At 39.8% G+C, this 57,671-nt stretch carries 47 protein-coding genes (1 of these 47 running past the window's edge); 22 read left to right on the forward strand and 25 right to left on the reverse strand.

From position 1 onward, the window contains the following. Nucleotides 1–490 precede the first annotated feature (490 nt). Together BM073_RS18215 and BM073_RS05845 are read right to left on the reverse strand one after the other, a co-directional pair. A complete protein-coding gene (locus BM073_RS18215) occupies nt 491–1,150 on the reverse strand; it encodes an NYN domain-containing protein (RefSeq protein ID WP_091651769.1) in 660 nt (219 codons plus the stop codon). 232 nt (nt 1,151–1,382) lie between these two features. Next, entirely contained in the window at nt 1,383–2,582 is a 1,200-nt protein-coding gene (locus BM073_RS05845) for a chloride channel protein (protein ID WP_245756374.1), read from the reverse strand. Between the two features lie 139 nt (nt 2,583–2,721). Between BM073_RS05845 and BM073_RS05850 the strand changes: the two genes are divergently transcribed. Next, a complete protein-coding gene (locus BM073_RS05850; protein WP_091651774.1) occupies nt 2,722–3,612 on the forward strand; it encodes a TIGR01777 family oxidoreductase in 891 nt (296 codons plus the stop codon). A 2-nt stretch (nt 3,613–3,614) separates the two neighbouring features. Here BM073_RS05850 and BM073_RS05855 read toward each other — a convergent pair whose 3' ends face one another. Genes BM073_RS05855 through BM073_RS18315 form a run of 3 tightly spaced genes read right to left on the reverse strand, consistent with a single transcriptional unit; the run spans nt 3,615 to nt 4,284 of the window. Next, nucleotides 3,615–3,788 (reverse strand): PLDc N-terminal domain-containing protein, encoded by a 174-nt coding sequence (locus BM073_RS05855; RefSeq protein WP_091651778.1) that lies wholly within the window; start codon nt 3,786–3,788, stop codon nt 3,615–3,617. Nucleotides 3,789–3,790: 2 nt separating this feature from the next. Then, complete coding sequence (locus BM073_RS05860) at nt 3,791–4,024, reverse strand: PLDc N-terminal domain-containing protein (RefSeq protein WP_245756375.1); 234 nt, start codon at nt 4,022–4,024, stop codon at nt 3,791–3,793. A gap of 11 nt (nt 4,025–4,035) precedes the next feature. Next, nucleotides 4,036–4,284: a PLDc N-terminal domain-containing protein gene (locus tag BM073_RS18315; protein WP_091651781.1), complete on the reverse strand. Its 249-nt coding sequence runs from the start codon at nt 4,282–4,284 to the stop codon at nt 4,036–4,038. Between the two features lie 95 nt (nt 4,285–4,379). Between BM073_RS18315 and BM073_RS05870 the strand changes: the two genes are divergently transcribed. The 8 genes from BM073_RS05870 (at nt 4,380) to BM073_RS05905 (ending at nt 15,451) form a co-directional block, all read left to right on the forward strand. After that, entirely contained in the window at nt 4,380–6,935 is a 2,556-nt protein-coding gene (locus BM073_RS05870; protein ID WP_091651783.1) for a M14 family metallopeptidase, read from the forward strand. A 78-nt stretch (nt 6,936–7,013) separates the two neighbouring features. After that, nucleotides 7,014–8,132 carry an amidohydrolase family protein gene (locus tag BM073_RS05875; RefSeq protein ID WP_091651785.1) on the forward strand — a complete coding sequence of 373 codons (1,119 nt, stop codon included), beginning with the start codon at nt 7,014–7,016 and terminating at the stop codon, nt 8,130–8,132. A gap of 185 nt (nt 8,133–8,317) precedes the next feature. Next, complete coding sequence (locus tag BM073_RS05880; protein ID WP_091651788.1) at nt 8,318–10,477, forward strand: TonB-dependent receptor; 2,160 nt, start codon at nt 8,318–8,320, stop codon at nt 10,475–10,477. An 11-nt stretch (nt 10,478–10,488) separates the two neighbouring features. Next, nucleotides 10,489–11,133, forward strand: a complete 645-nt coding sequence (locus tag BM073_RS05885; RefSeq protein ID WP_091651790.1) for a tetratricopeptide repeat protein — start codon at nt 10,489–10,491, stop codon at nt 11,131–11,133. Between the two features lie 95 nt (nt 11,134–11,228). Further along, entirely contained in the window at nt 11,229–12,296 is a 1,068-nt protein-coding gene (locus BM073_RS05890; protein WP_175557855.1) for a sensor histidine kinase, read from the forward strand. Beyond that, a complete protein-coding gene (locus tag BM073_RS05895; protein WP_091651795.1) occupies nt 12,293–13,045 on the forward strand; it encodes a LytR/AlgR family response regulator transcription factor in 753 nt (250 codons plus the stop codon). The genes BM073_RS05890 and BM073_RS05895 overlap by 4 nt, the downstream gene beginning before the upstream one ends. A 31-nt stretch (nt 13,046–13,076) precedes the next feature. Beyond that, the gene (locus BM073_RS05900; RefSeq protein ID WP_091651796.1) at nt 13,077–14,291 is read left to right on the forward strand and encodes a hypothetical protein; all 1,215 of its coding nucleotides are present in this window, start codon (nt 13,077–13,079) and stop codon (nt 14,289–14,291) included. Nucleotides 14,292–14,317: 26 nt separating this feature from the next. Continuing rightward, nucleotides 14,318–15,451, forward strand: a complete 1,134-nt coding sequence (locus BM073_RS05905) for a DUF4221 family protein (RefSeq protein ID WP_091651799.1) — start codon at nt 14,318–14,320, stop codon at nt 15,449–15,451. A gap of 13 nt (nt 15,452–15,464) precedes the next feature. Here BM073_RS05905 and BM073_RS05910 read toward each other — a convergent pair whose 3' ends face one another. The 3 genes from BM073_RS05910 to BM073_RS05920 all read right to left on the reverse strand — a co-directional run bounded on the left by BM073_RS05910 (nt 15,465) and on the right by BM073_RS05920 (nt 18,365). After that, entirely contained in the window at nt 15,465–17,036 is a 1,572-nt protein-coding gene (locus BM073_RS05910) for an Rne/Rng family ribonuclease (protein ID WP_091651802.1), read from the reverse strand. A 186-nt stretch (nt 17,037–17,222) separates the two neighbouring features. After that, nucleotides 17,223–18,038: a tetratricopeptide repeat protein gene (locus BM073_RS05915; RefSeq protein WP_091651805.1), complete on the reverse strand. Its 816-nt coding sequence runs from the start codon at nt 18,036–18,038 to the stop codon at nt 17,223–17,225. Between the two features lie 18 nt (nt 18,039–18,056). Next, nucleotides 18,057–18,365 carry an HU family DNA-binding protein gene (locus BM073_RS05920; RefSeq protein ID WP_091651807.1) on the reverse strand — a complete coding sequence of 103 codons (309 nt, stop codon included), beginning with the start codon at nt 18,363–18,365 and terminating at the stop codon, nt 18,057–18,059. A 145-nt stretch (nt 18,366–18,510) separates the two neighbouring features. Here BM073_RS05920 and mutY point away from each other — a divergent pair, with 145 nt between their 5' ends. The 6 genes from mutY to BM073_RS05950 all read left to right on the forward strand — a co-directional run bounded on the left by mutY (nt 18,511) and on the right by BM073_RS05950 (nt 29,937). Further along, nucleotides 18,511–19,581, forward strand: coding sequence for an A/G-specific adenine glycosylase (mutY, locus tag BM073_RS05925; protein ID WP_091651810.1), 1,071 nt, complete (start codon nt 18,511–18,513; stop codon nt 19,579–19,581). Between the two features lie 41 nt (nt 19,582–19,622). Next, nucleotides 19,623–20,096 (forward strand): single-stranded DNA-binding protein, encoded by a 474-nt coding sequence (locus BM073_RS05930; protein ID WP_091651812.1) that lies wholly within the window; start codon nt 19,623–19,625, stop codon nt 20,094–20,096. A 67-nt stretch (nt 20,097–20,163) separates the two neighbouring features. Beyond that, nucleotides 20,164–21,513, forward strand: coding sequence for a gliding motility-associated protein GldE (gene gldE, locus BM073_RS05935; RefSeq protein WP_091651815.1), 1,350 nt, complete (start codon nt 20,164–20,166; stop codon nt 21,511–21,513). Between the two features lie 386 nt (nt 21,514–21,899). After that, nucleotides 21,900–26,390, forward strand: coding sequence for a glutamate synthase large subunit (gltB, locus tag BM073_RS05940; RefSeq protein WP_091651818.1), 4,491 nt, complete (start codon nt 21,900–21,902; stop codon nt 26,388–26,390). Between the two features lies 1 nt (nt 26,391). Then, complete coding sequence (locus BM073_RS05945; RefSeq protein WP_091651821.1) at nt 26,392–27,870, forward strand: glutamate synthase subunit beta; 1,479 nt, start codon at nt 26,392–26,394, stop codon at nt 27,868–27,870. Between the two features lie 522 nt (nt 27,871–28,392). Next, nucleotides 28,393–29,937 carry a S8 family peptidase gene (locus BM073_RS05950; protein WP_175557856.1) on the forward strand — a complete coding sequence of 515 codons (1,545 nt, stop codon included), beginning with the start codon at nt 28,393–28,395 and terminating at the stop codon, nt 29,935–29,937. Nucleotides 29,938–30,353: 416 nt separating this feature from the next. On the opposite strand, the gene BM073_RS05955 is transcribed toward BM073_RS05950, so the two are convergent. Continuing rightward, nucleotides 30,354–30,764, reverse strand: a complete 411-nt coding sequence (locus tag BM073_RS05955; protein ID WP_091651826.1) for a Spy/CpxP family protein refolding chaperone — start codon at nt 30,762–30,764, stop codon at nt 30,354–30,356. 80 nt (nt 30,765–30,844) lie between these two features. Then, complete coding sequence (locus BM073_RS05960) at nt 30,845–32,176, reverse strand: NAD(P)/FAD-dependent oxidoreductase (protein WP_091651829.1); 1,332 nt, start codon at nt 32,174–32,176, stop codon at nt 30,845–30,847. A gap of 142 nt (nt 32,177–32,318) precedes the next feature. Between BM073_RS05960 and BM073_RS05965 the strand changes: the two genes are divergently transcribed. Then, nucleotides 32,319–33,026 carry a YebC/PmpR family DNA-binding transcriptional regulator gene (locus BM073_RS05965; RefSeq protein WP_091651833.1) on the forward strand — a complete coding sequence of 236 codons (708 nt, stop codon included), beginning with the start codon at nt 32,319–32,321 and terminating at the stop codon, nt 33,024–33,026. Nucleotides 33,027–33,049: 23 nt separating this feature from the next. Next, nucleotides 33,050–33,616: an inosine/xanthosine triphosphatase gene (gene yjjX, locus BM073_RS05970; protein WP_091651836.1), complete on the forward strand. Its 567-nt coding sequence runs from the start codon at nt 33,050–33,052 to the stop codon at nt 33,614–33,616. 205 nt (nt 33,617–33,821) lie between these two features. On the opposite strand, the gene BM073_RS05975 is transcribed toward yjjX, so the two are convergent. Continuing rightward, complete coding sequence (locus tag BM073_RS05975) at nt 33,822–34,808, reverse strand: NTPase (RefSeq protein WP_091651839.1); 987 nt, start codon at nt 34,806–34,808, stop codon at nt 33,822–33,824. A 66-nt stretch (nt 34,809–34,874) separates the two neighbouring features. Between BM073_RS05975 and BM073_RS05980 the strand changes: the two genes are divergently transcribed. After that, the gene (locus BM073_RS05980) at nt 34,875–35,801 is read left to right on the forward strand and encodes a M28 family peptidase (protein ID WP_091651841.1); all 927 of its coding nucleotides are present in this window, start codon (nt 34,875–34,877) and stop codon (nt 35,799–35,801) included. Nucleotides 35,802–35,914: 113 nt separating this feature from the next. Further along, nucleotides 35,915–37,642 (forward strand): chloride channel protein, encoded by a 1,728-nt coding sequence (locus BM073_RS05985; protein WP_245756376.1) that lies wholly within the window; start codon nt 35,915–35,917, stop codon nt 37,640–37,642. 542 nt (nt 37,643–38,184) lie between these two features. Here the strand turns inward: BM073_RS05985 and mtgA are convergent. From mtgA to BM073_RS06010, 5 genes are all read right to left on the reverse strand, one after another. Then, a complete protein-coding gene (mtgA, locus tag BM073_RS05990) occupies nt 38,185–38,880 on the reverse strand; it encodes a monofunctional biosynthetic peptidoglycan transglycosylase (protein ID WP_091651847.1) in 696 nt (231 codons plus the stop codon). Beyond that, nucleotides 38,877–39,680 carry a class I SAM-dependent methyltransferase gene (locus BM073_RS05995; protein ID WP_091651850.1) on the reverse strand — a complete coding sequence of 268 codons (804 nt, stop codon included), beginning with the start codon at nt 39,678–39,680 and terminating at the stop codon, nt 38,877–38,879. Before BM073_RS05995 ends, mtgA begins: the two co-directional genes overlap by 4 nt. Before the next feature lie 47 nt (nt 39,681–39,727). Continuing rightward, a complete protein-coding gene (locus BM073_RS06000) occupies nt 39,728–41,632 on the reverse strand; it encodes a DUF3858 domain-containing protein (RefSeq protein WP_091651852.1) in 1,905 nt (634 codons plus the stop codon). Then, nucleotides 41,629–43,551, reverse strand: coding sequence for a DUF3857 domain-containing protein (locus BM073_RS06005; protein WP_091651853.1), 1,923 nt, complete (start codon nt 43,549–43,551; stop codon nt 41,629–41,631). The genes BM073_RS06000 and BM073_RS06005 overlap by 4 nt, the downstream gene beginning before the upstream one ends. Before the next feature lie 195 nt (nt 43,552–43,746). Next, the gene (locus tag BM073_RS06010; protein ID WP_091651856.1) at nt 43,747–45,594 is read right to left on the reverse strand and encodes a DUF3857 domain-containing protein; all 1,848 of its coding nucleotides are present in this window, start codon (nt 45,592–45,594) and stop codon (nt 43,747–43,749) included. A 200-nt stretch (nt 45,595–45,794) separates the two neighbouring features. On the opposite strand from BM073_RS06010, the gene BM073_RS06015 reads away from it, so the two are divergent. Beyond that, nucleotides 45,795–46,259 carry a MaoC family dehydratase gene (locus BM073_RS06015; protein ID WP_091652030.1) on the forward strand — a complete coding sequence of 155 codons (465 nt, stop codon included), beginning with the start codon at nt 45,795–45,797 and terminating at the stop codon, nt 46,257–46,259. On the opposite strand, the gene BM073_RS06020 is transcribed toward BM073_RS06015, so the two are convergent. The 7 genes from BM073_RS06020 to BM073_RS06050 all read right to left on the reverse strand — a co-directional run bounded on the left by BM073_RS06020 (nt 46,256) and on the right by BM073_RS06050 (nt 53,966). Beyond that, nucleotides 46,256–46,981, reverse strand: a complete 726-nt coding sequence (locus BM073_RS06020; protein WP_091651859.1) for a tRNA threonylcarbamoyladenosine dehydratase — start codon at nt 46,979–46,981, stop codon at nt 46,256–46,258. The two genes, BM073_RS06015 and BM073_RS06020, sit on opposite strands and share 4 nt — an antisense overlap. Next, on the reverse strand, nt 46,978–47,625 hold the full coding sequence (locus BM073_RS06025) for a TatD family hydrolase (RefSeq protein WP_245756377.1): 648 nt from the start codon (nt 47,623–47,625) through the stop codon (nt 46,978–46,980). The genes BM073_RS06020 and BM073_RS06025 overlap by 4 nt, the downstream gene beginning before the upstream one ends. Nucleotides 47,626–47,667: 42 nt before the next feature. Further along, nucleotides 47,668–48,990, reverse strand: a complete 1,323-nt coding sequence (locus BM073_RS06030; protein WP_091651864.1) for a serine hydrolase domain-containing protein — start codon at nt 48,988–48,990, stop codon at nt 47,668–47,670. A 47-nt stretch (nt 48,991–49,037) separates the two neighbouring features. Next, complete coding sequence (locus BM073_RS06035; RefSeq protein ID WP_091652033.1) at nt 49,038–51,470, reverse strand: outer membrane beta-barrel protein; 2,433 nt, start codon at nt 51,468–51,470, stop codon at nt 49,038–49,040. A gap of 206 nt (nt 51,471–51,676) precedes the next feature. Continuing rightward, on the reverse strand, nt 51,677–52,285 hold the full coding sequence (locus BM073_RS06040) for a superoxide dismutase (RefSeq protein ID WP_091651867.1): 609 nt from the start codon (nt 52,283–52,285) through the stop codon (nt 51,677–51,679). 104 nt (nt 52,286–52,389) lie between these two features. Then, complete coding sequence (locus BM073_RS06045) at nt 52,390–52,833, reverse strand: nucleoside deaminase (RefSeq protein WP_091651870.1); 444 nt, start codon at nt 52,831–52,833, stop codon at nt 52,390–52,392. Next, nucleotides 52,833–53,966, reverse strand: a complete 1,134-nt coding sequence (locus tag BM073_RS06050) for a hypothetical protein (protein WP_091651873.1) — start codon at nt 53,964–53,966, stop codon at nt 52,833–52,835. Before BM073_RS06050 ends, BM073_RS06045 begins: the two co-directional genes overlap by 1 nt. Nucleotides 53,967–54,205: 239 nt before the next feature. On the opposite strand from BM073_RS06050, the gene BM073_RS06055 reads away from it, so the two are divergent. Beyond that, a complete protein-coding gene (locus BM073_RS06055) occupies nt 54,206–55,315 on the forward strand; it encodes a Na/Pi symporter (protein ID WP_091651876.1) in 1,110 nt (369 codons plus the stop codon). Here BM073_RS06055 and deoC read toward each other — a convergent pair whose 3' ends face one another. Then, nucleotides 55,316–55,981 (reverse strand): deoxyribose-phosphate aldolase, encoded by a 666-nt coding sequence (gene deoC, locus BM073_RS06060; RefSeq protein WP_091651880.1) that lies wholly within the window; start codon nt 55,979–55,981, stop codon nt 55,316–55,318. Beyond that, nucleotides 55,974–57,182, reverse strand: a complete 1,209-nt coding sequence (locus tag BM073_RS06065) for an NAD(P)-dependent oxidoreductase (protein WP_091651883.1) — start codon at nt 57,180–57,182, stop codon at nt 55,974–55,976. Before BM073_RS06065 ends, deoC begins: the two co-directional genes overlap by 8 nt. 32 nt (nt 57,183–57,214) lie before the next feature. On the opposite strand from BM073_RS06065, the gene BM073_RS06070 reads away from it, so the two are divergent. Continuing rightward, a protein-coding gene (locus tag BM073_RS06070; protein ID WP_091651886.1) for a methyltransferase family protein crosses the window boundary here: on the forward strand, nt 57,215–57,671 show its 5' portion. 122 nt of this gene lie beyond the right edge of the window; only the first 457 of its 579 coding nucleotides appear in the window; the start codon lies at nt 57,215–57,217; the stop codon falls past the right edge of the window.

Consider the following 57,671-nt stretch of genomic DNA (forward strand, 5'->3'; position numbering starts at 1 on the left):
AAGACCTTCAATCGCACCTTACTGGAATTGAAATGCTCGGAAGCGATCTTGGCAAACTCCTGCGCCCATACCTTCAATCGCACCTTACTGGAATTGAAATGGAAAGAGCAGCCATGACTACAGCAGCAAGAGCAGCCCTTCAATCGCACCTTACTGGAATTGAAATACAGATTGAACGGTTCTGGCCTAAGTCGATAGCGATCCTTCAATCGCACCTTACTGGAATAAGGACAGAGCCTGCCTGAAGAAGACAGGCGTCAAGAAATGACCCCTTTGGGTCATTTTAGCAAGGGGCCAGCTTGCAGGGTTGGCCTTCTATAAAAAATCGCACCTTACTGGAATTAGTACGGAAGAAAATATGACTATTTAAACTACTCTTTTTGAAATATTCAATTTCAGTGTCTGGAATATCTTATTCAAAATAAATTCCTCTCTTTATATGATTCGGGGAAATTGATTTTGGTTTACCCACTTAGCTAATACGGATTTTTTATGGCTTCTTTATTTTAGAAACTAAGCCATCGATGTGTTCGAAAAGATGCGGTTTTATTGGATTCCACATTGGGTCCAAAAGAAAATCTATACCTTCCCTTCGTGCTAATTTTGCGGCAGGAACAAAATCACTATCTCCTGAAATTAAAATAATTTGATCCACTTGGCCTTTTAAAGTAATTGACGCAATGTCTAGTCCAATCTTTATATCTACCATTTTTTGATTAAAGTCGAATTGCACATCGTCCTCGGTAAGATCCTCTATTGTAATTTCTTTAGAGAGTAATTCCTTCGTTTTACTTGGTCTAATTATCCATCTTTTTCGATCTTCTAAGACACCAAGCCTTAGGGCAATCTTCCTTTTCTTTTTTAATTCTTCAAAAAACGCAAATTGAAATTTGAATTGGTCAGTTTTTGAAAAATCTATTGACTTACCGGTAATTGGGTTATGCTGTTTTTTGGCATAGGGAAGACAGTCATAATAAAAAATTCTATACAAGTCGTAATTCTCAGACCGAGCTTGTGTTAGATGCTTTAAGCACATTTCCCAAAGATCCTTTGCAGTCCTCTCTGGATCAAGATTTTTTATTTTATTGATGGATCGATACCGTTTCAGAAAAAAACCTCCATCTACCAAAATTGCAGTTCTTTTTTTCATTGAGATTAAAAAAAAGCTCTAGGGTCGGCATCCTCGCTATGTTATGTAGAATTGAGAATACGTTGCCAAGAGCATTATATGGTTTAAAATTAATAAGCTTGAACTAAAAATACAACTGAAATTAATTTTTGAAAGTTTCTTTTATTGCTGAAAAACAAATGGTTTAATCTACCTTGGTGCGAGACTAATTAAAAAACTCCGCCTTTCAATCAATTTTTCTGATGAATATTTTTCAATAAAACCACGCCTTTTTCCATCCCAACTCCTGAGATACATAAATCCCTCCTTTACCAGAAAAGATATAGGCGATGAAGCAGGCTATCGCGAGAAAAAATCCGGATTCATATCCGAAAAGCTCCATTCCCATTACAGTGCAGGCCATAGGAGTATTGGTGGCCCCGGAAAATACGGCCACAAATCCCATCCCAGCTAATAAAGCTAAGGGAAGCGGAATCAAACCATGCAAGGCATTTCCCAAGGTAGCTCCCGTGAAAAATAAAGGCGTCACTTCTCCTCCTTTAAATCCAGCTCCCAAAGTAAAACCAGTCAAACCTGTTTTAGCCAACCAATCATACCAAGGCAAAGGAGTTTCAAAAGCCTCTACGATTCTAGGCACTCCCAAGCCCAAATAAGTGGTACTGCCCGAAATCCATACAAATAAAGCGATCAGCAGTCCGCCTATGAACGGCCTCAAGGGTGGATAAGAAATCGTCTGAGAAAAAACTTTGGAGAAAAAGTGAGAGGTTTCCGCAAATAATCTTCCTGATAAACCAAAGACAATTCCGGCAGGAATGATCCAAAGTAAATTCATCAAAGTATGAGTCGCCACCTCGGGGATTTGATAAACAGTGTGACCCACTCCCCAGAGCGATTCGCAAACCCAATGAGCAACCAAACCAGCCCAAAAGGCTGGAAAAATAGATTTCCATCGGAAATGACCCGTGTGCATCCATTCCAAAGCAAAAATAGCTCCTGCTAGTGGAGTCCCGAAAACTGAAGCAAATCCACCTGAAACCCCAGAAATCAGGATTAATCTCCTGTCAGCGGATTCAAGTTTAAACCATTTGGTCAACTGATCTGCCAAAGATCCGCCCATTTGAACTGCAGTGCCTTCCCTTCCTGCCGAACCGCCGAAAAAATGGGTGAAAATAGTCCCAAAAAGCACCAAGGGAGTCATTCTGAGGGGAATTGGATTCTTGGTTTGGTATAATTCATCCAATAATAAATTATTGCCTTTGACAGAATTTTGACCAATTTTATAATAAGTCCAGCCGATGATCCAACCGCCCAGCGGAAGTAAAGCAATTATCAATAAATGCTCTTCCCTGAAGTTGGTTGCCCAGTCTAATGCCACCAGAAAAAAGGCGGACGCAGAGCCCGAAAGCAAGCCAACCAAAAGGCCTAAGACTAGCCAAAGCAAAAAATATTTCAACAGTTTCGAGTAATCCAAAGCGACCGTTTAAATCAAGAATGGCAAAATAGGAATAGAAATTGACTTTTAAGTAGGAGATAAACTAGGAAAATCACTTCCCGAGAACTTATTTGAGTTTTCAGGGTTATTAGCACACAAAATGAAGAACATATTAATCACCGGCGGCTCTGGCCTTATTGGCCAAAAAATCACCCAACTCTTGGAGGAAAAAGACTATGCAGTTGCTTGGCTGAGTAGGTCTTCCAAAAAGCGAAAATCCTTCGTTTGGGATATCAATTCCCAAACCATAGACCCTGAGGCAATGGAGTGGGCAGACGCCGTCATCCATCTAGCCGGGGCAGGAGTAGCTGATCAAAGATGGACTGCAGAAAGAAAGCAAGAAATTCTTCAATCCCGGACAAAAAGTACAGCCCTTCTTCACCAAGCAATCGAAAAAGCAGAGGCCAAACCCACGACTTTTATTTCTGCCTCAGCAGTTGGCTACTACGGTTTCAATACCGGAACCAAATTAGTAGATGAGACATCACCAGCTGGAAATGATTTTCTGGCTCAGGTCGTGATAGCTTGGGAAAATGAAGTGAAGAAAATTGAATCCCTACATCTCAGAACAGTCATGCTCCGAATTGGAATTGTATTGGATGCTGACGGTGGCGCTTTGGCTGAAATGCTCAAACCGCAAGTTGCTGCACCATTAGGTTCAGGAGATCAGTGGATGAGTTGGATCCATATTGATGATTTGGCAAGAATGTTTGTCTACGCTTTGGAAAAAACTACCCTACAGGGAGTTTACAATGCCGTTGGACCCAATCCTAGCACCAATCAACAGGTCACTAAAGAAGCTGCGGATGCCAAAGGCAAAACCTATTTAGGAATTGGAGTTCCAGGCTTTGTTTTGAAATTAGTATTAGGAGAAATGGCAGCCATGGTACTGGGTGGCAATCGGGTTTCTTGCCAGAAAATCCAAAAAGCAGGCTTCCAGTTTGAATACTTTGAATTATCGGAAGCCCTGAAAGATATTTTCAAGCACTGATTCTAGATTCTTTTTCCTCTTCCAATTAAAAACCAAAGGACAGTTCCCAATAGTGGAACCAAAATCACGATTAAAATCCAGATTAATTTATCTGTATCGTTCGCAAAGTTGCTGATCACCACATCATAAATGGTATAGGCATAAATCGCCAGACCGATAATTCCAATTCCAAACATTGTTAGCTAGTTGTAGTTTTAGTGCCTTTTCCCAAAATCAAGTAGACAAGAGGCCCAATTACTTGTCCAAATAAAATAATGATGATCCAAATGAGCTTCATATTTGGATCTTTGAAATCTGAGCGGATGATATCCACCACACAATAAATCCAAAGGATGGAATAAGCTATTCCAAATAAGATCAAAAACAGGAGAATACCTCCTCCCATATTATTAACAAATAGTAGTTCACTCATTTTTGCAAGGATTAATCTTTTTGACTGCGAAAATCAGGCTCAAACCTCCTGCGTTTTTTCATAGTCCTCGACATAGACAGATACAAAAAGGTCCCGATTACCGGTACAAAAATCAACAGCAGCATCCATAATATCCTTTGGCTGGAGTCCTTGAAGTCTGCCCTAAGCAAATCTACAATAGCATAAATCCAAAACCCCAGATAAAAAACCAGTGTTAAAGGGGCTATCCAAACAGGAAAACTGGGTTCAAGTAAATTCATTTCGATTCTTCAATTATTTTTACCACTGTTCCAAAATAGCTTTTTTTGGTAAAATAAAGTAAGAATTTAGTCGAAAATTTAATCACTCTATTGATATGATGAGAAGTGCGTTTATACTGGTTTTATGCTTTATCACCGGTTTCAGTCAAGCTCAAGTGGACTTGAGCTATTATCTCCCTTCCGGATACACTTATAATCCTGCCATCCCAACTCCTAAGGAGGTTTTGGGCTATGAAGTTGGAGAATGGCACGTAAGCCACGACCAGCTGGTCATGTACATGAAAGCCGTTGCTGCTGCTTCAGACCGAGTTAAATTTGAAGAGACAGGAAGAACTTATGAAAAAAGACCCCAAACGCTTTTGACTATTTCCTCTCCAGCTAACCTGGCCAAGATAGATCAAATCAAGGCAGATCGAGCCAAGCTTAGAAATCCAAATTCCTCTGTCAATGTCGCTTCCATGCCTGTGGTAATGTTTATGGGTTATTCTGTGCATGGAAATGAACCCAGTGGTGCCAATGCTTCTCTTTTAGCAGCCTATCATTTTGCGGCAGCAAATGAAATTGAGGCTGAATTGGAAAATATCGTATTGCTCTTGGATCCAGCAATCAACCCTGATGGACTCAACCGTTTTGCTTCTTGGGTAAACTCCCATAAAGCTTATAATTTGAATGGAGATCCAAATGGGAGAGAATATAATGAGGCTTGGCCTAGAGGCAGAACCAATCACTATTGGTTTGATCTCAACAGAGATTGGCTTCCTGTTCAACATCCTGAATCCAGAAATAGAGTTCGCGTATTCCAAAGCTGGCTTCCCAATATTCATTTGGATTTCCATGAAATGGGAACCAACAGCACTTTCTTTTTCCAGCCAGGTGTACCGGCGAGAATGCACCCGCTAACTCCGGAAAAAAACTTCAAACTCACAGAAAAGATCGGACAATACCATGCCAAAGCATTGGATAAGATTGGATCTCTTTATTATAATCAAGAGAACTACGATGACTTTTACTATGGAAAGGGCTCTACCTACCCAGATGTACAGGGATCGATTGGAATTTTGTTTGAGCAAGCAAGTTCCAGGGGCCATTTACAGGAATCTGCCAATGGTTTGCTGAGTTTTCCATTCACAATCAGAAATCAGTTTACAGCCAATCTTTCCTCCTATCAGGCGGCTAAGGAAATGAGGCAGGAATTGAACCAATGGATGAGAGACTTTTATCTAGGCATTAAAACCGAAACTGACACCGATGTCAATAAGGCTTACATTTTTGGAAGCAAAGAAGACGATGCAAGAGGATATCATTTGGCCGATTTGATTTTGCAGCATGATATCAAGGTTTTCAACCTGAAAGAAGATATCACCGTCAATGGAAGAGAATTTAAAAAGGAAAATTCCTACATAGTCCCGGCAGATCAACCTCAGTACCGTCTGATCAAGGCGATGTTTGAAACCAGAACAAGCTTTGCTGATTCCCTTTTCTATGACATCTCTGCCTGGACATACCCTATGGCCTTCAATTTGGACTACATGGCACTCAACAGCCGAATTCTAAATTTGGCTAGTGTAGAAGAGGTCAATAAGAATAATTTCCAACTTAAGCCCGGACAGGTAATTGGTGGCTCTGGAGCCTATCAATATGCCTTGGAGTGGACTGATTATTACGCGCCCAAAGCTGCCTACCAATTGTTGAAGGCAGGCTTCTTAGTAAGGGTAGCTAATGCTGAGTTTACTACACCTGAGGGAAAGACATTTGGGAGAGGAACCCTTTTGATTGATCAGGGAGAATCTGGGTTGGATAAAGATGCTTTTTATCAAAAACTACAGGAAATCGCATCTAAATCAACTGTGGATATTCATGCGATTAGCACAGGCTATACTGCCGGAATTAATATGGGTTCTACTTTCATTTCACCTTTGGATAAGCCGGAAATTGCACTTTTGGTGGATGGAGGAGTTGATAGCTATGAGGCTGGAGAAATCTGGCACCTTTTGGATCAGCGTTATGAAATGCCCGTGACTTTGCTGCCAATGGATAGAGTAAGCGCTACCGTGATTGATCGCTATAATGTGATTTTAATGCCTGATGGAAATTATAACAGCCTAGGCAAATCAGGTGCGGAAACCATTAAAAACTGGATAGGAAGAGGAAATACCCTGGTTGCTAAAGGTGGAGCCGTAAGATGGCTGGCGCAAAATGAAATAAAGGAGTTCAAATTCAGAACTGTGGATAACCAAGAAAAAGGACTTCAAAAATCCTATGCTAACTATGAAAATGCCACAGGTGCAAAAGTAACTGGCGGGGCAATTTTCAATGCAAAACTGGATACTACTCATCCAATCGGCTACGGCTACGAGTCCCCTAATATTCATACTTTCAGAAATGATAATCTGTTTTTAGAGCCTTCTTCAAATCCTTATGCTAACCCATTGGTCTACACCGAAAACCCTCTTGCTTCCGGTTATTTACATCCAAGTAATTTACCTGGATTAAAGAACGGGTCGGTGATTCAGATTGGCGCTGTAGGCAGAGGAAGAATTGTAGCCTTTGCAGATAATATGAATTTTAGAGCATTCTGGTTTGGAACAAATAAACTATACATGAATGCCATCTTCTTCGGTCAAGTCATAGAAGGAGGAACAGCTAGGTAAAAAGAATATCCCGAGTTATTAGCTCGGGATTTTTTATGAACGGCACATCCCAAAACCATTAATTGAGTTTAATAGCACATGAACAAATTTAGCCTAAGCCTAATTACCCTAATCTTCAGCGGATTGATTTTCAATGTAAATGCTCAGGAAATGAGCTTTGAAGAATATAATCCTCCTTCCACTTTGAAGGTACCTGAAAACCCTGTTACCCTAGCAAAATTTCCTTTTGTGGATATTCACAGTCATCAGGGGGGAATTGACCAGGCCAAGGTGAATAAGTTGGTTACCGAAATGAATGAGCTCAATATGGGCGTAATGGTCAATTTGAGCGGTCGTGGATTTGGCAGAGGAGACAGCAACTCCCAGCAGGAATACATCAAAAACATGATTCGGGAATTCAACACCCATGCACCGGGACGATTTCTGGTTTTCACCAATTTGAATTTTGCCGGTTTTGGTGATGAAAACTGGAGTAGAATCGCTGTCAAAGAATTAGAGGAGGATGTAGCAGCAGGAGCTGTGGGCTTAAAAATCTACAAAAGCTTAGGCCTAAGTGTAAAAGATATCAATGGAAACAGAGTTCCAATAGACCACCCGGATTTAGATCCGGTTTGGGCAAAAGCCGGTGAATTGGGAATCCCTGTTTTGATTCATGCTGCAGATCCAGCTCAGTTTTGGGAACCCATGGATGCCAATAATGAAAGATGGTTGGAGTTGAAAACACATCCCAATAGAAAAAGATCTGATACTGACCCTGCTCCTTTTGAGCAAATCATAGCCGAGCAGCATCACATTTTCGAGAAGCATCCAAATACAACTTTTGTCAATGCACATATGGGTTGGATGGCTAATGACTTGGATAAGGCCAGCGCTCATCTGGAGAAATATCCCAATGTGAATTTTGGAATCGGCGCAGTTATCCAAGAGTTTGGAAGGCAGCCTAAAAGAGCCAGAGAGTTTTTCATCAAATATCAGGACAGATTAATTTTTGGTAAAGACGCCTACAATCCAGAAGAGTTCCACACTTACTTTAGAATTTTGGAAACCGAGGATGAATACTTCCCTTACTACAAAAAATACCATGCTTTTTGGAGAATGTACGGTTTGGGATTACCTGATGAAGTATTGAAAAAGGTTTATTATAAAAATGCACTTCGGATTGTTCCAAAAATGGATGCTTCAATATTTCCAGAATAAGAATTTAAGCCTGAAGTCTAAGAGAGGGAAAGATTTTGTCTTTCCCTTTTTTATTGAATCTGCATCAAACCATTTTTTCTTCATCATTAATCTCTGACATTTCAGTCGCCGATTTTGACGCTTCAGTCAACTTTAATTTTTGAAGGTTAAAAAGCAACTCATATTCGGATCAAATATGATTCGCTATGAGAACGCTCAGTATTTTCATCTTCCTTTTTCTGTCTTTATCCACAATTTCTTTCTCTCAAACCAAGATTTCAGGAAAAGTGCTGGATGAGAAAAAGAAAGGCTTACCTGGAGTGAATGTCCTCATCAAAGGATCTTATGATGGAAGTACTTCCAAAGATGATGGAAGCTTTGAATTCGAAACTGATGAAGAAGGCCCTCAAGTATTAGTATTTCAACTGATGGGTTTTAAAAGTATTGAGATAGCCATCCATTGTGAAGGAAATGCCATTCAAATCCCGGATCAGATATTAGTTGAGGCAATCACAGAAATGAATGCTGTGACAATTTCCGCAGGTGCAATGGAGGCTTCGGATGAAAAAAAATCAGTCATACTTCGGCCATTAGATATAGTCACTACACCTAGCGCAATGGGTGACATCGTGGGCGCATTCCAGACACTACCGGGAACAAGCACAGTAGGAAATGATGGAAGATTATTTGTCAGGGGCGGTGATGCAAGTGAAGTGGGAATTTATATTGATGGCATGCGAGTTGGCAATGCTTATGGAAGCACTGCAGGAAATGTCCCAACCCGAACCCGCTTTAACCCCAACCTATTCAAAGGAACATTTTTCTCGACAGGAGGCTATTCTGCCGAATACGGGCAGGCCTTGTCCTCGGCTTTAGCTTTGAATACCAAAGACCTTTCGATCAGAAGTCAAGGTGACCTCAGCATCATGTCTGTTGGAGGAGGTTATGCACATACGCTTTCATCAGAAAAGCAAAGCCTGACTTTCAGTGCCAATTATTTTGATTTAAAACCTTATCAGTCCTTGGTAAAGCAAAATTTCGATTGGGAAAGAGCACCCAATGGATGGGATATTGAATTATCGGCACAAAAGAAATTAGCAAAAGGAGGTCTTTGGAAAATACTCGCCAGAACAGAGTCAGGGGGAATGGAAATATGGCAGCCTGAACCAGGTCAAGAAGGTAGAGGTCAACTTATTCGGCTGAGAAATAAATATTCATTTGCACAGAGCAATTGGAAGAATGCTTTTGAAAATGGATGGACCTTATTTGCCGGGGCAGCTCTTTCTTCCAACTTCGATGATATCCGCATTGATAGTATTCGATTGGAAAGAAAGAATCAATTGGCACACGGGAAATTTACTGCTACCAAAGATTTTTCGGATAGATTATCCATGAATACGGGAATAGAATACTTCAATCACCAGTTTGACGAAAGCCTGGTAGACCTCAACTTCTCTAGAGATTACGTAGATCATCAGTTTTATTTTTTTACCGAGTGGGATTACTACCTCAACAAAAATCTTGTTTTTCGGGCAGGCCTTAGAGCAGGCCAAAGCTCCTTGAATAAAGAACAATGGTTAGACCCAAGAGCTTCTTTAGCATACAAAATCTCAGAAAGCTCCCAAGTCTCCTTTGCTGCAGGCTCTTTCTCTCAAATGCCTGTGGAAAACTTACGAGTTTTGAATCAAACACTCAAGAACACGGAATCCAATCACCTGATATTAAATTATTTACTACAAAAAGAAGGTATCACTTTCAGAGCAGAGGGATTTTATAAAGGATATGAGAATTTGGTGGTTTTTGAAGGTTATCCACAATCCCCCCAAAACCCGACCAACCTAGGTAAGGGGTATGCTCAGGGTGTGGATATCTTTTTCAGAGATAGAAAAAGTATTAAAAACACAGACTATTGGATCACTTACAGCTTTGTGGATAGCAAGAGACAGTTTGACCAGTTCCAATCAGAGGTTCAGCCATCCTTCGCTCCCAAACACAACTTCTCTGTAGTAGCCAAACATTTCATTTTGGACTTAAAATCGCAGCTTGGAATCAGCTTTTCCATGAATGATGGATACCCTTACCATAACCCAAATGATGGAGAGGAAATGAGTTCTAAAACTGAAAGCTTTCAAAGTTTAAGCTTCAGTTGGAGCTATTTACCCAGACCCAATTTGATCATTCATTTCGGAGTCAACAATGTGTTGGGAAGAGAGAATGTATTTGGATACAGGTTTGCACAGCAGGCAAACTCCCAAGGAGTATTTGAATCTATACCAAGTGGTCAGGTTGCTCCCAGGTTTTTATTCTTGGGAATTTTTCTAACCCTTTCTAAAGACAAAAACGCAAATCAATTAAACAACTTATAAACCAATAAATTATGAAAAAGCTCATCTTAACTTTCGCACTTTCATTTCTGTGGATAAGTCTTAGCATGGCATCTGATCCCGCATTTGAAAAAGCTATGAAAAAACAGATTATTGCCATGGATCAAATAGCAAATGCCGAACAATCCAAAGAAGTAGCAAATGGTTTTTTGCGAATTGCAGAAGCTAAAAGTGAGGAATGGCTTCCATTATATTATGCTGGATTGATCCATATTGAGGCAGCATTTCGATTTGAAGTAAACAAAGATCAATATTTGGATCAGGCACTGGAATATATTGACAAGGCAGAAAAATTAGCACCAGCCAACTCTGAAGTAACTGCATTGAAAGGATATGCAATCATGGGTAAAATCAGTTTGGACCCTGCTTCAAGAGGTCAAAACTTAAGTCCACAAGCCATGCAATTATTTGGAAAAGCAATCAATCTTGACAGGGAAAACCCAAGAGCACTTTATTTGATGGCTCAAATGGAATATGGAATGGCTCAATTCTTCGGAAGTGGCACAGACAAAGCTTGTGGTATGGTCAGATTGAGTTTGGAACAGTTTGAAAAGGAGGAAAGCATTATCACTGAAGATTATATCCTTCCAAAATGGGGAAAAAGAAGTGCTCAGCAGATGATGAATAATTGTAATTAATTTAATTGTACTCTATTTATAAGGTAGATTTTTGAATCTAATAATTGAATAATTCAAAAATCTGCCTTTTTAACTATCTTGAAACAATGAGCCGAATGACTAACCCCAATCAATGCGAAAAAGAAACCAGTATCTGGGAAAGCTTTCCGAAGTTTATTGGGGTCAATTTGATCATTGCTTCGATTCTCATGGTAATTTTTTGTCCCACATGTTTCCTGACTTGGGAGGGGATCAAATCACTTTTTCCGGATTTTATAGCCGCATTTCTATTTTCCTCAGTTTTGAGTTTTGGCGGGAATCAGGTTGATTCTTTCTTTGACAAAAGGATGTCATGGATTCAATATCCAATCAAACGTGTCATTCTTACTATTGCCACCTATATGGCATATTCTTTTGTAGCGAGCTATATAGTGATTGTCATTTATGCGCTGATTTCAAAGCAAATCACTGTGGATAACATTCCATGGGCCGGACTCCTCTCTTATACTACTTCACCGATGATTATTGCATTGGTTTTTATGTCCATATTCACCACTTGGTCCTGGCTTGGAGAATGGAGAAAATCCGCAATTGAAGCAGAAAGATTGAAGTCCGAAAAATTGGCTTCCCAATATCAAGGACTGAAGGATCAACTCAATCCTCATTTCCTATTTAACTCCTTGAACGTTCTTTCCAACTTGGTTTATGAAGACGCAGATAAATCAGCAGAATTTATTCAAAAGCTTTCCAGGATTTATAGATATGTTTTGGAAGTACAGAATGAAGAATTGGTAAGCTTAAAGAAGGAACTGGATTTTGCGAGAAATTATCTGGACTTACAAAAAATAAGATTTGAAGAAAGTCTCCAATTTTCTATCAAAACATTCGATGAAAACAGCCATTGGATACCTCCCTTGTCACTGCAACTTATTTTGGAAAATGCAGTAAAGCACAATATCATCAGCAAGGAGCTTCCCCTATTTATCCACATAATCCAAAAAGAAAATGAAGTGTGGATAAGTAATACGTTTCAGCCCAAAAAAACAAAGGAAGAGCCTTCTACAGGAGTTGGTTTGAATAATATCAACCTGCGATATGAACTATTGAGTAATCGTAAACCAGAGGTGATTCAAAATGAAGAAGAATTCTTGGTAATCCTTCCTTTATTAAAAATTGAGGCATGAATATCTTAATTATTGAAGATGAAAATCCAGCAGCAAATCGGCTTCTCAAGCTATTGAAGCCATATTTCCAGGATGCCGACTTTCATGGAAACTTAGATAGTATCAAATCTTCGGTAGAATGGCTGCAGACTTATCCACATCCTGATTTAATCTTTTGTGACATCCAATTGGCAGATGGAATCAGCTTTGAAATCTTTGAAAAAGTTAAGTTATCCACACCCGTCATCTTTACCACTGCCTATGACCAGTTTGCCATCAAAGCATTCCAGGTAAATGCGGTGGATTACCTGCTAAAACCCATAGACCCTGAGGATTTAAACAGGGCTGTGGATAAGTTTAAATCTCAGCAAATTAAACCGAGCTTGGATCTGGACTTAATCAAGGACTTATTAAAGCCGCAAACACAAAACTTCAAGAGTAGATTTTTAGTAAGGTTTGGGGAAAAAATCCAAAGCATTTCTATTGAGGAGGTAGACCTATTTTTCAGTGAAGAAAAAGTGACTTTTCTTCAAACCAAAAGCGGAAAGAGATATGTCATCGATCAGACACTGGAGCAAACAGAAAGTCAGTTAGATCCTTCTCAATTTTTTAGGATCAATAGAAAATATATCAGTCACATTGCAGCTGTCGAAGAAGTATACAGCTATTCCAATAGCCGTCTGAAGGTGAAACTTAGAAACTGCGATTCCAGCGATGTCATTGTCAGCCGTGAAAAAGTTGGAGAATTTAAACAATGGTTGGATCAATAATTAGTATAATTAGCTAATTAATTGATTTTAAATGGCAGAACTGGATAGTAATCGCAAACAAGATGATTTGACATGGCTGGAAAACCTGCAAAGAAATAGTTGGGAGCCAGAGATTATCATCACGGGTTTAATTTTGGCTTTTTTATTCATCTTTCCTGCAAAGATTTATGAATTCTCGGCTTATTTGGTCCAGGATCTTGGAACAGGCTTTTTACTTAGCACGCTAGTTTTATTTTATTTAAGTGTTGTAATAAGTGTTTTTAAGATATTTTTCATTGTTCAGTTGTCCCTCAGATTTATATGGGCAGGGCTTTTAGGGCTCAGTTATGCATTCCCTAAGGGAGTGAATCAGGAAAAACTATTTAAGGTTGCCCAAGGCTATTCTTATCAACATCCGGATGAAATGGTTTTAAGGATGGAAAAGATTTGTTCCATGACTTTGGCTTACCCGGTTTCCATTTCCATTTTGATATTAATTTTCACCTTTTACCTGGGAACTCTGATCGCTATCAAAGTCCTGTTTAATCTGCCATTTATGGCTATCTATGCATTTTTTCTCATCAGTATAATGGCATATGCGATTCTGATGGCAACCATGAAGAAGAATAAATTTAAGAATTGGTATTCTAATACAATGCTGAGTTCAGTTGGGGCTACTTATCAATCTAATATCGGAAAGTGGTTTACAGTTTGGTATGGTCTAATAGTTATTCTATTATCTATTCCTGTCATTCTCAATGATGTAAAAGGATTTGATCTTTTTTTTAATGAAAAGAACCTTAGCGAAACAGATATAAACTGGCCAATTTCTGAATACTATTTCGAGGATGTACATCCTGAGGAAAAAAGATATCCCCGAGCCTATGCCCAAAGCCAAATTATGGAGGGTTCTTCTTACAGACTGGGACTTCCCTTTTATGTAGATGATAATAAATCTCTTGCATCATTGAGAGAGAAATTTCAGGATGAACTCGACTCTATTTCTTGGGGCAAAATTGAAGCTATGCCTGACTTATATCAAATTTATATTGATGATGAACCCTATTATCCTAAGAACTGGCTTCCTTTAAAAAGCTCTATCTCCGGACAAAAATCATTTGAAACAATTTTATACTTAGATTCTCTTGAGTCTGGAATTCATGAGTTACGTGTAGAGAAAGTAATGGTAATTCCTGATTTTTTGACTAATAAATTAAAATTTAGGCATTTGGAAAACTGGTCAAATTTTAAGTTTTTAAAACCTTAGATATTTTCCATTCGTCCTAACTGCTTATGATAAAAACCAAAAAATCCTTTTCGATATTAAATTTTGGGCTTAGTGCTATCCTCATAATTTTTTGGGCTTGTAGCGATAAAAAATCGCAGGTTTTAACTACTGAAAGTTTTGAAAATCTCATTCAAGACACGCTTATCCTTTCAAAGGATTTAAACACAGCAGCTATTTCTCCAAGCTTAGCTTACTTTGAAACAGATAGTGGAAGATTCCTTTTAGACTTTCGAAAACTCCACCTTGTTGGGTATCGCTATCCTGAAGGCGACAAAGGCTTTGAAAGGTTCTATCAAAGAGAAGGTCCAGACGGATTAGGCGATACTGATTATAAACGTGCCTTAACAAAGGATGGAATTTTTGTGATAGATGCAGATAGAAAAATTCATCAGGCTAATTTCGAAGGAAAAGTAATCCAGTCCTGGAGTTTGCCTTCTACTCCCACTGACAGGCTTTATTCTAATTATACGGTCTTCCCAAATAATCCAATCACTTATTATGAGAATGAAATAATCATCCCGGACGTCCCTTATGTCATGAATGAAAAACTAATTGGCTATGAAGATTGGTTGGTTAGATTGAATTTGAATTCAGAGGAATGGGAATATATTTCTTTTGAGTATCCTGAAAAATTGAGAGAGTTTTATGAGGATCCAAACTTGGGGCCTTATTCCCATTATTATAATTCTAAAAGCAATCAAGCTATTATCTCTTTCCCTGTCGTAGATAGTTTAATGATTCTGGAAAACAATCAAACCAGATGGATTGATGCATCTCCTCAGGAAAGTTTGATTTTCAAAAAAGGTAAAACTGTTCCATCCGGAGAGTATACTATTTTCCAACCAGATCACAGCTCTGCAAGGTATACTTGGATCACTTTCGATCATTTTCAAAAAATATATCTGAGGCAAGTGATTACCGGATTAAAAGAAAATGAAAGTAATTCGAATCAATCCTATATTTCAAGAATTATCGTCTTAGATGAAGATTTCAAAAAACTGGGAGAGATAGAAAATTTACCAAATACCTATCAAGGATTTCCTACGCCTGATGGCTATTACTTCTATTTGGGATCTGGCGAAGTCGAGGAAAAAGTAAAATTCGCACGTGTGGATTTTTCTTCATTTTTAAAGCCATAAAAAAAAGCGAGACTTACTCAGTCTCGCTTTTTACTTGAAGTTCTATTTCCTCTCCAGATTCATCTAGGAATCTGTATTCCGTCACCGGTAGGGAAGAATCTTTGATCAGTTTAATCCATTTATAATACTTGAAAAACCACTTTACTCTGCGGCTGATAATACCGGTAGTAAAGTATGCATGCAGATAGGGATGCAGCCCGATTTGGATTTTTTCCACGTTTTGGATGGTGGCTATATGATCCAAATCCTTTTCTAATTTATCGGCAACCAGGATAGAAGCCTGGATTTTGCCTGTGCCGTTACATGCCGGGCAGGTTTCCTTCGTCACGATATTGACCTCCGGCCGGACACGCTGTCGGGTGATTTGCATGAGTCCAAATTTACTCAGCGGCAAAACAGTGTGTTTCGATCTGTCAGCTTTCAACTCATCTTTCATCGCTTCGTAAATGGCCTTTTTATTTTCGGCCCTCTTCATGTCGATAAAATCGACAACGATGATGCCTCCCATATCTCGGAGGCGGAGTTGTCTGGCAATTTCTTTAGCAGCTACCAGGTTGGTTTTTAATGCTGTGGATTCCTGGTCACTTTCCTGATTGGACTTGTTCCCGCTATTGACGTCTATGACGTGCAAGGCTTCCGTATGCTCGATGATCACATATCCTCCCTGAGGGAGGCTGACCGTCTGACCAAACAGGCTTTTGATCTGCTTTTCTATTCCAAAACTTTCAAAGAGCTTGGCTTTACCTGTGTAAAGCTTAACAATTTTTTCTTTTTCAGGGGCTATTGTCCTGATGTAGGATCTGATCTGATCGTAAGTGGATTCTTCTTCTACGGTGATTGCATCGAAGGATTCATTGAGTAGGTCTCTCACTAATGAGGAAGCCATACTCATCTCTCCTATAATCTTGTCTCGGCTTCTGGCTTTCAGCAATTTCTTCATGCCTTCTTCCCAATTATTGAGAAGATTTCGAAGGTCTTTGTCCAGTTCTGTAACTGACTGACCTTCTGCTACAGTTCGGATGATAACACCGAAGTTAGCTGGCTTGATAGAATTGATGAGTCTCAGAAGTCTTTTACGCTCGTCGCTGCTGCGGATCTTCTTGGATACATTGACTGAATCCGAAAATGGCACCAATACGAGGTATCGACCAGGAAGAGAGAGCTCACAGGATAATCGGGGCCCTTTGGTAGAGATTGGCTCTTTGACGACCTGAACCAAGATTTGGTTATTCTTAGAAAGAATATTTGAAATCTTGCCGATTTTATCGATTTCAGGTTCGTTTTGAAAGCCTTTCAGATTGTAATTGCTATAGTTGTTGTTGCGCACCATTTTGGTGAACTTGCCTAAGCTGTTGAAATTAGGACCTAAGTCCTGGTAGTGCAAAAAGGCATCTTTTTCGTAGCCTACATCAATGAAAGCTGCATTCAGCCCATTGACTATTTTTCGCACTGTACCCAGGTAGATGTCCCCAACTTTAAACTGATTGTCCACTCCTTCTGAGTGCAACTCAACCAAGCTTTTATCTTGTAAAAGGGCTATTCGACTCCCGTTTTGAGCAGAATCAATTAACAATTCCGTACTCAAAATCTCGTCTTATACTATGTAAATGAACGTGTGTTTTTGTCAAAAAACGGGTATAAGAAGAAGTGTATTACTTCTTCTTATGTCTGTTTTTTCTTAGTCTTTTCTTACGCTTGTGCGTAGCGATCTTATGTCTTTTTCTTTTCTTACCGCAAGGCATAGTCTTATTATTTATAGTGATACATTTAATTACAATCTGTCAAGATAGCTCTGAACACTCTCCAGAATCATAGCATCCTGGGTCATCCCCTTTACTTTCTCAAACTGAGCTTTCGCTTTGTTTTTTTGATCGGCTTCGAAATAGCTGACAGCCAAGTAAAACTGCCCCTGAAGATTATCCGGATGATAACGAATCAATTCTTCAAATCGTTCAGTCGCCTTTTTATATTGACCTGATTGCATGGACAAGATTCCCATATTAAATATGGCGTCTTCATTCTGCGGATCCTCTGCCAAAATCTCCCTCAGCATGGCTATACCTTGCATTGGATTGGCTGAAGACACATAAGTCATCGCAATCTTCGATTTCAAATCCATCCGAGTAGGATCATTATCCAATACTCGATTGAGGTAATCTCGGGTTTGTCCGGCAAGATAGGCTACCTTTTCCTGATCCAGCGCAAAGGTGAATGCTTCGAAATAAGCATTACCGGTTTCCTCAGCCAAACTCAAATCGTTTGTCTGATTTGCTGCCAAACTCAAGAAGTAAGCCGCACTGTCGTACTTCCCCTTTTCCTGATATAGAGAAGCTAGCTGTCTCATGTCTTCAGAAATTGTTTCTGAGCCGGCGACTGCCTTTGCTTTCAACTGAGCTAATGTAGCTTCTTTTTCAGGAGAAAGCTCATTCTCATGCATGGTATTGGCAGAAGTTGATGGAGAATGTTCAGACTGGTTTTCACCTACTGTATTCTGAGCCTCATTATCCACTACAATTTTCGGCAGTGCATAAAGAGCCACTACCGCCGCAACACCTATGATTATGAGAAAGAGCTGTGATTTTTTCATGTCAAAGTCTCCTTAGACTTAATCCTGAGGAGCTAGTTCCTTGATCTTTTTGCTGTTTTTGATCTTCTCAATAAACACTTTGGAAGGCTTGAATGCCGGGATGTAGTGCTCATCGATTACGATCGCTGTATTTTTGGAGATGTTACGTGCAATTTTCTTAGCTCTCTTCTTGTTGATAAAGCTACCGAAACCTCTTACGTAAATGTTTTCTCCTTCAGACATAGAGTCTTTTACTACCTTGAAGAACGCCTCAATGGTCTGTGTCACATCATCCTTCTGGATTCCGGTTTTGTCCGAAATCTTGGTGATTACTTCTGCTTTTGTCACTGTGATTTTAATTTAGAAATTACGAAATAAGCTTAACGACCTATTAACCAAGTGTTTTTGGGACTGCAAATGTACGAGATGCAATGCAATTAAAAAACAAATCCATAAAAATTCACCAGATTTACACGAAAGATTTTATACTTACATGAATAGCAAAGCTACTGATAATCAACTATTTTCCCATCAAATATTAAGTTGGTACAGGGCAAATCCAAGGGAACTTCCCTGGAGAGGAATCCAAGATCCATATAAAATTTGGCTCTCAGAAATCATTCTCCAGCAAACCAGAGTTGCCCAGGGAATGCCTTATTATTTCAAATTCACCGAGGCCTATCCTACCGTGAAAGATTTGGCCCTTGCCCCGGAAGAAGAAGTACTTCGCCTTTGGCAAGGTCTGGGATATTACAGCCGAGCCAGAAACCTCCACAGCTGTGCAAAATACGTTTGGCATGAACTAGACGGGAATTTTCCGGAAACCTATAAAGAACTCCTATTATTAAAAGGTGTGGGAAGCTACACTGCTTCAGCAATTGCAAGTTTCGCTTTTGGAGAAGTCAAAGCAGTGGTAGACGGAAATGTATTTAGAGTCCTGGCACGCTATTTTGGAATTGAGACAGATATTGCCAGCGGCAAAGGCAAAAAACAATTTGAAGCCTTAGCTGACCAGTTAATACCGGCTGATCATCCAGGAGAATTCAATCAAGCCATGATGGACTTTGGGGCAAGGCATTGCACCCCTGCCAATCCATCTTGTGATACCTGCCCTTTATCATCCTCCTGTTTTGCTTTGAATAACAAGATGGTCAAGGATCTTCCAGTGAAAATCAATAAGATTAAAATCAAGGAAAGACATCTACACTATTATGTAATCCGATGCGGAGAAAAGTGGGTATGGAAAAAAAGAAGTTCCGGCGATATCTGGGAAGGATTATTTGATTTTCCACATGTGGAGCAAACGAAGGAAAATTCTGAATCTGAATTCAATTTGCCGGAAGCAGCAAAGACTCCAGTCAAGTTTCCGAAAAATTACCGACATATTTTGTCACATCAGAAACTGAATGCTGTTTTCTCAGAGGTAGAATTTCCGGAAGAAAAAATCGCTCATCTCAATGAATGGGCCGAAAACAATGGCTTTTTACTGGTTGAAGAAGAAAAAATAGAATACTTGGCCAAGCCAAAGTTGATTGTGAACTTTTTGAACGATCAGGGCTTTTGATTAACTTCAAAAATTAGATCTAGAATTATAAATAAGAAGCTATGGCAGGAGTAAATAAAGTGATCCTTTTGGGGAATTTAGGAGCAGACCCGGAAGTGAAATATTTAGAAGGCGACAACGTAGTAGCAAATTTGAGATTGGCTACAACTGAATCTTACAAGGACAGAAATGGAAACCGTGTAGATCAGACCGAATGGCACGATTTGGAGCTTTGGGGTGGTCAGGCGAAAATTGCCGAGCAGTACCTGAAAAAGGGAATGCAAATCTACGTGGAAGGAAAGATCAAATCCGATACTTGGCAGGATGATCAGGGCCAAAATAGAAAAAGGACCAAAATCAGAGTTTTAAGTTTTACCATGCTTGGCTCTAAACAAGAAAATCCGGGACAGGAAAGTAGCGGAATGGGAGCACCTGCTAGCCAATCCAGACCTAACCCCGCACCTGCTGCCACAGGAGGAGGAAATCAAGGACCGGATCTTAGTCCGGATACAGAAGATGACGATTTACCATTCTGATTCAATTCCCCTGAAGTTGATATTCAGGGGAATTGTTTAATTTTGCATCAAACATCTCGTTTAGTACATGGACGACCCTTACCCGAGTTGGTATTTACTTACTCAAATTACTCAGCCCTCCGTAGGGTACCTTTTATTTAACGGTTTACTTTTTATTCTCCTGTTGCTTGGCTCTGCCTTAGTTTCAGGCTCAGAGGTGGCTTTTTTCTCTCTTTCCAATGAGGACTTAGAGTCCATTGCCGATGAAGAGACTAAAAATGGTAAGCATGTTGCCAGGCTCCTTCGTAGCCCCAAACAATTACTCAGTACTATTCTCATTCTGAATAACCTGATCAACATTGCGATAGTCACCTTGACCACATTCGTTTCCTGGAGTATTTTTGGAATGAACGCAACAGGCATAGTGGTGATCATGATACAAACTATCGGTGTCACTTTCGCTATCGTGTTTTTTGGGGAAATTGTACCAAAAGTATATGCCAACAAGGCCAAAATTGAATTCAGCCTTATCATGGCCCCGACCATCAATTTTTTCTCAACCATCCTCAAGCCTATCTCCCTCTTTCTAATGGCAATCAGTAACCTAATTGAAAGAAAAATAGAAAAGAAAGGCTATTCACTTTCGGTTGATGAATTAAACCAAGCCTTAGAAATTACTACTGAAGATGCTCCTAATGAAGAAAAGGACATTTTAAGAGGTATCGTAAACTTTGGAACTCTTTCTGTAAAGCAGGTGATGAGAAGCCGGATGGAAATTACCGCCGTTGACACCGAGATGGATTTTCATGAATTGATGGATAAAATCAATAAAAGCGGTTATTCCAGAATTCCGGTTTATCATGAAACCATAGACAATATTGAAGGCATCTTATATATCAAGGATCTTCTTCCTTATATAGAGCGGGATGAAAATTTTGCCTGGAAAGAATTAATACGAAAAAGCTTTTTCGTTCCGGAAAATAAAAGAGTAGATACCTTACTAAAGGATTTCCAGCAAAAAAGAGTCCACATGGCCATCGTGGTAGATGAATATGGAGGAACTTCAGGCTTGGTAACTTTAGAGGATTTGATAGAGGAAATCATTGGAGAAATCAACGATGAGTTCGATGATAAGGACGATATGTTTTTTCAGGAGATCGATTCCTCCACTTTCATATTTGAAGGAAAAATATCCTTGAATGACTTTTGCAAAAAACTGGATCTTGATTCCCAAATCTTTGATGATGTCAAAGGCGAAAGTGAATCTTTGGGAGGTCTTTTGTTAGAATTGAATAATAAGCTTCCTAAAAATGGAACAAAAATCCATTTTGAATATTTTGAATTTACCATCTTGGCAGTAGATGCCAGAAGAATCAAAAAGGTAAAAGTACATCTGAAAGATCAGCATCAAGATGGGTCTCATCCATTCACGGATTGATTCACTCATTTTTAGTTAAATAAGTATTACAAAATATTATTTGGCTTTCGAAATCGATTGAGTAAAAAAGAGTTGCTATTAGAGAAAAATAAGCTGTAAAATTTTTTATTATTTTTTCCGTAAACCAGATTTCAGGCACTTTGCAGAAAAATCACACAATTGAAGCTAAAACAGGTTAAATTTTTACCCCAATTTTTTAAAAAAACTGTTTTTAAAACGGATATTATTAATTTTTAGGACCTCTTTTTATTTAATAAATAATTAAAAAAAATCTAATTCATCAGAAAATTATCAGCAAAAGCTTGGTTTCATTGCCTTTATTTTAACAAAAGGATTTTTTTTCGTATTTTTTGGAAATTTTGAACCTATTAAATCTATTGAAATATATGCAAAAAGGGTTATACCGCTCAGAATTTGAGCATGACTCCTGCGGCATTGGCGCTGTGGTGGACTTGACTGGGAATCCCACTCATGAAACAATCAGTGACGCCTTATATATGCTTAGCAATATGGAGCACCGAGGTGGCCGGGGTTCAGATCCTAAAACCGGAGACGGAGCAGGTGTATTAATTCAGGTTCCTCATGACTTTCTAAAAGATATTACCGCAAGGACAGAAATCAGTCTACCCGAAAAAGGATACTACGGGGTAGGTATGACTTTTTTTCCCAGAAATAAGCAACTTTTCAAAAAATCAAAGGAGCTACTGAACCAGATCATTGAAGATCTTGACTTTGAACTCATTGGCTATAGACCTGTTCCGGTAGACGAAACAGTTCCAGGATCAGGAGCATTGGAAGTTATGCCCAATATTGAGCAGCTTTTTGTCAAGCACAAAAAAGGGCTCACCGGGATTGCTTTGGAAAGAAAACTGTATGTACTAAGAAACTTTGCTACTTCTGAGGTCAATTCCAAGATCCCTGGTGTCAACCAATCTTTCTATTTTGCCTCCTTCAGTAGCCTGACCTTAATCTACAAAGGTCAGTTGAGAACTGATCAGGTTTTACCCTTTTACAAGGATTTACAAAACGGTAAAATAGAATCTGCTTTTGCAATCGTCCATTCAAGATTTTCCACCAATACATTCCCTAATTGGAGATTGGCTCAGCCATTCAGATTTCTTTCTCACAATGGTGAAATAAACACCATCAGAGGAAATTTGAATAAAATGAAATCTAAGGAAACGCTGATGAAAACTCAGTTTTTCTCTGATGAAGAACTGGAAAAACTGATGCCTATCACCAATAAGCTGAACTCAGACTCAGCCAACTTGGATGCCATGGTGGAGCTATTGACATTGAGCGGAAGATCCTTGCCTCATGCTATGATGATGCTGGTACCTGAAGCTTGGCAGGATAACGAGGTCATGGACAGAGACCGAAAGGCATTTTATAAATTTCACGCCTCCTTAGTGGAGCCCTGGGATGGTCCTGCAGCCCTTTTGTTTACAGATGGAAAATCAGTAGGCGCCACTTTGGATAGAAATGGTCTGAGACCACTTCGCTATTTCATCACCAAAGACCAACGATTAATCCTTTCCTCAGAAGCCGGAGCTTTGCCAATTCGGGAAGCTACAATTACTGAAAAAGGTAGAATCAGTCCTGGAAGAATGCTTTGGGCCGATTTGGAAAAAGGAAAAGTACTCTTTGATGAGGAAGTCAAGGGAGAAATATGCCGAAAGCAGCCTTATGAACAATGGGTAAATGAACAGCGGATCAAGTTAAGGCTGGAGCCAGACCCAGAAACTTTGAGTCATCCATATTCCACAGAAAATATTAAGAAATGCCAAACGGTATTTGGCTATACGTCTGAGGAACTGAAAGTGGTCCTAGGACCTATGGGTAAAAGCGGGCAAGAAGCTATCGGTTCCATGGGAGCAGATACACCGCTTGCTGTCTTATCCAAGCAAAGCCAACATATCGCCAATTATTTCAAGCAATTATTTGCGCAGGTAAGTAATCCACCGATTGATCCGATTCGGGAGCGAATGGTGATGTCCCTCTTCACTAGAATTGGTGAAGGACACAATATACTAGAAGAAAGCCCTCAGCATACTCGACAAATCCATATCTCTCAGCCTGTATTGCTCAACGAGTCTCTGGAAAAAATCCAGAATATGGAAGGCCAAGGCTATAGAGCTAAGAAGTTGTTTGCTCATTTTAACGCAGACCATCAGCCAGGCAGATTATTGGAAGCATTGGATAAGCTTTGTCAGGAAGCAGAGGATGCCATTGCCGAGCGAAAAAATATTCTGATCATTTCAGACAGAAATAGCAATGAAGAATGGGCACCAATTCCATCTTTATTGGCGATCGGTGCTGTGCATCACCACCTGGTTAAAAAGAAGATAAGAACCAAAGCCGGTTTGGTACTTGAATCAGGAGACATACGGGAAACCCATCATTTTGCAACAGCAATTGGTTATGGGGTTTCTGCAATCAATCCATATCTGGCGCTGGAGTCTTTATTGGACATGTTCCAAAAAGGCATGTTCCCGGAAGTAAAAGATCAGAAAACATTATTTTATAACTATCAAAAAGCCATAGGAAAAGGATTATTGAAGGTTCTTTCCAAAATGGGAATTTCTACACTTCAATCTTATCAGGGAGCTCAGATTTTCGAAGCCATTGGATTAGGACCTGAAGTCATAGACAGATGCTTCAAAGGCACCATCTCCAGAATCTCTGGAGTTTCATTTGATGAACTTGCGGAAGAGGTGTTGATCCGTCATAGAGCGGCTTATCATACAGAAAGTCCTGTTTTAGAAACCGGAGGTGTTTACCAATGGAAAAGAAGGGGGGAAAAACACCTTTTCAATCCTGAAACCATCCATTTGCTTCAAAAGTCAACCCGACTCAACGATTACGGACTGTACAAGAAATTTGCTGATAAAATCAACGAGCAGTCAAAAGATGCTTTGACTTTAAGAGGATTATTCGAGTTCAAGAAGAGAATTTCGGTACCTCTGGAAGAAGTCGAGCCTGCAGAAAGCATCATGAGAAGATTTGCAACAGGAGCTATGTCTTTTGGGTCAATTTCTCATGAAGCTCATACTACTCTTGCCATCGCCATGAACCGTATCGGAGCTAAAAGCAACTCTGGAGAAGGTGGAGAGGATGAAATCCGTTTTCAGAAAAAAGAAAATGGGGATTGGGAAAGATCTGCGATCAAGCAAGTGGCATCGGGAAGGTTTGGAGTAACCAGTAATTACCTGACTAATGCAGCAGAACTCCAAATTAAAATGGCACAGGGAGCCAAGCCTGGTGAGGGTGGACAATTACCTGGCCACAAGGTAGACGAGTGGATAGGAAAAGTTCGCCATTCTACCCCGGGGGTAGGCCTCATTTCGCCTCCTCCCCATCACGATATTTATTCAATTGAGGATTTGGCTCAGTTGATTTATGATTTGAAAAATGCCAATAGAAAGGCTAGAATCAATGTGAAGCTGGTATCCCAAGCCGGAGTAGGAACTGTGGCAGCCGGAGTAGCTAAAGCAATGGCTGATGTGATTTTGATTTCAGGAGCAGATGGAGGTACAGGCGCCTCTCCGCTCTCTTCCATCAGACATGCAGGCTTGCCATGGGAGTTGGGACTTTCAGAAGCGCATCAAACCTTGGTAAAAAACAACCTGAGAAGCAGAGTAGTGCTTCAGACGGATGGACAATTGAGAACCGGAAGGGATTTGGCAATCGCAACACTTTTAGGTGCTGAGGAGTGGGGAATTTCAACCGCCGCCTTAGTAGTAGAAGGCTGTATCATGATGAGAAAATGTCATCTTAACACCTGTCCTGTAGGTATAGCCACCCAAAATCCTGAACTGAGAAAACTCTTTACGGGAGACCCTGAGCATGTAGTGAATTATTTCTATTTCTTGGTTCAAGACTTGAGAGAAATCATGGCATCCTTGGGTTTCAAAACCATAGACGAAATGGTGGGCCAAAGTCATGTATTGCAATCCACCGGTCATCTGAATCATTGGAAATGGGATAAGGTAGACCTATCACCAATCTTCCATAGAGTGGAAGTACCGGATCATGTGGGTATCCACAAACAGATCGATCAGGATTGGGATTTGAAGGAAGTATTGGATAGAAAACTTATCAAAGCAGCTCTTCCATCCTTGGAACAGGCGATTGCAGTTTCTGGCCACTTTCAAATCAAAAATACAGACCGTGCAGTCGGTGCTATGCTTTCCAATGAGATTTCCAAAATTTATGGAAGTGTAGGATTACCGGATGATACCATTCAATTCAAGTTTACGGGTTCTGCGGGACAGACTTTTGGTGGTTTTTTGACTAAAGGTGTAAGCTTTGAACTGGAAGGAGAGGCTAATGATTACTTCGGAAAAGGACTATCCGGAGGAAGGCTGACAATCTATCCAAGCCGAAATGCCAAGTTCAAACCTGAGGAAAATATCATCATAGGGAATGTGGCATTTTATGGAGCTACTTCCGGTGAAGCCTATATTAATGGTAAAGGTGGAGAAAGATTCTGTGTGAGAAACTCCGGTGTCAAAACTGTAGTGGAAGGAATCGGAGATCATGGCTGTGAGTATATGACAGGAGGATTAGTCGTCAATCTTGGTGAGATAGGAAGAAATTTCGCTGCCGGTATGAGTGGTGGAATAGCTTATATTTTGCACGATTATATCACAGAAGTCAACCCTGAATTGGTGGATATTGATCCTTTGACAGAAGAGGATTACAACACCATCAAATCCTTTGTGAAAAGGCATGTTAAGCTGACGAATAGTGCTTTGGGAAGTCAATACTTGGAGGATTGGGAAAAGTCCAAGCTCAAATTTATCAAGGTGATTCCTAGAGATTACAAGGCAGTTTTGGAGAAAAGAGCATTAGAACAATCAAAATCATTGGTGTAAGATGGGAGCGAAAGAAGGATTTATACAATTTAAAAGAGAGACCCCTGTCAGTCGAGACCCACAGGAAAGAGTGGGAGACTACAAGGAGATATATGAGCCGTTTTCTGACGAAAAATTAAATCATCAGGCGGCGAGATGCATGGATTGTGGTATACCATTTTGCCACAACGGCTGTCCATTGGGAAATGTAATCCCTGAGTTCAATGATGCAGTTTATGAAAAGGACTGGGCTCAGGCGATCAGTATTTTGAAGAGCACCAACAACTTTCCGGAATTTACAGGTAGGATTTGTCCTGCTCCCTGTGAGGCAAGCTGTGTATTGGGTATCAACAAAGACCCTGTTGCGATTGAACTCATTGAAAAAAGTATCGCTGAAAAAGCCTATGAATTAGGACTAATCCAGGCTAATCCTCCCAAAAAGAGAACCAACAAGCACGTGGCTGTCATTGGCTCTGGCCCTGCTGGATTAGCAGCTGCAGATCAGCTGAATCAAGTAGGTCATGAGGTGACTGTTTTTGAAAAGGACGCGAAACCCGGAGGTTTATTGAGATATGGTATTCCAGATTTCAAATTGGAAAAATGGGTGATAGACAGAAGAATTGATTTGATGAAGCAAGAAGGGGTTATTTTTTCTTGCGGGACGGAGGTTGGCTTCAATATCAAAGCAGAAAATATCCTCAGAAATTTCGATGCGGTAGTATTATCTACCGGAGCAGCTCAACCCAGAGCGTTGAATATTAGAGGTTCTGATCTCAAAGGAGTTCATTTTGCCATGGATTTCTTAGGAAAACAGAATCAGGTTGTCGGTGGAGAAATAGAGGAAAACCCTATTTCTGCAAAAGGAAAACATGTGATCGTCATTGGAGGAGGAGATACCGGTAGTGACTGTATAGGAACTTCCAATAGACATGGTGCGGCCTCCATTACTCAATTAGAGCTCTTACCCAAGCCTCCTAAACAGAGAACAGTCTTGAATCCATGGCCTGAATGGCCTATGACGCTCAAAACATCCAGTTCCCATGAAGAGGGCGCCGAGAGAGTATTTTCCATTTTGACCAAGGAATTTATCGGCAATGAAGCCGGGGAAGTCACTGGACTGAAGCTGGTAGATCTGGAATGGATGGAAAAAGATGGGCGAATGAATTTTGAAGAAGTAGAAGGTACAGAACGAATTGTACCCTGCGACCTAGCATTTATTGCTATAGGTTATACAGGGCCTGCCCAAAATGGTTTATTGGAAGCATTTGGGGTAGAGAGTATGGAAAACACATTGCCCAAATCCAAAAACTATCAAAGTACCAATCCTAAAGTATTTCTTTCCGGAGATATGCGAAGGGGCCAATCTTTGGTTGTATGGGCAATTTCTGAAGGAAGAGAAGCTGCTGTCAAGGTTGATGAGTTTTTGATGGGAGCTTCTTCCCTTCCTCAGAAAGATGAATCTTTCTTCCAGGTTGAAGAATCTCTGGAAGGAACAGAATAATTGTTTTTAATAACCTTAATGAAAAATACCACCTGATTGGGTGGTATTTTTTTTTGGAATGAATTATAAAACATTAAAAATCCACCACTGAGAATTTTTGTTCTCCCATACTTCAAAAGGAAAAGCGAGCTTTAAAATTGTCTTTAATCAATAGAGACACTTCCATAAACATTGAATTCCTTTGGTAGGAATATTTTTTTGCCGATGCCTTGATCATCTTGGATTGAAAGTTAATCGAAGTACTTACAATTTTCCATTTCTTAATCTCAATCACAGCATTAAACTGACAAATATGGTGTGACAACGCTTTTTTTATTTGATTAATTTTTGAGTTATCCAATTTGTGAATATATTTATTCGAACATCTAATTTCTTTATCAGATTAAATTCTTAACCAAGGGCATTGTTTTAGTACTGATATTTATTGAAATTATTCAACTCAAATGATTAACACTTAACTTTTTCTAAATCTTTTACAATCAATAATTAATTACCATGCAGTTTAAAAACCAAAAATTCACAATGACCTTGCTTTTAGCAGGGTTCATTACTTTCGGATGCGAAAGTGATTTGGCACTCGTAGAGCCTGCTATCGAAGCAAAACTTGAGGAGGAGACTTTTTCAAAAAGTTTTAATCTAAGTGAAATCAAAGAAATGACTGATTTTACCAACCTGAGACAAGGAGACTTTACCGGAAGATTTCTAATCCTAAGCAGAGGCAATAATCTACCTGCCAATATTGAAAGAAGCATTTCCTCTGCTGGAGGAGAGATTGTCAAAACATTCCCTGAGATCGGGGTGGCTGTTGCCGTATCTCGATCGGATAACTTTCTTTCTCAGGCCAGCACTATCAGTGGGATAGAATCTATTACTCCTGATATGATTTTGCAATACACCAAAGAGCCAAGTTTAATAGGTGATGAACAAGTAATTGAAAGAGGACAAAATGGAATTTCTTCAAGAAAAGTGACATCATCAGGAACACCTTTCAACTATCAAGATGCGTTTTTTGATGGTTGGCAATGGGCTCCGGGCTCAATCGATGCTCCAAAAGCATGGGACAATGGATTTACTGGAGAGGGAATCAGAGTAGCAGTAATAGATGGAGGTTTCCATTCTGCTCATACAGACCTCGCTCCTAACTTGGACGTAGCTAGCTCCTTATCAACTGTACCTGATTTTAACTTTAATGAGGACACAGGTACCTTCTGGCATGGAACCCATGTGGCTGGTATCGTGGCGGCATCTGGAGACGGTATAGTTGGAATAGCTCCGAAAGCAACGATCATAGGCGTCAAATCTCTACATAGCGGCTCAGGAGCATTCGAGTGGATCCTTGAAGGAATTCTATATGCCGCTACACCTCAGTCAAAAGGCGGAGCAGGTGCGCAAATAATCAATATGAGTCTTGGAGCTGAGTTTCCAATCCGTGATCTATGGCAAGAGGAAGGGTTTAGAAAAGCCTTCCAAGAATTGCAAAAAGTCTATGATCGGGCTACTACCTATGCCTACCAAAATGGAGTTACTATCATAGCTTCTGCAGGAAACGGTGCGTCAAACTATGATGTGGAAAGAGGCTTGTTCAAATTTCCTGCCCAGAATAGACACGTACTTTCTATCAGTTCAACAGGTCCAACTGGCTGGGTTTTAGGAAACGAAAACTTCACCCAATTAGCATACTACTCTGACCACGGTAAAGCTCTTTTAGATTTTGCAGCTCCAGGAGGAACTTTAGGTTTGGCATTAGTTGATGGAAACTTCAATCGATGTACTTTAATTGGCACTTTAGTGAGTACATCAGGAATCTGCGCAATATTTGATCAAGTATTCAGTACGGTCAGAGGCGGAACAAATTCTTCTTACAATTGGGCTCAAGGAACCTCTATGGCTTCCCCCGCAGTGGCAGGAGTAGTTGCATTAATGATGGAGGCCAACGGAGGCTCAATGAATCCGGCCCAAGTAAAAACTAGGCTGATTCAATCTTCTACAGATTTGGGTAAACCTGGACAGGATGAGATCTACGGGCATGGCTATGTCAATGCAGCCAAGGCTGTAGGATTGAATTGATCCAACTAGTCAAATCAATATAAACTTAAAGCCGGGGAAGTTTTTCCCCGGCTTTTTACTTACCAGAAATTAATCCTTGAGAATATGCAGGAAGCCATTGGAACCAAAGAATAATGATGAATCCAGATGAATTTATTCTATTATCAAAATCTCTAATTGAGAAATGATATTGAAACTGAAGCATAACTTATTAGCTGAAAAATCTCAGGTAACAGGAAATAAAATAATGAGCAGAGACACCTGCGTTGTTATTTTTAAATTTTTTGATGGTTGGAATATAGAATAGCTTTTTCCGGAATGAGTAACTTTTACCATCAATTCTTTAAACCAAAAAAAGCGAGTGAAGACACTCGCTTTAGCCAATTTAGGCACTCGATCAATCCATGAGGGAATTAGCAATGGGTTTTACCTTTGCCTTAATTGCTCCCTCCGCCTCTTCTTCTTCGGAATTCCTCACTACTCATAATTTCTCCTCTTTGGCCTCTCCTATCTTGTCTTTCGGCTTTTAGCTCAACCCATTGTTTTCTCTGCTCTTCGGTTAAGACTTCGTTTAATCGCTCTTCATGTTTTTGAGCTTCTTCCTTACGGGCATCTGCCTCAGCTTTACGAGCCTGTCTTTCTTCCTCTCTTTTTTGAGCTAAATCCAGATGAATTACATAAATCTTTTCTTGTTGCTCCTTAGTCAAATTCAACTGCTTGGTCATACGTTCGGTCATCATCTTTGCCATCTCCTCAGGGTTAGGCCTATTATTACCGCGCTGTCCTTGAGCCATAACTCCAAAAGAAATCAAGGCCATTAATCCAAAACTTAAAATCCATTTTTTCATATTCTTCTTTATTTGATTTTGGTTATTAGACTGCAGTTGATGGATTGAGTTTAATACCGATTTGTTAATGAATCTAAATTCTACTTTTCCTCAATCAACTCTCTTCTTTCCGAGGCCCTGACATATTTTGGCTTGATCAATAAGCGAAGACTCGGATCAAAGGATAAGTAATTCCAAGACCAGTCCAGAAAAATCAATAGCTTATTTTTCACTCCCAAAATGGCCATTAGATGTACAAATAGCCATGTCAGCCAAGCAAATAATCCTTGGAACTTAATAAAAGGCAAATCCACTACTGCCAACTTCCTTCCGACTGTAGCCATTGAGCCCAAGTCTTTGTATTTGAAAGGTTCCCCCTCTTTCCCTTCCTCATATTTAACCAAATTCTTTGCTAAAGCACTAGCTTGCTGCAATGCTACCTGAGCTACTTGAGGATGCCCTTTTGGATAATCATCAATTTCCATCAGACAGATATCTCCTAAGGCATAAACCCCTTCCAAGCCGCGGACTTGATTGAATTTATCTACTAGAATTCTTCCATTTTTGGCAAAAAGCTCATCCTGCAAACCATTAATCCTATTAGGCTTAATTCCGGCTGCCCATAAGAGTGTTTGAGTTTCTATTTTATTGCCGTTTTCCAGGAAGACTTGTTGTCCATCATAATCCTGAACTTTAGTCTCCAGCTTGACTTCCACCCCCAATTTTTTCAAATATTCCAGCGCATGCTCTTTGGCTTCATCCGACATGGAAGCTAAGAGGGAAGGACCAGCCTCAATCAACACCACCTTCATATTTTTGAAGCTTAATTCAGGATAGTCTTTGGGAAGCACATTATTCCTTAGCTCAGCCATAGCACCGGCAAGCTCCACACCTGTTGGCCCTCCGCCAACGATCACCACATTCATCAGGGCTCTTCTGTTTTCTTGCTTTTCTATGTTGATTGCTTGCTCATAGTTGGAAATAATCTTATTTCTGATGTATAGAGCCTCTGAAACAGTTTTCATGGGAGAAGCAAAAAATTCTATGTTTTTGGCTCCAAAATAATTGGTATCTGCTCCCATGGCTAACACCAAATAATCGTAGTCCAAAAATCCTGAATCAGTGAACAAGCGCTTTTGAGCTGTGTCCACGGACTCAACTTCAGCCATTCGGAAGATTACATTTTTTGAATGATGAAATATTTTCCTGAGCGGAAAGCTAATTGCACTGGGCTCCAAACCTGCTGTAGCAACCTGATAAAAAAGTGGCTGGAATTGATGGTAATTATTTTTATCCAATAGGACTACCTGTAGTTTTTTCTTATTCAGATTTCTGGCGAGTTTGAGTCCCGCAAAGCCGGCACCTATGATCACTACCTTGGGATATGGGGATTGTGGAATATTGGGAAGGGGAGAGTGAGAGCGTTCCGTCATATACTAAAGTTTTTTAGATGATACGAAATCACACATAAAAAAGACGGGAATTCTTCAAAAAGTATGGGATGGATTAACTCTGACAATCCCACCGCTAAAAGGAAAAGATTTCTTATTTTTACGCCCTAAATCGAGCAAATCCATGGGAAGAGCGTTTGAATTCAGAAAAGAACGAAAATTCAAAAGATGGGACAAAATGTCCAAGGTCTTTACCAAATTAGGTAAAGAAATCGTGATGGCAGTAAAATCTGGTGGTCCGGATCCAACAGCTAACGCTAAATTGAGAACCATCATACAAAATGCCAAGGGTGCCCAAATGCCGAAAGACAGGATAGAGGCAGCCATCAAGAGAGCATCCAATAAGGACGAAAAAGACTACGAAGAAATTGTATATGAAGGCTACGGTCCATACGGTATTGCCGTATTGGTTGAGACTTCTACCGATAATATCAACCGAACTGTAGCCAACGTAAGATCTTATTTTACCAAAGCGGGTGGCTCTTTGGGAACTTCCGGTTCGGTAAGCTTCATGTTTGATCACAAAGCTGTTTTCAGATTCACCCAAGGCGAATTGGATATGGATGAGCTGGAATTAGAACTGATCGATTTCGGTTTGACAGACATCGATGAAAACGAAGGTGAAATTTTTGTTTATACAGAATTTGAAGACTTCGGTACCATGCAAAAAGCATTGGAAGAAAAAGGTATTGAAGTAATTTCCGCAGATTTCCAATGGTTCCCTACCACCCTGACTGAATTGACAGAAGAGCAGGAAGAAGTTATCAACAAGATGATTGAAAAGATGGAGGAGGACGATGATGTAAACAACGTATACACTAATATGGCCTAAGCGAAAGCTTGGGCTCTTTTTTTATGAATTTTCCCAGAAGACAGAATTTAAAGCAGCAAGAAAAACCACTTATTGTCGTAGGAAGTAAAAATCCGGTGAAAATAAACAGTGCCGAAGATGCATTTTCACTGGCCTTTTCAAAGGGATTCCACATCAATGGAATTACCACTTCCTCAGGAGTTCCTGATCAACCATATGGAGATGAAGAAACTTGGTTGGGGGCAAAAAACAGAGCACTCAATGCCAAAAAGAATTTTCCGGAAGGAAATTATTGGGTAGGTATTGAAGGTGGACTTGACCAAGATAAACATGGGATGTTTGCTTTTGCCTGGATTTATATTTTAGATGATAATGGGCAAGTTGGTCAAGCCAAAACCAGCACCTTCTATTTACCGGAAGGAATTGTCAGCTTGATCAAAAGTGGAATGGAACTGGGAGATGCAGATGATCAGTTTTTTTCAAGAACAAATTCCAAGCAAGAAGGCGGGTCAGTTGGTCTTTTAACAGAAGGAAAGCTTACTAGACGAGATTACTATTCTCAAGCAATTTTACTCGCTTTGATCCCTTTTTTGAACAAAAATTACTATTAGATGCGATTTTTCGAATAAATTTTTAAATAAAAGTCAGTTTTTTTTAAAAAATCTTTGAAACTATTGGATAATAGAAAAAAAGTAACTTCTTTAGTTACATACTATTTCATATTAACATATTTGTAACATATATATAAAGAAAAGTAAAAGTTGCTGTAATCACCCCTAAGTTTATTAGCGACAAAACCTCCCCTCTCGGGGAGGTTTATTTTTTTAGATTCCTGATGAAATTTCTTAATGCTATTCTCCAATCCGGATCAGCGTCCCATTCAGGACCTATATATAATTCATCTCTGACTAATAGCTTTATATAATATTTTACAACCGTACGGTTTTCTGTTTCAGGATTAGATTCCAAGCCCATACTTTTTTTGAGATCCGCCTCTCTACCTTCAACTTTTACCAATAAAAATTGAATCCTATCCCTGATTAATTCCTGATTGGTTTTTGCCTCGGTCAGCCAGGCAACTTCGTGAGGATATTCTGCCTTGAGAATTGACTCTATCTCTGCTTTTTGGGCTGCTTGCTCTGCCAAAATTCGTTCGGCTGACTTACCATATAAATCATATCTGAAATATGTCAATGAACCGGTTTCAGCACTTGAACCCTCTAAAGGAACACCCAATTTGAATACTTCCAGGTTCAACGGGTTTCTTGCAAAAAATTTACTGGAAGAAGCATCCTGTGCAGCTTGTCCTTGAGTCATGCCCGGAAACTCAGGAATATCAATTACCAATAGGTTTTTGGTTCTGACATTTTCTCCCAGCGCTCCGAACTGATCCGCCACTTCCTCGATTTTAGGTGCGCTCAATCCAAAAAGAGCCGTCGAGGTGATGACTTTACCATCTCCACTGAACTTTCCTACATGGATACTGGCATTGTTTCTCTGACGAGTGACTAGGATGATGTTTTTAATAAGGCGCTGCTCAAATGCCTTGGCGTAATTACTTTGTACTTCCTCCGATAAGGAAACCTGCTCGAGTTCATAATAAGCGACAGGGTCTCCTCCAGCTTTTACCAAGGCCGAATGAACCGAATCCGCAACAGCCTTCCAATCCATTACCGGTCTGGCAGCTGGATCGGCAGAGATCAAAACCACAGACTTTCCATCAAAAAAAGTCTCCGGTAAATTCCCTTGACTCCTGACTGGATGGGTCAAGAAGAGTATTGCCAGAAAAATTAAATATTTCATAGAGAAATGGAAGGAAAGAAACTTAAATTAAATTCGGACTTTAAATAACGAAATTTTAACCATCTCATGTACCAAAGACCAAAACTTCTCCTCTTTTTCATCATCTGCTTGGCTCATTTTTCTGTTTCTGCACAATCCTTACGGGAAAAAACTCTTATCAAACACATGGTTTACCTTTCTTCCGATGAGTTGAAAGGGAGAAAAACCGGTACCCCTGAAAACCTTAAAGCGAGAGAGTACATAGTATCCGAATTCGAAAAATCAGGATTAAATTCTCAATACCCCGATTATTTACAGGAATTTCAATTTTACAACCGAAGAGAGGGAAAAACCCTCACCGGAAAAAATGTAGTAGGATTTGTAGCGGGAACGGAGAGCAAAAAAATAATTGTGATCACAGCTCACTACGATCATGTAGGAGTAGGGAAAAAGAACGCTGAAGGCGACTCCATATATAATGGAGCTGACGACAATGCCTCTGGCACGGCAACTTTGATTGAAATGGCTGATTATTTTGCGAAAAATCCAGCCAAGCATAGCCTGATGTTTGCAGCCTTGGATGGAGAAGAAATGGGACTTCAAGGTGCAAAAGCACTGGTTGAAGATTTTCCCTTCGACTTGGAAGCGATCGCCCTGAATGTCAATATGGACATGATATCCAGAAATGAAAAAGGGGAATTATATGTTTCTGGAACTCACTACCATCCACAATTCAAACCGGCATTGGAGTCTGCCGCAGCTGATTCCGACATTCAATTAAAGTTTGGCCATGATATCCCAGGTACAGGTGCCGATGACTGGACGAAATCATCTGATCACGGTGCTTTTTTCGAAAAAAAGGTCCCTCATTTATACTTTGGAGTGGAAGACCATCAAGATTATCATCAGGTTTCTGATGAGTTCAAAAATATTAATCCAGAATTTTATGTGAAGGCCAGCCAACTCATTTTGAACTGCATTTTGGCTTTAGACGAAGATTTGGCAAAAGAATAGGAGATATTTTTCCTTTGTTCCATAGGTTACTTACTTTGTATGGAATTGAATAAAAGTAGATTTTGGCAAAAAATGATTTCATAACCAGACTCCTGATTTGGAGATTAAGGCATATGAGCAATCAAAATTTTATTTTGATTCTCAGTGGCATCATTGGTGTGATTTCTGGTCTGGCCGCAGTGATTCTCAAGCAAGGGGTACATGCTATCCAAAACTTTCTGACAGAAGGTTTTTATGTAGAATATGCCAATTTCATGTACATCATCTATCCAATTATTGGTATCGCTGCTGCCTTTCTTATTGGAAAGTTTCTTTTTAAGGATGTTGGTGGTCACGGGATTCCGGATGTACTGTTTACAATTTCCAAAAAGCAGAGTTTAATACCCAGGGTAAAGACCTACAGCAGAGTTATTACTTCAGCCTTGACTGTCGGTTTTGGAGGCTCCGTCGGATTAGAAGCACCCATGCTGGTAACAGGATCAGCCATTGGTTCCAATATTGGAGTTTTGGTACATCTCAACTCCAAAAAAAGAACCTTATTGATTGGCTGTGGAGCTGCGGGAGCGATCTCGGCCATATTTGGAGCACCAATTGGCGCAGTGATTTTTGCGATAGAGGTTATATTAATGGAAATCAGTACAGCAAGCTTTATCCCTTTGTTGATTGCCTCAGTGACGGGCTCCCTGACTTCCATGTTGTTGATTGGGGAAGATTCAGTCTTCAATTTCAATCTTCAGGAGGAATTTAGAGCGGCCCATATGCCCTATTATCTTTTATTGGGGATCTTCTGCGGCATAGTCTCTTTGTATTTCAGTAAGGCTGTAGTTCGAACAGAAAAAATCATGGAGGGACTGGAGAGCCAAACCATCAGAATTCTGTATGGTGGAGCTATGCTAGGGTTCATGTTATTTTTCTTTCCTCCTATCTATGGGGAGGGTTATGATACACTGAACTTGCTTATTGATGGCAACTCCAACCAGTTATTGGAAAAAAGTCCATTTTTCTCGGCTATAGAAAACCCATACATGATTTTGATTTTTTTGGCCTTAATTATCTTAATCAAACCCATTGCCTCCGCTTTGACATTGAGTGCAGGAGGATCGGGAGGGATATTTGCTCCTTCCTTATATGTAGGGGGTTTAGTAGGCTTTCTTTTCGCTTTTGGGAAAAACATGCTGGGAATTCACATTCCTCTGCCTCTCGCTCATTTTACCTTAGTGGCTATGTGCGGTGTCATGGCTGGAGTTCAGCACGCTCCTCTATCAGCTATATTCCTTATCGCTGAAATAACTGGGGGATATGAACTCTTTGTACCGCTGATGTTCGTTTCGGCCATCTCCTATATCACCACCACTTACTATCAAAAGGATAGCCTTTATATTCAACAACTCAAGGAAAAGGGTAAACAACTGCCCGAAACCAAAGATCAAGAGTTACTGGATATGATAGATATTTCTCATGTAATAGAAAGAGATTTATTGCCTATTCACCCAGAGTCCAAGCTGAAAGATTTGATCGACTTGGTTAAAATTTCCAAGAGAAATATTTTCCCTGTTGTGGACGAAAATAAAATACTCCGTGGAATCATCACCTTGGATGACATCAGGGATATCATGTTTGACTTAGAAAAGCAAGAAAACACTCAAATCAGGAGTTTAATGCATAGTCCTCCAGAAATCCTATTAGCTACTGAAAATATGCAAAAAGCCATGGAAAAGTTTGAAAAGTCAGGAGCATGGAACCTGCCTGTAGTAGAGGATGGACGCTATTTGGGCTTTGTTTCAAAGTCCAGAATCTTCAATTCTTACCGAAAAAGATTGATCCGACAGAGGCAGGATTAAGGCCGATTTAAAAGAATATTTGGATTTTGAAATTATCCACTTTTTAACATTCATTTTAACAGCCCTTTTTTCAGTTAGCTTCGATTATCCACAAATTTACCTATTATTGATCGCTATTAAAATACTGATTTTCAGCACTTTATTATGCCATTGTTGAAAAGTGTGGATAAATAATTGAAAATGTGGATAAAAATTTCTTGCATTTTTTAATCCTCAAAATTAGCCTGTATGAAGCATTTTTTAACTTGGAATTAATATTCGCTTAATATCAAAAATTAAGCCTTGATTTTTTTTTAAAACAAATTTTATTTGGATTCGTTGTCGTACAATACACTTTTTGAATCCTGAAAAACAGTTTTATTGTACTGAAAAAAAATTCAAGCTTTGAATATTACAATTTTGGTTCAGAAAGATCAATTTTAAGTCTTTAGCTATTCGCCTTGAGATCAAAGCGCTTAACTATGGAACAGCAATAAATTTCAATATTGGGTGAGAGTCTAGTAAAGGCTTTTTTGAAAAATAAAAGTCCCGATTGCAAAGCCCTAGTTTCCCCAGCCTAGGGGCTCAAGATTATTCATTTGTCTCAATATCCAACCTTGTCTTCCGGAGATGTAATTGGTAGGTCTCCTAGGACTCCATCTTATTGGGTTCGGTAATACTGCAGCTATCATGGCAGCTTCTCCACGAGTGAGTTTTTTGGCCGGTTTACCATAAAACGTTTGAGCCGCAGCCTCGATTCCATAGATTCCAGGGCCCATTTCTATGACATTTAAGTAAACCTCCATAATCCTTTCTTTGGGCCAGAGAAACTCTACTAGAACGGTAAAATAAGCTTCAAGCCCCTTTCTCACATAATTTCTACCTGGCCAGAGGAACACATTTTTGACAGTCTGCTGGGTAATGGTACTGGCTCCCTTTATTCTTTTACCTTTCTTATTCCCTTCCCAAGCTTTTTTCATGGCTTCCATATCAAAACCCGAATGCTGCAAAAACTTTTGATCTTCTGAGGCATATACCGCTTGAGGCGCATGCCTGGAGATCTCCTCCATCGGTACCCAGTCTTTGTAAAGCCTCAGTTCTTTTTTTTCATCCAAAGACTGCTCTACCAAACGAATCACCATTAATGGTGTAAGTGGAACAGGCACAAAGCGATAAATGATGACCAAACCAATTGATATGATAAAAAACCAAATAATGATTTTTAGGATAAATCTGCTGACCCAACGGATTATTTTCATGCTTTGCGCTTTGCTTTTGCCTGTACAAATTGATAAAAAAATACGGAATTTGAATCTTTGGCAATAGCTTCTAAATCTGATTCCATTTCCCTTACATCATTCTCACTGATTAAATCGGTATCTAACATGGGTTTAGCTGCACTTTTCATCAGCTCCTTCCAATAAGCTGTCATGCGCTTTAATTCCTCTGGCCTTGATTGATCCAAATGAAACCCCCCTCTTTGTAACTCTATTTCTCCGAAACCTACTTCATGCAGCAAATTTCCCAGCTTGACCCCAATATCAGGATCTCCTCCACTTTGAATCTGATAGGCGTTGTAAGCATTATAATATCGCTCCAGACCCGGCAATTTGGGTAAAAAATAAAAACTTGAATTGAAGACCTCTGTTAAATAGATAACCCCCTCAGGGTGCAAGTGCTCATAAACTGACCTTAGCACCTTTTTTGGTTCTTCTACATGCTCCAGAACCCAACAGATAAACCCAGCATCGAATTTTTCACCAAAATTCAATTCTGCTGCATCTTGATTGACAAAATTGATTTTTCTGTCCGAAAATCCGGATAAATTGATTTGGGCTTTTTCAATTTGAGACTTCTCTATTTCCACGCAGGTCAAGTCCAAGTCAGAATAAAGGCTCAATATTACCTGTGATTGTGCCCCAACTCCAGAGCCTATTTCCAATACATTCTTTCGATTTTTTAAATCAATGAAAGGATAAATTAAAGGAGTCAGAATACCCGCCTGGCTCATCAGCCGCTCCTGCTCCTCTGTCAGATATCCATGAATGTATTTTCCCATAATCTTCCGAAAATTACCGAAAATTCGCAGTTTTTATACTCCAGAAGCTAGTTAGCTTTCTTTTTTAATATTACAGGAAACTGTACACTTTCGGATACTTTTTCTGCGAAGGATTTCAACTCAGGGTAAGCGCGAGGGGAGTAATTTTTAACACGAATATCCAATTTGCTGACTATACGAATATGACCTTCTTCAATTTTTGACTCCAACAGATAGGTTAATTCCTTGTTCGGAGTGAAAAGAGACACAGATGGAGGGATTTCATCTACTTCATAACCTTCCGGAATTTCCATGTCGAGCTCAAAATTCTGATAAAAGGGATAATCAAAATCAATTGGATAAGTTCTCCTCGCTTCCAAAAAAGGATTTTCATAGAAAATGGATTCTTTAAAAGGGCTTAAAATCACAATTTCTTCTCCATCATTAAAGGCCGGCTTCTTGGCCTTTGAGAATAGATATCCTTCTTCTTGAAACTTATCATCAACAGTAATATCATAGTAGGAGTCGTCGAGGTCTTCAGGTTCAGGATTTGGACCTAATAGCTGATCTCTCAATGAAAGCACATTCAGCCCTTCTAGTTTGAAATTGATAGAATAAGCCCAATTTCCTATAGAGTCTTTTTCAACAGTAATCATCTGATTGGATCCAGAATTGTGCTTTAAGTCAATGGGAATCAGTTTTGATTCATCACCCCGAATCAAAAATCCTTGAGGCACCAATTTTTTGGGAGGAATTAATCCAAAAGATAGATAAGGATCGGTGGCATCCAGCCAAAACACTGAATCTCTGATCTCTAGTCTCACGAGAGAATTTGAAAACTGATTAAGAAAAGGGCTGGGGATTAAATCTGTTCTGTTCTCGCCTTTTTGATTGACCAACACTAAATCCGCAGTGATTCCATGGTCTTGAAGCAGGTTAAGCAGAGTCAGGTGAATGTCTAAATGGTTCCCTTCTCCTTTTTTGAGCAAAGACCTTGCGTCTTGGGTAGGTAGCGGATAAATACTTGGCTGTACTTTAAACCTGTCCTTGACAAAACGGTAAATTTTTTCTGCCGTTTCAAGATCATTAGTACCATACAGCACATCTTTAATACCCAATTTTTTCACTGAGTTCCCCTTGAAATAAGATTCAAATGCTGGAATAGACTGGATACGTGTTCCCAACTCTTCCCAGGTAGAGTAGACTATTGGCTGAAACTGGGTTCCATCCTGAAATAAAAAGCCCTCGACCCTAAACACATAATCCAAGGGATTACTCAGGTAAGGTTCAAGTCGAAATGAAGGAATATTTTCAAGATTCCAGTAAAACCTATCTCTTGAAGGAGAAACTTGAAGCATTTCCCGAACGGGAGTACCCTGGGTGACGAGTTGATATCGAAGATAGTCTGGTACTTGAAAAGTATATTCAGATCTGAGTTTTGGGTAAGTACCCTGAAACTCCCATCCTTCCAATAAATAGTACTCACGATCAACCTTCACGTACTTCCACTCCAGGATGGAGCCTTTTTTTACTTGAGGGAAAACAATCCTATAATCGGACCAACCATTTGCATTATCAGACCTAAAAATGTGTTCATCTCCCAGTCTAATACTTTTCCTTTCATCTCCATCCAAATAACTTACAGTAGCTCTTAATTCAACAATTTGCTCAATCTTTAAATCACGTGCGGTGAAAAAAGGGATGGTGATATTGCCAAAATTATCTGGGTTGTCTCCAAGAATTTTGTATCTAAAATGGTATTCTGTGACAAGGCCTATCACCCAGCCTTCCCCCTCTTTGATTAAGGGATAAGTGACTCCCCCCTCGTAAAGAGAGACAACCTTTGCCTCTTTTTCGAAGAAAACTGAATCCAGCTCTTTTTCAAATTTGCTATAAATTCCAAAGCTAACTTGCCCAAAACTTGGCCAAGAAAGGATAATAAATACCCATATCAGCCCTATTCGTGAGCTCAAGGATTACTTACTTTTTTTAAGACCAAAGGAGCATTCATTTTAGTAGCCACAGTTTCCATAAAATATTTCAAATTGGCATACTGCCTGACATCGATGGTTGGTTTTTTGACTTCGAGCTTTGCTACAATCTGAACTTTATCTCCCATTAGCACTGGATTATAAGAAAATAACACTTCCCCATTTTTCATGCTGATTGCTTCCTTGAGAGGATAATCGTCCAACTCATAACCTTCGGGAATTTCCAGCAGGGTAGAATAAGTCTCTGAAAATGCAAAACCAAAATCGACAGGGAAAATCCTGAAATCCTGAGTAAAAGGATTTTTACTGAAGGTTGCGACTTTAAAAGGAGTAAGCATCATCAAGGTAGCCTCCTCCGAATTTTGCCCTTGGATCTTGATCGTATAATTTGTGGTGGTGTAATTGTCCTCCTTAAGATTATCCTGCATATCTATATTGACTACTTCCCAGGTTGGATCCAAAGTAAATAGCTTCTGAAGGGGTTCATTGTTTTTTTTGAGATTTTGGGATCGATGTGACATCTGCAAACCCTCGTAAAAATATCTGCGAAGCGATCCTTCTACAATCAAATTCTTTTCCTCATCAAATTTCAAAACTGAAGTAAATACTGAATTCGAATTATGAGGAATATTGATAGGAACTAATTGGCTATTTTCTTTGGTCAGAAACAACCCTGCTTTTACATGTTTATCCAAGTCAACATATCCGAAAGGAGCCAGAGGATCCTCCAGATCCAAGAGATATTCTTTGCCGTCCAGCTTCGCATGAAGCAATACACTATTAAACTGGTTGATAAATGGAAAAGGTACTAAATCACTTCTTCCACTACCTTTTGACCCTACCAAAATTGGATGGCACTCTATCCCCATAGATCTCAAAATACCCATTAATGCCAGGTCCAGTTCTACTGCCGAACCCACTTTGGTTTTGACTAACTGAGATATTTGCTGGTCTGGAAAGAAACCACTTTCAGTGTTAAGTTGAAAATTCTGCTGAAGGTAATAATATGCCTTTTGAGCCTTCTCCAGCTCAGTGCTTCCTTCGAAGTCTACGCCATCCATTACTTTTTCCAAAGGAGAGCTTCGGAAATACCCCTTATCCGTATAACCTCTCAAAACCTCATCTCCCAGCACAATCCAATTTTTCAGTACATCTTCCCATTCGTACAGGGTTTTTTGATAACGTGAAAGCTGGAATTCAACCCTTTCTCTATAATCCGCAAAATTATTCATGTAAGGCTCCGCCTTCAGGGAATTCAGCTTCCTCAACGTCCAAGTGTAAGTCCCATTATTTACAGTTTTTTCTGAGGTAGTATTATACTTTGTTCCTTGACCAATCATCTTGTATTCCAATTGCGGAATCATGGTGATACTGTAAGAAGACATGATGGTTGGAATATCATTTTGGAATGTCCATCCATCTAAAAGGGTGATATTCTTATCCGTTTTCTTATACGTATACTCCAGAATAGAGCCCACCTTCACATTGGGAAATGTAATCCGGTATTCCTTCCATCCATTTCCTACCTCAACTTCAAAAATCTGATTTTTATCCACCTTAATGGACTGTGGCTCATCTCCCTCAAAGTTGGTGATCAAAGCCTTTAAACCACTGATTTCTTCCGTTCTATTATCACCTGAATAGAATGGAATCTTTACATCTCCCCGAGCTATTCCTGACTCCTTTAGAATTTTGATCCTGAAATGGTATGTTGTTTCAAAAACTTCCCCGAAGAATTTGGAAACCCCTTCCTCGAAAAGTACAACCGCCTCCGCATCTGGTTCAAAATCAACTTCCGAATAAGAAATTTCATTGGAATTATATTTTCCAAATTTCTCCTTTTGGGCATATCCTGAAAGATGCAATAAAAAGAGAAGGCATAATAAAAGTTGCTTTTTCATGTGTTTATAAGTTGTATGTCAAAGGTCACATGGAATCTCGCTTTTAGCATATTCGTCCCAGTGTGTACCATTTTTGTCATGCTCGATTTCATCTGTTTATAATTTGTTTTTTAGGGGTCATCCCGATGACTTTCGGGAGGAATGCCCAGGATAATCATCCCCTTGTGTGAGATATTTTCTCATGGGCATTTCATATTATTTTTGACTTAGGCTGGGCTTGGTAAAATGGTAGGTTCCATATCCTACCGAGTTGATTTTACTAATCAGGACTTTCTTGGAATCTTCATCCTTAGGATCTTTGATGGAAACCTTAATTTTTCTTGTAACCAGAAGCTGATTGTCTTTCAACTGATTTTCTATGTGAATGCTATATTCCTCCTCCTTGATTTCCAGGGGCTCAAGATTGAATTCTGATACTACTCCTTTTGGGAGATCTATGGCATAGGTTTCTTCCAAATCAAAATTTTTGAAACCTATTTCATCTAATTTTATTTTGGTGAAAAATGGCTTCAGCAAAAGGCGTTTGGCGGTAGTCTGAGCAAATTTTTGAACAATTCCTTTGACCGTTCTATCAGCTATAGGTAAGGAATCCAACTGCTCGGATTCAAATTGATAATCTTGAATTACCAATCCGGAAATAGCCGAGTTTTTATTGAAATAATCTCGCTGCTGTCTGGAATCAAGCTGTCTGGAAATACTAACAGCCTTGTAAGCTGGATTCCCTTCCAAGTGCTGCTTCATAGTCATCGTGGCATCCCCTTTCTCATCCAGTTGGAGAAAATACTCATTCTCCACCCGGTTCCACGTACTTTCCTCATAGCTTGGGGTTTTGGCTAAATATCCCCCGGTTGGAGTCACTACTAAAACATGTCGGTCATTGGTAAATGAACCCAAGTAGCCTGCCGGCAAACTATTGGAAGTACACTCCAGCCATACGGGTTGCTGATCTATTTCTGCTCTTAAAATGACATGATTAAATTGATTGGAAGGGAGATCTGTGCGAATATCTGATTCTCCCTCGCCAGCATAGACCAAGGTGTAAAACGCAGGAATTCCAGCTGCTTCCAGCATGGCTTTCATGAGATTGGTCAAGCCTTTACAATCCCCGTAGGAATATTTGACCGCGTCTGTAGCAGTCATGGTTTGCCAACCACCTATGCCTAATTGTATACTGACGTAGCGAAAGTTTTTCTGCAGGTAAGTATATAGGATTGAAATCCTTTCATAGGGATCGTCTATCCCTTCTACCAGCTTCAGGATTTTTTCTTTAAACTCTTGAGGCAACTGATCCCTTCCTTCATTGAGTTTGTATTTCCACAAGCCCAATTCTGACCAATCATTCATAGATCCTTGAAAACTCTCTAATTTGAATTCCTTGGGAGCGATATATAAACGATGATCATCCTCTTCTCGAATGCTGAGATCCTGTACAGGTAAATTGGATTCTTTCCATACCAACTTTTTCCTTCCGTCAGCCAAGGATTCTTCAGTCTTGTTTCCAGAAAGGTGCTGTTCCTGATAGCGAATCCCAATAGATTCAGGGTAAATGATAGCTAATTCAGCTTTATCCAATTTCTGAAAAGTGCTTTCTACAGGAATCCAGGGTTGAAAACTGAAGTTGGATTGGAAATAAACCTCAGTCTGAATATGAACCTCAATCGGAAATTTGGCTGAGTTCACGACATAATATTTCTGTCTATTATCTGCAAAAACGGAGAAACCATCATATAACTCGGCGTCTTGCAAATCTTTCATTTTGGCTTTTTGGATAGTTTTGCCTGTTGCAGGATCTATCACCTCCAGACTAAAACCTTTAATTTGGACCAGTTTATCATAAAAAATCCTGACTGAAGCATGACCTAATCCTTCCGCGCTCAAGACAGTTATTTTCTTGTTAGTCTTAAGTGTATAACCAAAATTCTGATCAATTATCAGCTCTTTGGAATGTGAAATGGAGGAATAAACGGGAGGTTCTTGAGAAAATTTAGAAACCAGGGGATCGGTTAAAAAGCTAGCCCACAGGGCTAACAAGACAAATATCATATTCAAAATACTATAAAATTCGCAAGAAAATTAATAATTAAATTTTCAAAATCAAGAGAGATTTAAAATTTTCAAACGAAATTTTTTTCAGACTATAAAACTTGCATTTCATCCACTTTTGAGTGCATCCCGAGATATATTTTTACTTGGATTTCATAAAATATCTAAGCTATTTGAAGCTTAAAATAGAAACCACCAGTATGAACCCTGTAATTATTAGAAGCTTTGAAGATTTCGAACAGTACAACGGAAAGGAAATCGGAACTTCAGACTATTTCAAAATCACTCAAAAACAAATCAATCTTTTTGCGGACGCAACCCATGACCATCAGTGGATTCACACTGATCCGGAAAGAGCAAAAGTAGAAGGTGCTTTTGGAAATACCATTGCCCATGGCTATCTGACGCTGAGCATAGTTCCTCACCTTTGGGAGCAAATAGTCAAAGTAGAAAATCTCAAAATGATGATTAACTACGGCATCGAATCCCTGAGGTTTGCACAAGCAGTGACTGTAGACAGCGAAGTACGTTTGGTTGCCAACTTGAAAAACGTAGCCAATCTCCGTGGGACTGTGAAAGCGGAAGTGGAAGTGAAACTGGAAATTAAGGACCAGAGAAAACCGGCATTCACCGGCGTCCTGATTTTCTTATATCACTTTAATTAAGTAGCCAATAAATCATTGACCACCGTTGCCGCACAAGAGCAACCAAATGCTGCTGGCAAGAATGACATGGTACCGTAGGCAGATTTTTTAAAATTAGATCCATCTGTCATCATCAGACTTTCTTTTCTAACAGTTTCTGAAGAAAACACTGCTTTGAATCCGGTATAGATTTTTTTACTCTTGAGCCTCTTTCTCACCATTCTTGCCAGCTTGCATTCATAAGTATCTGCAATATCGACTACTCTGATTTGGGTAGGATCTACTTTTCCGCCTGCACCCATAGAGCTGACTAAAGGAAATCCTCTTCTAAATGAACCCTCTATCAAATGCAGTTTGGGAGAAAGACTGTCAATACAATCCACCACATAATCAAATTCATTGGCTTGGAGCAATTCGTTCATGGCACCTGGATCCAAGAATTTTTTCAGTGTATGAATTTTTAGATTGGGGTTGATAGACAAAAGCCTTTCTTCCATCCATTCGGCTTTGGATTGCCCTACGTTCTTTTGGGTCGCGGGCAATTGTCTGTTGCAATTGGAAATATCCACGCTATCACCATCGATAATGGTCATCTCTCCCACTCCTGAACGACAGATAAACTCAGCTGCAAAAGAGCCCACTCCTCCTAATCCTACCACCAAAACATGCTTTTGAGCCAATTTTTCCAGACCTTCTCTTCCGGTAATTAATTCGGTCCGGCTCAGCCAGGCAAAATCACTCATCTTAAATTTTTTCTTGCTATTCGATTCCAGTTTTCTTCCGTCAAGGCCATCAAGTCCTCCAAAGAAAGGCCCAAAATTAAAGAAGCGGACTCATATATGGAATCTATCTCGAGCTCTGAATCGTCCGTTTCCAGAAAAATTTTGTGTTTGGGACAGGCTTTAAGCCAATTTTGTGCGTTGGAGTCTTCTTCTAAAATCGCTTTTCCAAAAGAAAAGGAAACAGGAAAATCTTCGAGCTGTTTGGCCAATCTTGGCTTCAAATTCCATCCATGCCAAATGATCTGTGGAGATTTTGAATTGTTTTTTAAAAATTCTACCAATAAATCATGTCCCTTCACGCAATGTAAAATCAAAGGAATACCCCATTCATAGGCTAAATTGAACTGGGCTTCAAAAGCTTCTTTTTGTATGATGATTTCGGGCCCCTTAATTCTATCAAAGCCCGCTTCACCAATTGCCAATAAGCGAGGTTCGGATTCCAACTCAAGAATTGTCTGAAAAGCTTCCTGCCAATTCTGTTTTAAATACCAGGGATGGAAACCCAAAGAAAAATATCCTGTTTCAGGAATCCTTTGACCGAGGATTACATTTTGAATGCAATCCGCCTCCTTTTTCTGATGTGTATGAAAATCAAAAGCACGCACACCCAAATATGAAAAAAAGCCGGATTACTCCGGCCTTTGATGTTATTTCTTTTTATAGCTAAAGGTTCCTCCTCCTTGTTTGAAGGTAAGTTCCCCCTTTTCGGGATCAAAGATAAATACCGCTCCTACTGCAGAAAATTCGAATTGATGCTTGCCGGTAGGTTCCAATCTGGTATCAGGCTGACCGCTTGGTTTTGCGACTAGGGTGTCGCCATCTTTGACAAAAGTAAAATTGATTGGAATTTGAGTAGTCACGTATTCACCTACATATAAGTCCAAGTCAGAAGGATTAACAGCGTAAGTCTGAAAAGTTGGGATTTTTACCTCATTTCCATAATTCGCATTCAGTAAGGTAAGGGTAACCTCATTTGCATTCCAGTTTAAACCATTGGAAAGGGTCACAATTGCTACCTGATCGTCCGGAAAATAACCCAACAAGGAGCGGAAACCGTCTATTCCACCAGTATGGCCATAAGCTTTTCTATCGTAATACGGGAAAGTAAACATTCCTCTACCATACCCTTCTTTGATTTCCATCATTTTAGCCAAGCTACTTTCTGAAATCAATTTTCCATCAAATAGCCCTTGGATGAAAACGATCAGGTCACTCACAGTGGACGAAATAGCGCCTGCTCCCAAAGGAATGCTCGGATGGGTCTCATTTTCAACTTTCCAAGTTCCGTTATAAGCGTAGGATTTCGCTTCATTTTGACTGACATCAACGGATTCAAATACCTCCGTATTCTCTAAACCTAGAGGTTGACTTATCTTTTTTGCCAACAATTCGCCGTAGCTACTTTCATATGTTTTTTCCAAAATAAAGGTCAACAAGATATAATTTGAGTTGCTATATGCTGCTTTGGAATTAGGTTCAAAATCACTTCCTCCTTTTTGGACAATAGCAATCATTTCCTCTTCAGATTTTGGCTCGGTACTGTAGCTCAAATAGTTTTCATCATCAGTAAAATTATGAATGCCACTTCTATGATTCAGAAGCATGTCCACAGTAATTTTGTCTGCATTGGGAATCTGGGAATAGAAATCCGAAAGCTTTTGATCCAATTGAAGCTTACCTTCTTCTACAGCCTTCATGATCAAAACAGAAGTGAACATTTTGGATATTGAGCCGATCCTGAACTTGGTGTTTTCATTTAGCTTTTGTCCTTTTTCGAAATCAGCAAATCCTATGGATCGACTGTAAACCTTTTCCCCATTTTTCGCAATCATGACAGTTCCCATGTATTTGTCATGGAAATCCAAAGAATCAAAAACCTGATCAGCTTTAGAAAAATCCTGGGCCTTTGTCAATCCAGGGTAGAATAAAGTCAAGCCTGCAGCTAAGGCAAATAAGAATGTTCTTTTCATAGTTTATAAGAATAAAAATCCCTTCCCATACTGGGAAGGGATTGACATTAATTTAAGCGATTACGCTCCTCTGTACTTCCTGTGCTGGAATTCACTCGGAAACTTTCTCCTTGAGCAAATCTCCATCTCAAGGTAAATCTGATCCCCTGATTGCTTCTGTATTGTCTGAAGCTGGTGTCAATATCTGCGAAATTCACATTAGCTCTGATCTCTTGAGTTCTAAACAAGTCAGTTCCATTCACAGCCAGCGTCAATTTATCCTTCATCAAAGACTTGGTCACTCCTGCCTCAACCCAACCGAAGCCGTCTATGGTGCCCTGTCCCCAGATTTGAGGTCCAATATACATACCGATCAATTCCAATTTGAATCCGGCTGGTAAGGTCAGATTGTGCTGAGTTCTCATCATAAAGGAAGTCTGATCCTGATCCAAGAAGTCATCTCCTATCTGAGATTTGAAGCGGTTATAATTTACCTGAAGCATATTGGATGTGCTCCACCATTCTTTGATTTGAACCGGAACTATGGCTCTGAAGTTTGCATTTCGCGTCTTGTCAAAGTTGTCAGTGAAGGTAGTGGTAGTTCGACTTTCCTGATCTTGCATAAACACCTGCATAAATGCATCCTCCGTCTCGCTATACCCCAAAGTAAATTGGTACGCTCCTTTTACCACGTGGTTCATTTCAAAATTATTGGAATACTGAGGCTTCAAACCTGGATTTCCCTGCTCTGAAGTCAAAGGGTCTATGTAATAAATAAAGGGGTTCAACAAACGGTAATTTGGACGGGTAATCCTTCTGTTTGCATTGTAAATGATCTGATAGTTATCGCTTACTTTATGCTGTACAAATACACTAGGGAATAAATTGAAGTAGTTCTGCTCATTGATTTGATCCAGTGTAACTGAGTTTCCTCTGATATCAGAATATTCCCCTCTCAATCCAGCCTGATAGCTGACTTTTTCGGAAAACTTCCCTTTGTAAGAGGCATATGCTGCCAACACGTTTTCATTGTAGATAAAACGGTTGCTGCTTGGGTCAGGCTGAAATGGGCCATCTTCGTTTGCTCTTTGCAAGTCCAAATCATTATCTGATTTTACCCAAGAACCTTTCAAGCCTGTTTCAAAGGAATTCCCGTTTTTTAAAGGCTTTACAAAATCCACTTTTGCTGTGAAAATATTGTAATACATTTCATTCAAAGTCAGAATTTGATTTCTCATACCTGATCCTTGATCTTCTCCGGACCAATAAGTGTTTCCCAATAAGGACTCACTGTTGGCATTCATTCTAGTAAAATCTATATCAGAGCTGATTTTAGTACCCAAGGTATCCAACTTTGCATCGTAGTGAAGATTCGCAAAGATTCTGTCGCTATGGCCATTTGCATCATTTCTACTGTCCAAATAGTCAATGATATCCGTACCTGGATTGGTAATATTAGTCAGGGAGGTAGAGGTATTGACATCATTGGAAGTGGATGCCTGAATATTCAATCCCAGGTTTTGGTTTTCGTTGATCTCGTAATTTGCAGCACCATTGAAGAACCAGTTTTTATCACGCTGGGTAATTCTTGAGTCTTGATTGAAATTGGAAATTCCTTCAGGCAACGTAAAGTTTCTATTGATGTCCAAATCATTGAAAATGGCATATTGATTATGATTGAAATTGGCATTGGTTGTCCATTTTCCTTTTTTCACATTCAATGCCACTCCTCCTATAGGAGCCCAAAGTCCATTGTATTGCCCGCCTAACTGCACATTTCCAAAAACTCCATCAACAGTATTACGCTTCAGTTTGATGTTGATTACACCAGCAGCTCCTTCCGCATCAAATCTTGCAGATGGGTTGTTGATCACCTCCAGGCTTTTGATATTATCTGCAGGCATAGATCTAAGGAAGTTAGCTAAATCCGTGGCAGACATATACGTTTGTCTATCATTGATCATGACTACCACGCCAGAACGACCATTCAAATTGATGATTCCATCCTGATCTACATAGACTCCCGGGGATCTTCCGATGACATCTAATGCATTGGATCCTTCGGCCATGACAGTGCCTTCTACATTGACCACTGTCTTATCAGGTTCGATGATGATTTCTGGACGCGTGGATTTAACTGTTACCTCATCCAAGCCGGTCATTTCGTCCTGAATGTTGACAGTTCCCATATCCTTTATAAGTCCCGGAGTCAATTCAAAAGGTTCAGAAGTGTAGGTACTGAAACCAATGGAAGAGACCACCAGAGAAACTTTCGCAGATTTAACGGACTCGATGATAAATGATCCGTCTTCATCTGAAACTGCTCCGTCAATCAATCCATTGCCTTCCACAGCTATCAAGGCTACGTTGGCATAGGCTACAGGAGCACCTTTTTGATCTAAAATTTTACCGGATATCCGGCTCACCTCTTTTGCGGCGAGATTACTAAGCCCTAATAGGTAAACAAATAGGGTCAAAAATAAATAGTTGGCAGTTTTCATTTTCAAATAAGATTGAATGTTATTCTTGCCAACTATTGAAAATGAAATGCCATGAATAGAAAATAAGCTTAAAATAGCTTTAAAGGGCATTTTATTGAAAATCAAAAAATCTTCTGCGTTCACTAGCGTACAGTATTTCGTCAGCTAACGGACAAAAAAAAGCCCTAAGGTTTTTCCTTAGGGCTTCTCTTTATTCTTATAACAGCTTATTTCAAAGCCGCTAAGTAACGCTTATTAACTTCTTCCCAATTGATGACATTCCAGAAAGCAGAAATGTAATCAGGTCTTCTGTTTTGATAGTTGAGATAGTACGCATGCTCCCACACATCTAAACCTAAGATAGGTGTTCCTTTGATTTCTGCTACATCCATCAAAGGGTTATCCTGATTTGGAGACGAAGTAACTTCTAATTTTCCAGCTGCTGTCACTACTAACCAAGCCCAACCTGAGCCAAATCTTGTAGCCGCCGCTTTGTTAAATACTTCCTTGAAAGAATCAAAATTTCCAAACTTAGCATTGATTGCATTCCCTACTTCTCCACTTGCTTCACCGCCTCCGTTAGGGGAAAGAATTGACCAGAATAAGCTATGGTTAAAGTGACCACCGCCGTTGTTTCTTACAGCAACATTGGAGCCAGCTACTGCCATTAGCTCTTCCAAAGATTTTCCTTCTAGATCAGTACCAGCTACGGCATTATTCAAATTAGTAACGTAACCGTTGTGGTGTTTTCCATGGTGAATTTCCATGGTACGAGCATCGATATGTGGCTCGAGCGCATTAAAAGCATAAGGTAATGATGGGAGTTCAAAAGCCATTTTTTATAAAATTTTTTGGTTAAACTTTGATTTAAAATCCTTTAAAGAATCTGTGTAGAAAACCAAGTCAGGAAAGAAAAGGTTCTGAAAAGTATGATTTCCTTTTAATTTCTTAGCTTTTTGAAAAAATCAAGCAACAATTTTTCTGATTCTTGCGCTAATAAGCCTCCCTGAAGCTCTGTTTTTGGATGTAAAATCCCAACATTAGTTTTCCGAAAACCTCTCTTAGGATCCTCCGCTCCGTAAAAAACCTTCCCTATTTGGGACCAAAAAAGTGCCCCTCCACACATGGTGCAGGGTTCCAAGGTCACGTAAAGCTTGCACTCCGGAAGGTACTTTGCGCCCAGATAATTGGCAGCGGAAGTAATGGCTATCATCTCCGCATGGGCGGTGACATCATTGAGCTTTTCAGTTTGATTGTAAGCTCTAGCTATAATTTTATTCTTGGATACTATGACTGCGCCAACTGGGATTTCTCCCTCCTCAAAAGCAATTTGTGCCTGCTTCAGGGCCTCATTCATGTAGTATTCGTCAGAGAAGAGCTCCATTACCTAAAGTAATCCAAGATCTCTTGTCTCACTCCCTCGTTGATGATCACGGCAAGAATCAAAGAAACCAATAATCCTATTGATGCTTTGAACACATCCTTTCTTGCGAGTTTGAATGCTCTATATCTCCAGGCATCTTTTTTCTTGGCTTTACCATGTTTGCCAATAGCAATCGCAAGTTCTCTACCGCCTAGCAAACCAATAAATACCCAAGTAGTACTCATAGGAACACTGCTGTAAATTTTGAAATAGAAGAGGATAATCGCGTAGACAAAATCCACAATAGTAGCCGCCCTAACGTCTGTTACATTGGACTTTTCATTGACAATTCCCTGAATTTTATCCCCTTTCAGATAGAACAGAAAGCCTAGTCCTACAAAAACAAAACCTGTGTAAACCAAAAACTCGGTTAAGCCCAACTGTCTAGGCAAGAATACCGCAATATTGGCTGCATCCTGCATAATCCATACAGACCATAAGGTACCAGAGGTGATCCACTGTAAGACCATCCAGTAAGGTTTAGCTTGTCCTTTCAGGTAATTTTTCACAAACCTTTCAAGTACAAACCATACAACTATCGCAATGACAAAAGCTAGGATATAACCCACAAAACTTTTGAACATGACGTCCAAGATTGTACCCGCTTTGTAGGTGAACACATTCAACAAAAGGAAAGTCGTAGACACAGGCATTCTCATCCTGGTCATAATCAAAAGTACAATCGGAGCTGCTAGTTGTAAGAACACAAAGCTTTCAGGAGCCTTTTCCAGTCCCTTGGTGGTCAATCTCTGGTAACTCACATCTCCGTCCAGTGTCAGCCAGCTATAGGTAACTGTTCCGACGAAAATCACGCCCATGAATAACCACAGCCAATACCATTTCCTATTTTGATTGGAGGCGATAAAAGTACCGATGGTCTGGATACTGTCATTTGCAATAGCTGAATAAGCAGCTAAAGCAAATCCAAACCACATCGCTGCGTAGGTGTAAGGGGTGATGATTGCAGCAACTGATACTAAAATACAAATCACTATCAGGAAAGGCTTTTCCTTTTTGGTGAAGTCAAAAAGAGAATATGCCGTTTTGGATAATTTCTCCTGATTGATGTTTTGGTCTATATTTTTCTTGGCCATGGTTGGAGGCGGGTAAGCAACGGGACAAAATTACAGAAGTTATTCAGCCTTACGTATTAAGAAATTGTTAACTCCTTCCAATATCTTCTCTTTAAGGCAATTTATGACTTGTATTTCGTAAAAAAATACCAATTTTTGCTCAGAAATTGAATGAAAATTCGGAATCTCGGCGGAATTACCTTTCCAGCTAAATTTCATTTCGATTGCAAAATACTGAAATCTGACTTATTTCATTCCAAATGGAAAGCTGGGACCTAGAATCTTCTAAACCAAATAAAACCAAAAGCTATGTGCTCATGCTTTTGGCGCTTTTCCTGTTTATTTTTGCGATTGATCTGCTGACTGTATCCATGAGTCATCTCAATAATTCTGTCGCAGAGGATTTATTTTTAGCAACCCGCAACCCTTTCGTCAGTCTATTCATTGGTCTTTTGATGACTGCCTTGATACAGAGCAGTTCCACTGTGACAGCAAGTATTGTTGCCGTAGTGGCGGCTGGAAATCTAAGCTTGGAACAGGCGGTCCCCATGGTCATGGGAGCTAACATAGGTACTACACTTACCAGTACGTTGGTTTCTTTTTCCTATGTGATGAAAAAAAAGGAATTCAAAAGAGCCCTTTCCGCAGGTATCATCCATGATATCTTCAATATTTTCACAGTCCTTATCCTTTTGCCGCTTGAACTCTATTTTGGGATTCTGAGCAAGCTGGCAGTTTATGTTGCACAATTTTTCTCCGATAATGACAATCTCAGCGGACCAGTTTTCTATAACAGAGTTTTCACTCGACCCCTGACGCAATGGGTAAGTGATACGATTAATATTCCTTTCCTGACCACGATACTGGCGGTATTTCTGGTTTTTGCTGCCATTAAAGTTTTGGCCACCTCAGTTTATAAGGCCTTCGTCGTAGATAGCTTCCGGGACATCAGCAATATGATCTTCAAAAAAACTGGGTTGGCTTTCACTTATGGACTTTTCTTCACTGCGGCAGTGCAGTCCAGTACAGTGACAACCTCCTTGGTTGTACCTCTGGTTGCCACTCGAAAAGTTTCTCTTAAAAAAGTATTCCCTTTTGTAGTCGGGGCTAATATCGGAACTACCATTACCGCTGCTTTAGCAGCAATTTATAAGAGTGAGGCTGCCATTGCCCTGGCCATTGTGCATTTCCTATTCAATACATTTGGGGCGATTATTATCCTGTCCTTCCCTCAATTCAGAATTCTTCCGGTCAGGTTGGCTTTGTATATGGGCAAAAAATCAGTCAAATCCAGATTTCTTGGATTTGCCTATATCCTTTTGACCTTTTTTATTATCCCATTCTTACTGATTTACTTCAGCACCGAATAATTAGCTCTGGGAGGCTCTCCAAGCATCCATCAGGGCTTTTGCTGAGCTAGTTCCAATCCTGTCTGCACCAGCCGCTATCAATTCCTTTGCGAACTCCAACGTTTTGATTCCTCCACTGGCTTTGATTCCTGTTTGGGAAGAAAGGGTTTGACGCATCAATTGAATATCTTCCACTTTGGCACCACTGGAAGCATAGCCTGTTGATGTCTTGACAAAATCTGCTCCTGCATCCTGACAAATAAGACAAGCCTCCTTTATTTGATCCGCATTGAGATAAGCCGTTTCTATAATTACTTTCAGGATTCTCTCCTCTTCATGGCAGATTTTAGCTATTTGGGCAATCTCAATCTTCGGCCAATTCATTCCTGAATGGTAAGCTGTTTGAGACCAAACCAAATCCAACTCATCAGCTCCCTGCTTGATTGCTTCTTTGGTCTCAGCAACTTTACTGGCAGTATCCTGAAACCCAAAAGGAAAACCAATAACAGTGACAGTTTGAATATCCTCCTTCTCCAGTTCCCTACTGACCTTTTTTACCCAAAAAGGAGGCACACAAACGCCTACAAATTGCTCCTCGATAGCATCATGAATAAGACGATCAACCTCTTCACCGGTCATGGTAGGTTTGAGAAGGGTTGATTCCAAATAGCGGTTTAATTTATTCATAGGGATAAACAAAGTCTCTTAAATGCATAAATTCTAAAGTGAGATCTCCATCTCTGGCAAGGGTAGCTTTTTCTAATATCGGAGCTGGCTCATCCAATAATGCAGGAATGACCCACTTGATCAACTGATTGCCAAAATCCTGACTTGCCTCTCTCGGAATTTCGCAGGGAAGATTATCAATGGCCATCACAGAAATGCTTCTCTGCTTTCCAAAGGCTTCAATCTCCTGACCAGTCTCCCTGTCTATGTCATATACAGGGGAAAGAATGGTAGAAGCTCTCCGAGTAGTAGGGACAGAGCCATCTATATCGCAGGTGACATCAGCGATTACTGAGAGGGCGAAATCATCCGAATTGATATCCTCTAATTTGAAAAGCCTTGGTGCTTCGGGATCCCAATAAGCTGCAGCAATCAACATTTCACCTTCTTCAGCATATTTGAGAAAATGGCTTTCGTAGCGCTCAGGATTGGAATAGAATTCTTCCCTTTCATATCCTCCGTCTGTTTTTCGCCTGTTGTAATCTTCGGATCGTAACTGAACAAACACAGCCTCTTCAAAATACTGATGCAAAAAGTCCTCTTTGCTCACCTCTTTGATTCCCATTGCTTCCAAGATCTCTTTGGCTCCTTTCCCGACTCTGCCAGCTCCCGTTAAAATGATTTTAACCGGTGGAAGCTGAACTTTCTTCAATTCGGCCTTCATATCTGCCAAGTCAAAACATTCGTGGGCACGTTTTAGGTCAAATAGTGCAGTCTTTTTCCCATAGGTCCAAAAAGCATTATAAGCTCCTACCACGCCTGCCCATCGTCCAAAAGCAACTACCCTATTTCCTTCCTGATCTTTTAAAACCTCATAGTCAATCAAGCGGATATTTTTCTCCAAGACCGCTTGTAGCAAGCCACGGTTATAACTTTGTCTTTTGATTGTATGAGAAAAGAAAAAATAGGTCTTATCCGGAATTAATTTATCCACAGGAACCTCTTTGACTCCAAAGAGCACATCACATGCAGATAAATCTTCCACTACGCTAATTCCTTTTTGCTTAAATTCCTCGTCTGAAAAACATCTGACAGGGCTGGATTCTACATAAAAGGAAAATTGGTCTGAATATTTTTCACTCAAACTCTGGATTTGCTCTGGCGTAAAAGGACTTCTTTTGTCTGGTGGATTTTTTCCTTCGCGGATTATTCCGATTTTCATAAAAATTCTTCTTCTACCGGGTAATACTTAGAATGGACTATTGGATACTAGCTTTGAGTTGGGCTATATTTTACACAACTCACAGCGTTTTCGCTGCCTCCAAGTTAAAAAGAATTCTGAAGGAGAAATTAGGTTCAGCCTATAAATGGTACCGCCTTTTTTATTCTTTATTCTCATTACTGCTTTTAATCGGAATAGGCTATGTTTCCATACAAATCCCCACTAAAAAAATTCTGCCGGGTTCGGATATTTCAAGCTACTTTGGATACATGGCCGCGACTTTTGGGACAATTATTCTGGTAAAAAGTAGCAAAGCATGGTCTTGGAAAGAATTTATAGGCATTAAAGAAGAATCTGACACGAAAGAACTCATCCAATCAGGATGGTATGCTCGAGTGAGGCATCCTCTTTATCTGGGTATAATATTGATATTTCTGGGATACTTTTTTGTGGCAAGTTCCATAAGTTCCCTCATTCATCTGGTTTGCT

The organism is Algoriphagus ornithinivorans (assembly GCF_900115305.1).
Taxonomy (GTDB): domain Bacteria; phylum Bacteroidota; class Bacteroidia; order Cytophagales; family Cyclobacteriaceae; genus Algoriphagus; species Algoriphagus ornithinivorans.

What these genes read in the sequence shown, in the direction of transcription:
- BM073_RS18215 (WP_091651769.1), bottom strand. Translation starts at nt 1,150, where the DNA reads ATGAAAAAAAGAACTGCAATTTTGGTAGATGGAGGTTTTTTTCTGAAA.
- deoC (WP_091651880.1), bottom strand. Translation starts at nt 55,981, where the DNA reads ATGAATAAATTAAACCGCTATTTGGAATCAACCCTTCTCAAACCTACC.
- BM073_RS05850 (WP_091651774.1), top strand. Translation starts at nt 2,722, where the DNA reads ATGAAGAACATATTAATCACCGGCGGCTCTGGCCTTATTGGCCAAAAA.
- BM073_RS05975 (WP_091651839.1), bottom strand. Translation starts at nt 34,808, where the DNA reads ATGAAATATTTAATTTTTCTGGCAATACTCTTCTTGACCCATCCAGTC.
- BM073_RS06050 (WP_091651873.1), bottom strand. Translation starts at nt 53,966, where the DNA reads ATGGCCAAGAAAAATATAGACCAAAACATCAATCAGGAGAAATTATCC.
- BM073_RS05895 (WP_091651795.1), top strand. Translation starts at nt 12,293, where the DNA reads ATGAATATCTTAATTATTGAAGATGAAAATCCAGCAGCAAATCGGCTT.
- BM073_RS06035 (WP_091652033.1), bottom strand. Translation starts at nt 51,470, where the DNA reads ATGAAAACTGCCAACTATTTATTTTTGACCCTATTTGTTTACCTATTA.
- BM073_RS05885 (WP_091651790.1), top strand. Translation starts at nt 10,489, where the DNA reads ATGAAAAAGCTCATCTTAACTTTCGCACTTTCATTTCTGTGGATAAGT.
- BM073_RS06015 (WP_091652030.1), top strand. Translation starts at nt 45,795, where the DNA reads ATGAACCCTGTAATTATTAGAAGCTTTGAAGATTTCGAACAGTACAAC.
- BM073_RS06020 (WP_091651859.1), bottom strand. Translation starts at nt 46,981, where the DNA reads ATGAGTGATTTTGCCTGGCTGAGCCGGACCGAATTAATTACCGGAAGA.
- BM073_RS05915 (WP_091651805.1), bottom strand. Translation starts at nt 18,038, where the DNA reads ATGAAAAAATCACAGCTCTTTCTCATAATCATAGGTGTTGCGGCGGTA.
- BM073_RS05950 (WP_175557856.1), top strand. Translation starts at nt 28,393, where the DNA reads ATGACCTTGCTTTTAGCAGGGTTCATTACTTTCGGATGCGAAAGTGAT.
- BM073_RS06030 (WP_091651864.1), bottom strand. Translation starts at nt 48,990, where the DNA reads ATGAAAAGAACATTCTTATTTGCCTTAGCTGCAGGCTTGACTTTATTC.
- BM073_RS05930 (WP_091651812.1), top strand. Translation starts at nt 19,623, where the DNA reads ATGGCAGGAGTAAATAAAGTGATCCTTTTGGGGAATTTAGGAGCAGAC.
- BM073_RS18315 (WP_091651781.1), bottom strand. Translation starts at nt 4,284, where the DNA reads ATGAATTTACTTGAACCCAGTTTTCCTGTTTGGATAGCCCCTTTAACA.
- BM073_RS06065 (WP_091651883.1), bottom strand. Translation starts at nt 57,182, where the DNA reads ATGAAAATCGGAATAATCCGCGAAGGAAAAAATCCACCAGACAAAAGA.
- BM073_RS05960 (WP_091651829.1), bottom strand. Translation starts at nt 32,176, where the DNA reads ATGACGGAACGCTCTCACTCTCCCCTTCCCAATATTCCACAATCCCCA.
- BM073_RS05870 (WP_091651783.1), top strand. Translation starts at nt 4,380, where the DNA reads ATGATGAGAAGTGCGTTTATACTGGTTTTATGCTTTATCACCGGTTTC.
- gldE (WP_091651815.1), top strand. Translation starts at nt 20,164, where the DNA reads ATGGACGACCCTTACCCGAGTTGGTATTTACTTACTCAAATTACTCAG.
- BM073_RS05945 (WP_091651821.1), top strand. Translation starts at nt 26,392, where the DNA reads ATGGGAGCGAAAGAAGGATTTATACAATTTAAAAGAGAGACCCCTGTC.
- BM073_RS05955 (WP_091651826.1), bottom strand. Translation starts at nt 30,764, where the DNA reads ATGAAAAAATGGATTTTAAGTTTTGGATTAATGGCCTTGATTTCTTTT.
- BM073_RS05985 (WP_245756376.1), top strand. Translation starts at nt 35,915, where the DNA reads ATGAGCAATCAAAATTTTATTTTGATTCTCAGTGGCATCATTGGTGTG.
- BM073_RS06005 (WP_091651853.1), bottom strand. Translation starts at nt 43,551, where the DNA reads ATGAAAAAGCAACTTTTATTATGCCTTCTCTTTTTATTGCATCTTTCA.
- BM073_RS05890 (WP_175557855.1), top strand. Translation starts at nt 11,229, where the DNA reads ATGACTAACCCCAATCAATGCGAAAAAGAAACCAGTATCTGGGAAAGC.
- BM073_RS05995 (WP_091651850.1), bottom strand. Translation starts at nt 39,680, where the DNA reads ATGGGAAAATACATTCATGGATATCTGACAGAGGAGCAGGAGCGGCTG.
- BM073_RS05905 (WP_091651799.1), top strand. Translation starts at nt 14,318, where the DNA reads ATGATAAAAACCAAAAAATCCTTTTCGATATTAAATTTTGGGCTTAGT.
- BM073_RS05875 (WP_091651785.1), top strand. Translation starts at nt 7,014, where the DNA reads ATGAACAAATTTAGCCTAAGCCTAATTACCCTAATCTTCAGCGGATTG.
- BM073_RS05980 (WP_091651841.1), top strand. Translation starts at nt 34,875, where the DNA reads ATGTACCAAAGACCAAAACTTCTCCTCTTTTTCATCATCTGCTTGGCT.
- BM073_RS06010 (WP_091651856.1), bottom strand. Translation starts at nt 45,594, where the DNA reads ATGATATTTGTCTTGTTAGCCCTGTGGGCTAGCTTTTTAACCGATCCC.
- yjjX (WP_091651836.1), top strand. Translation starts at nt 33,050, where the DNA reads ATGAATTTTCCCAGAAGACAGAATTTAAAGCAGCAAGAAAAACCACTT.
- gltB (WP_091651818.1), top strand. Translation starts at nt 21,900, where the DNA reads ATGCAAAAAGGGTTATACCGCTCAGAATTTGAGCATGACTCCTGCGGC.
- BM073_RS05855 (WP_091651778.1), bottom strand. Translation starts at nt 3,788, where the DNA reads ATGTTTGGAATTGGAATTATCGGTCTGGCGATTTATGCCTATACCATT.
- BM073_RS05860 (WP_245756375.1), bottom strand. Translation starts at nt 4,024, where the DNA reads ATGAGTGAACTACTATTTGTTAATAATATGGGAGGAGGTATTCTCCTG.
- BM073_RS06040 (WP_091651867.1), bottom strand. Translation starts at nt 52,285, where the DNA reads ATGGCTTTTGAACTCCCATCATTACCTTATGCTTTTAATGCGCTCGAG.
- BM073_RS06055 (WP_091651876.1), top strand. Translation starts at nt 54,206, where the DNA reads ATGGAAAGCTGGGACCTAGAATCTTCTAAACCAAATAAAACCAAAAGC.
- BM073_RS05880 (WP_091651788.1), top strand. Translation starts at nt 8,318, where the DNA reads ATGAGAACGCTCAGTATTTTCATCTTCCTTTTTCTGTCTTTATCCACA.
- mutY (WP_091651810.1), top strand. Translation starts at nt 18,511, where the DNA reads ATGAATAGCAAAGCTACTGATAATCAACTATTTTCCCATCAAATATTA.
- mtgA (WP_091651847.1), bottom strand. Translation starts at nt 38,880, where the DNA reads ATGAAAATAATCCGTTGGGTCAGCAGATTTATCCTAAAAATCATTATT.
- BM073_RS06045 (WP_091651870.1), bottom strand. Translation starts at nt 52,833, where the DNA reads ATGGAGCTCTTCTCTGACGAATACTACATGAATGAGGCCCTGAAGCAG.
- BM073_RS05900 (WP_091651796.1), top strand. Translation starts at nt 13,077, where the DNA reads ATGGCAGAACTGGATAGTAATCGCAAACAAGATGATTTGACATGGCTG.
- BM073_RS05965 (WP_091651833.1), top strand. Translation starts at nt 32,319, where the DNA reads ATGGGAAGAGCGTTTGAATTCAGAAAAGAACGAAAATTCAAAAGATGG.